A 57671-nucleotide genomic window follows, 5' to 3' on the forward strand; every position below is an offset into this window, starting at 1 on the left:
CCTTTTCAAATAGATGAGGATGTTATTACTCTGCGGAAACCATCGCTTTTAAGTATTCGCGGTTCATACGTGCAATGTTCTCTAAAGAAATCTCTTTCGGGCACTCGACCGCACAAGCGCCGGTGTTAGTACAATTTCCGAATCCTTCTTCGTCCATTTGTTTTACCATGTTTAAAACGCGCTGCTGTGCTTCCACCTGTCCTTGCGGCAATAATGCCAGTTGGGATACTTTTGCGGATACGAACAACATGGCAGAAGCATTTTTACAGCTTGCTACACATGCTCCGCATCCGATACAGGTCGCAGCTTCAAAAGCTTTGTCTGCTTCCGCTTTCCCGATCGGAATAGCGTTTGCATCCATTGTGCGCCCGGAAGTGTTCACAGAAACGAATCCTCCGGCTTGCTGAATGCGGTCAAATGCCGAACGGTCTACGACCAAATCCTTGATTACCGGGAACGCTTTTGCTCTCCAAGGCTCCACGTAGATTGTTTCACCGTCTTTGAATTTACGCATATGCAGCTGACAGGTTGTTACTGCGCGGTCCGGACCATGAGCTTCTCCGTTGATGTACAACGAACACATTCCGCAAATTCCTTCACGGCAATCGTGGTCGAATGCGATCGGCTCTTTGCGCTCATTTACTAATTGCTCGTTCAATTGGTCCAGCATTTCAAGGAATGAACTGTCTGTTGAAACATTGTCCAATTTGTATGTTTCCATACTTCCTTTCGAATTCGCGTTCTTCTGACGCCAAATCTTCAGGTTTATATTAATTGTTTTTGATGCCATAACTTTTTAGTTATTAGTCGTTAGTTAGTAGTGCTTAGTTCGACCATCTAACTGACAACTTATTATTACAATTTCTATTTCAATTTAATCAATAACGCATTTATCATTTTTCCCAATTCAGCGATTTCATTTTCAAGCTGCGAAATTAGTTTTTCATCTTTTGTTAAACCGAGTTCTCTGGATAGAATCAGTTGCGTATCTAATTCATACAAAGAACCTCTGGAAATTTTAAGGAAATTGATATAACTCGCTGTACTTTTTCCAAATCCTTCTGCTATATTGCTCGGTACTGATACTGAGCATCGTCTCATCTGACTTGTAATTCCATACTGTTCTTGTGCTGGGAAATCTGAAGTCAATGTATAAATGTCTTTACTTAGAGCGATTCCGCGCTGCCAAATTAACAAATCCTTATACGACTTAACCTCCGACATTACCAACTAATCCCTAATCCCTAAAAACTAATCCCTATTTATAATTTCTCGCTGCGATCTTAATATACTCGTAATTCAGCACTTCTTTGTGTAACTCGGATTGGTTGATGTCCATTCCTTTGTATTCCCATGCTCCAACAAAGTTGAAATTTTCGTCGTCACGCAGTGTTTCACCTTCAGCATCCTGGTATTCCTCACGGAAGTGACCTCCACATGATTCGTTACGCTGCAGAGCATCTCGTGCCATTAATTGGCCCAATTCCATGAAGTCAGCCACACGAAGTGCTTTCTCCAATTCCGGGTTCAATTCGTTTGCATCTCCTGGAACGTATACTTCTTTGTAGAACTCTTCACGTAAGGCGGCAATTTCTGAAATGGCTTCGGTTAAACCTTGTGCATTGCGGGCCATTCCTACTTTGTTCCACATGATATGTCCCAAACGCTTGTGGAAATGATCTACTGTTTTGGATCCGTTATTGTTCAGGAATCGGGAGATCATGTCCTTTACATGGTTTTCAGCCTCCTCGAATTCAGGTAAATCTGTAGAGATTTTTCCGGTACGGATATCGCCCGCCAAATAATCGGAAACCGTATACGGAAGCACGAAATATCCGTCAGCCAGTCCCTGCATCAATGCTGAAGCTCCCAAACGGTTTGCACCATGATCGGAGAAGTTTGCCTCACCGGCTACGAAACATCCCGGGATTGTAGATTGCAGGTTGTAATCGACCCAAACGCCTCCCATGGTGTAGTGAACCGCCGGATAAATCTTCATTGGAGTTTCATACGGGTTCTCGTCTGTAATTTTTTCATACATCTGAAACAGGTTTCCGTATTTTTCTTCTACCCATTTTTTACCCAATTGGATAATTTCTTCTTCACTTGGGTTGTGGTTTCCGGAAGCATAAGCCGTTTGTTTTCCTTTCGCTTGGATCTCGGATGAGAAATCCAGGTAAACACCCTCCATCGTGTCGTTTGCCTCAATACCGTAACCGGCATCACAACGCTCTTTTGCGGCGCGGGAAGCAACGTCACGCGGAACCAGGTTTCCGAAGGCCGGGTAACGGCGTTCCAGGTAATAATCTCTATCTTCTTCTGCAATCTGTGTAGGTTTCAATTGTCCTGCACGAATTGCTTCAGCATCTTCTTTTTTCTTCGGTACCCAAATACGGCCGGAGTTACGCAATGACTCGGACATCAAGGTCAATTTGGATTGATTGGTCCCATGAACCGGGATACAAGTAGGGTGGATTTGCACGTAACAAGGATTTGCAAAGTAAGCTCCGCGTTTGTGAGCCTTCCAGGCAGCTGTTACGTTCGATCCCATTGCATTGGTTGAAAGGAAGTATACATTTCCGTATCCGCCTGTACATAAAATGACTGCGTGAGCCGAATGACGCTCGATTTCGCCGGTAATTAAGTTACGGGCAATGATTCCGCGAGCCTTTCCGTCTACTTTTACCAAATCCAGCATTTCATGACGGTTATACATCTGTACGCGCCCCAATCCGATTTGGCGGGAAATTGCCGAATAAGCACCCAATAGCAATTGCTGACCTGTTTGTCCTGCTGCGTAGAATGTACGCTGTAGCTGTGTTCCACCGAACGAACGGTTGTCAAGCAAACCTCCGTACTCGCGTGCGAACGGAACGCCCTGTGCAACACATTGGTCGATGATGTTTCCGGAAACTTCCGCTAAACGGTGTACGTTAGCTTCACGAGCACGGTAGTCACCACCTTTGATTGTATCATAAAATAAGCGGTAAACAGAATCACCGTCATTTTGATAGTTTTTTGCTGCGTTAATACCACCTTGTGCTGCAATCGAGTGCGCACGACGTGGAGAATCCTGAAAACAAAATGCTTTCACGTTGTACCCCATTTCTCCCAGGGATGCTGCTGCGGAAGCTCCGGCCAAACCTGTTCCAACAACAATTACATCGATTTTCGGGCGGTTATTTGGAGCAACTAAACGCAGGTGGTCTTTGTAGTCGGTCCATTTTTTTGAAATGTGACCTTCTGGTATTTTTGAATCTAGAATAGACATAAAGTACTTTTTTGGATATTATCTTCTTAAATAAATAACAACTGGAATAATCGCAAATAAGAACGGAACTACGATTGCGAATGCCTGACCTACAAATCGGATAAGTCCGTTGTATTTTCGGTGGTTCAATCCCAAAGACTGGAACGCAGAACCGAAACCATGCCACAAGTGGAACATGAGAACAAACATGGAAATAACATATAAAATAACTGCGACAAGAGCTAAGTCGTTTGCTTTTCCACCTTGCTCGGTGTGACCGAAGAAATTCATCACCACTGTGTGCAGATCACGCACACCTTCCGCTTTGTGCAGGTTGGTATTCATATCGATCAATTCGGTATCTTGGGTTTTTACTAATTCTTGTGAATTACCGGATTCAACATCCTTTGCAGCTACTTCCAGGTAGTTACCGTTGGTAGTCAACGCTGATTTTATAGTGATTTTACGGGTTACCGGAGCACCTGTCATCGGATCCTGCCCGATCTGCATATCTGTAGTATTCTCTACGTAATGCAAAGGAACTGTTTCAGCGACCTTTTGTTTCCACCAGAAATTTGCCATGTGCGTAACAATGAACACCAAAATGATCGTACCCAAAATGGCCATGTAACGGGACGGGGTACTTGAATTGGTACCTGGTCTGTTGTAAGCATAGTTTTTCGGACGTGCTTTTTTGTTTTGTACAGCTAAGTACAAGCCAATGCATGCGTGAGCCAGAATGGAGAAGTACGTGACATACGCCAGGATCTTGATAAAGATGTTGTGGCCCATGAAGTAAGCATACTCGTTGAAAGCGCGCCTTCCTTCCTCTCCTGTTTTAGTGATTAGCTGCATGTTACCCAGCAAGTGTCCGACAAGAAAGGTAATTAGAAATAGCCCGGTAAGCGCCATCCAATACTTCTTTGCTAATGAGGACGTAAATATTCCAGATTTACTCATAGTATTTTTAAAAATTGTTTCAAACGTTACAAATTTAATAGCTAGAACAACCCGAATGAAGCTTTGCTCTTATTTAGAAACAATATAGATTAGTTTAGAAAAGTGAGAATGAATGGGGTCCGGAACCAAAAAAGCAGCAATCGGGCCGCTTTTTCAAAATTATAATTGGGGAATTTAATGGCTTCCCACGTCGCTGTCAAGGGAAATTCCCTGTTTTTTCAGCAATTTATTGACGAAGATTGCAAAGAAAGTAATATACGCGAAACAAATGGCCCCGACAATGAACGAAGGTTGGATCTCAATAATGTCTGATAATTTTCCCTGGATCGGTGGGATCAATGCTCCGCCCAAAATCATCATGACCAGGAACCCGGAACCTTGCGCCTGGTATTTTCCCAACCCGGCAAGAGAAAGTGAGAAGATACACGACCACATGGTGGAGCAGAAAAGTCCGGCGCTTAAGAATGCATAGATGGCAACCGTTCCTGAAGTTGTTAGCCCTGTAAGCACACAAATAAATCCGAGTGTTCCGAAAAGTGCAAGAGAGAAAGCAGGTTTATCGTTTGTAACATAGAAGGCTGCAATTTGGAATAGAACACACACAATATACCAGTAGAGCATATCGATGCGGTATCCGGAGAGTTTGAAAATTCCTAAAATGATGCAGAAAGCAACCAGTGGCACAATAAATCTCAGGATCATTTTTGCCTGTTTGGAAAGATTGAATGCATTGATTGAACCAGACCAGCGCCCGATCATCATACTTCCCCAATACATAGCAATGAATGGTGTTGTTTCGGAAGAAGAGAGTTCTCCAAAAGCAGGTTGTTTCAATAATTCGCTCAGGTTACTGCCTATTGCGACTTCCACACCGACATAAACAAAGATGGCGAGCATTCCCAAACTTAATTGCGGATATTTCATTGCTCCCCAGCCGCTTTCATTCTTTTTAGCCGAACGGTTTGCAACTAAAATTCCTCCCAGAACTACCAATATTCCTCCGGAAAGCCAAAGCATACGTTTTTGCTCAAGCGGAGTTTGAATAGTATGAATCTCTTTTTGGATCCGGACTTTTGTTTCTTCCTGCGCAGGTGTCAGGTTTTCAATGGGTTTGTTGTCTTCTCCCAGGATCAGTTGTTCCAGGTCGCCTTTTAGTTCTGTTAGTTGTTTGGCTTCATCGGAACGATAACTATTAAAAACAGGTGCAAAACACGCGATCAATAAACCGGTCACTACCAGCATCATGACCATCGTTTTCTTTGCTTTTTCACTTTCAGGTATTACTGAATCCATTTTGCCTGCCGGAACTTTCTTTGAAAAACCAAACAATGCAGCAACGCCAAGGAACAAGCATCCCACACAGGCATACAAAATGATTACCTTGCTCAGGCTCAATTCCGAGATCATTTCATCACTGACAGCTGCTGAACTTCCAAAAAGGGCCAATGAGACCACAACCGGTCCGATCGTTGTACCGAAACTGTTGATTCCGCCTCCCAAATTGATCCGGTTACTTCCGGTCTTTTCATCACCCAGTGAAATCATAAACGGATTGGCTGCGGTTTGTTGTAAAGAGAATCCTAATGCTACAATAAATAAACCGAATAACATAGCCGCAAAGACATTCAGGTAAACGGAGACAATCATCATTGCAGCTCCTAAAGCAGAGAAAAGTAATCCGTTGACAATACTTTTTTTGTATCCCCACGTTGAAACCAGGTCCTGACGTGTTATCGTGCTGAAGACAAATAATCCGAGCGCTCCCAGGTAATATGCCCCGTAAAAAGCAAAATCAATCAGCTGGCTCTGGAATTGGTCGAGGTCAAAATAGTGTTTACAAAAAGGGATGAAAATACTATTCCCTGCCGCAATGAATCCCCAGAAGAAGAACACAGTAGTTAATGTGGAAAGTGCTCCGTAGTTTGTTTTTGTAGTTTGCATGGATTGCTTTTTCGAGTTCTGTGGTCGAAAATAAGCAGAATTCCTAAATGATTCGTGAAATTTTCAAGTTCCGCTGCCGAAGAAGATAAAGGAAGGGTTTTTAGTTCTTCTCTTCCATCAATTGCTGAACATCCTGGATCAGTTTGTCCACTTCTTTTGGGTTGGTTCCATCGTAATATCCGCGAATTCGCTTTTGAGTATCCACCAACACGAAATAATTGGTATGAATGAAATCAGAACCAACATCGCCCTGGTTTTGCGCTTCGGCAGGTTTCAATACAAAGAAACTTCTGCGAGCCAGTTTGTACAGGTCTTTTTTCTCGCCGGTCAGGAAATGCCATTGCTTGGCGTCAGCACCGTGGCTATCTGCATAGATTTTCATTTGTGCCACGCTATCGGTTTCCGGGTCGACCGTAAAGCTCAGAATCTTGAAATCCTCGTTTCCTTTGAACGCAGCTTGTACCCGCTGCATTTCCGCGTTCATTACCGGACAGATGGTTCCGCACGTGGTAAAGAAATATTCGGCAACATAGATTTTACCTTTCAGGTCTTTGGATCCGTAAGGTTTACCTGTTTGATCGGTAAATGAGAATTCCTGGATGGTATGCCCGAAACCTTTCCTGCTGAGATCTTTATCCACCATTTCGGATTCCACATCAATGGGATTGTAGATTTTCAGCGGTTTATCATCACCTGGGTTCGTTAAAAAATAGGCAATAACTACACCTGCAATAAAGATCAGAGCAACTATCAGGACACGCATAGTGTTTTTTTACAAAAATACGGCGGAAAGTCATTCGTTAAACATTAATCCCCTCCTAATTTCAAGGTATATTGAAGCATCACAGTTCTTGGAGCTTCGATTTTCAACGGTCTTAAAGAATAGGTTCTGTTTAATATATTACTTCCAATAAGTGCAAAACGGTGTTTGTCTTTCAATAAGTAGGAAATACGTGCATCGAAAATCCAGTTGCCAAAACGGTGATCGTTGTAATAATCCATATAACGGATATTCGGAATAAGGTTGATATTATTCGTCGTTTCCTCAAAATCCTTTATAACGGCATCCATATTGATAATTTTTGAATAGTACTTGGCACTGAATCCAATGGAGATTTTTTTAAGCAAAGTGTATTCCATATCAATTTTCACATTGTGCAGAAAGCGATATTTCAAAATTCTGGAATTTGAATCCAATGAAGTGGTGTTGTAAGTGAATTTGCGGTTCAATGAGTCGGTAGCATAAAGATAATCCGGATTCAAGGTTTGTGGAACAATATAAGTGTATCCGCACAGGAATGTTAAATCACCCTTTTTGCCAACTGCAACTGTTCCGGCAAGAGAAGCATCTATTCCCCGGACTCTGGATTTCCCGGTATTCAAAAATTTAAATCCTGCCCCTTTTGACATTTCTTCCAAAGAGGAGAAAGTATGCCATATCCCGAACATGTATTCGATCGTGTTTTGGTATTCCTGCCAGAATCCGGCAACATCTATGAAGCTCATTACAGGACCGATCTTGAATCCTTGTTTGATTCCAAACTCCGCATTCCAGCTTGTTTCGGGCCTTAACTCAGAATTGGGAAAAACTCCAAAGCTCCCCACTCCTGTTTGAATAAAGCGTTCGGTAATAGTCGGGAAACGGTATCCTTGCCCATAAGAGGCTCTAAGAAAAGTTGCTTTGTGGATTTTAAAATTGGAACCTGCCCGAAAAATGGGTTTCAAAGCAGTAATTGAGTCGTTTAATTGAAAATACTCTAAGCGCCCTCCAACTGAAAGTGTCAGGCGTTTCCACAATTTTTTTTCAGCCTGAGCATAAGCAGAAAGATTAAGCATCTGATTCACAGGCGTACCGGAACCCCGATACATATTGGAATAAGAATGCGTATGTTGTGCTGTAATACCTCCAACAAAATCTACAGGAATGATTTGTTTGATAGATGTCTTGTATTGATAATCACCGTAAAGAACTGTGGATTGATTGTCCAGATTCGCAGTCATCTCATTCAATGTTCTTAACAGGCGTGTGCGTAAGGAGTGTTTACCACCGTTTTTGGTCGTAAAAAGAATATACGGATCGACATTAAAGATCATTTGTTTTTGAAGAAAAACAGCACCTGGATAAGCCCGATAAAGACCGGAAGTATCATCCAGCCATGCTAAAACCATATTGGTTTCGGCAAGCATAAAATTCCCGTTGATTCCATAAACCAACCCTTTAATATTTTTGGCTCTGCGGGATAAATTGAAATTAACGCGCGCTCTTTTACTAACCATTTGTTTGTTGTTGAAATTGGTTAGCGTATCTTTCCAGGCAAGTGTATCCTTGTATTCAGGAGGACCCATGTAACCGTGGTCGTAATTGAAGTTCCCGCCAAACACCAAATCCCATTGTTTGTATTTCCGGGAATGTAAAAATGTTGCTCCTGAAATTAGAGGAGTATCGTCATACCATTTTGTGCCTGACTGAGAAGGAGTACTGTATAAGCCTGAATATAAAATGACTTTAGTAAGTGGTTTTGAAGTAGGGTAGGCCGTACGGATATTGATAGATCCGGACAAAGCAGAGCTACCGGAAAGTACGGATGCAGCTCCCTTAATTACCTCAACCTGGCTGATGTTCTCAACCGGTATAAATCCCCACTCCGGCCTTCCTGCATCACCGGAAAGCATCGGCATGTCATCCACCATTACGGCAACTTTGGAACCAACACCAAAAGTAAATCCGCTTCCCCCGCGAATTTGAGGTTCTCCATCCAGGATATTTAAGCCGGGAGTCTGATCCAGGGCAGTCTCAATGCTTCTGGTATTTTTGCTTTCTATTAATCGTGGTTTTAATACTTCAATGGAAACTGTCTGATCTTCCAGGGGTTTATCAAATTTTCCAACTTTTACTTCTACTACATCCAATACGGTTGAAATCTCTTCCATCGGGATGTCCAATTCAATTACCCCGTTTTCAGTCACATTGATCTGAATGGTATCCGTGTTCATGCCTTCCATGCGGCAAATCAGATTGTAAACCCCCACAGGAAGTTCCAAAACGAATTGACCATTCTCATCCGAGTTTGCTCCGTAAAGTTGATTGGTCTTTACAAAAACAGTTGCACCTACAACCGCTTCTCCTTGCAAGTCACGAACTTTACCTGTAATCCGTCCTGTTTGGGCAAAAATGGAAGAAGATATTGAAAGTAGTAAGATGGAAAGCAAGTACTTCATAAATGTAGCTTTAAAAAGTGAACCACCATCCCGGCTAAGAATGGTGGTTACACGACAAAGGTATGTTTTTTTTATTTCTTAACGATGCGAACCGATTGAATACCTTGTTCCTGAGCTAATTGAAGAACGTAGATTCCATTTTCGAAAGAAGAAAGATCTATGGAATTAGCTGTAGCTGAAACAACACCGCTTAAAACAACTTGTCCTGAAACAGAAACGACTTTAAATGAAGTATTTCCTGTAATATTTGACAAGGTCAATTTACCATCCGTTGGATTCGGGTAAACGGAAACGGTAGTGATTTGATTATCCGTTAATCCTAAACATTCTTCTACGTTAATCGTATTTGTAGCTGTATTCGAACAGGTAGTTGTTCCGTCCGTGTAAGAATATGTGATCGTTTCAGTACCAACTCCAGCGGTTGCAGGATCAAAATTTCCTCCGCTCACACCTGTTCCGCTGTAGGTTCCTCCAGCCGGAGCACCACCTGCTAATGCAAATGCAGGATTGTAAACACATACATCTGTGAAATTCGCCAAAGTAACATTTGGAAGAGCGTTTACTGTAACACTAAATGTTTCATCAGCCATCGGGCAAGAACCGGATGCAGCAATCGTATTTGTTACTGTATAACTTCCCGCTGTACTTGCAGACAAATCGATTTCTCCGGTGTTGGAATTGATCGTCAAACCTGCAGTTGAAGTGAATACTCCTCCATTTGCGCCTGCACCAAATACCGGTGTCGGATCAGTTGCATCCGCACAATATGCTGTCTGGGCATAGGTAAACGAAGCATCCGGAGTAGTGGTAATGGTGATGCTTAGGCTTGAAGAAGATCCTGAAGTAGGACAAGCGGCAGAACCTGTCGCATTGTAAGTTACCGTATAAGTTCCAACGGTACTTGCTGCAACATTGATCTCACCTGTTGTGGTACTTGCAAATACCAAACCTGCAGGTGTAGCAGAGAATGTTCCCGGATCAGTTACTGTTGGTGTTTCATTCGCCCCACCTGCACAAATCGTGTTGGATGGATAAGCAAAAGTAGCATCTGCTGGAGGATTGATCGTAAGGCTAGTAGTTCCTGTGTTTGAACAAGTTCCATTATAAGTATTTGTTACTGTATAAGTTCCTGGGGTACTTGCAGAAAGGTCAACAGCACCTGTACTTGAATTGATTACCAGTCCGCTTGTAGAAGAAAATGTACCGGCGTTCGTTGCTGTTGGAACAGGGTCTGTGTCAGCAGGACAATAAGTAGCCTGAGCATAGCTCAATGAAGCATCAGGCAATGCATTAACAGTAATTGTTACAGGAGTGGTAGTTTTTGATCCCCATTGGTTAGTCGCTGTTAAAATAGCGGTATAAGTTCCTGGAGTGTTATAAGTAACTACAGGGTTCGTAGCAGTACTTGAAGCAGGGCTTCCTCCTGTAAATGCCCAACTGTAAGAGGTTGGGAAATTGGTAGAAGTATTTGTAAAGGAGATTGAGCCTCCACTACAAACTGCAGTTGCAGAAGTTGTAAAAGAAGGTCTTGGAACATATACTAATTCCATGTCATCTACTGCCAAAGTATCACCCCCGTTTCCTCCTCCCGGAGTTTGGTTTGTAGTGAACGTTGTAATGATGTAAGCAGCATTTGACGGCGTTCCTACATAAGTGAATGGAATGGACAGACGTTGCCAGTTTCCTCCATTGTAGGAAATACTTGAAATAGCAGTAGCAACTGTATTGGCACCTGCAACATCATTCGGATCTTTATACCCGTTTGTATTATTATGAATCACACAGCTAACTCTTCCCAGCTTTGATGTAGTAACCGGTTTGTGTCTTACCCAAACTACCAAAGAATCCGGAGAATCAGTCATCGGATCTGAAAAGTTTACATCAGTAGTTACTGATTTGTTATGATTGGCTAAGTTTGTAGGTGTAATGCTCCCCATATTTATTTGACCTGTAGTAACGTTTCCGTTTGCTGCAACCCCAAATATACTGTTACACCAAATTCGAACAGCGTATGTTCCGGTTGATCCCGGTCGCACGTAAGTAACCCGATCCATTTGTTGGTTTGCTGCGCCGGCTAATCCACCACTGGCTGTCATAAAACTATTCCAGTTAATTGGTTCTTTAATCTCTGGCGATGAAGGTCCTTCCCATTGTTCGAAATCGCTGTTTCCTACCTGGGTTTGAGCGGATACCTGTAGAGTAAGTGTGAATAAAGATAAACTGAGTACTATTTTTCTCATAGTCTGTTGATTTAAGATTCTGTGTTGAATCTGGTTTAATGTAAAACAAATTTAGTGATTTATTTAATCGAAGTTGCTTTTAGCTCAGATGATCGTAAACAAAAGATTGTTAGATAAATACGTTTCTGCTTGTTTGAAGAATTAAAGACATGTGCCTGGGTTAAACCTGAATTTTATAAACACCACCCGGATCGTTTGTCGGGTGAGTTTTGCTACTAAATCGGTTCATTTACTGCTTAACAGTTATTTGCTGATTCTTTAAACTTCGGAATGAACCAATCCACCCGGATTTCTATTATTTTTGAGGCAAACTCAAAGAAATGAATAAAAAACTCTTAGCCGAAATATGTAAAACTCCCGGTGCTCCCGGACACGAAGACCGCGTTAGAAAATTGGTGCTGCGCGAAATAGAATCCTTGTGTGACAAAGTGGAAGTGGACAATATGGGGAATGTGTATGGGATCCGGAAAGGTAAATCCGACCAATCTGTCATGGTGGGAGCACACATGGATGAAATCGGCTTCATGGTTACTTATATCGATGACAAAGGCTTCATCCGTTTTACCACTCTGGGAGGTTTCGACCCGAAAACACTCACGGCTCAGCGTGTCATTATTCATGGAAAAGAGGATGTGATTGGAGTAATGGCTTCCAAACCAATCCATGTGATGACCCAGGACGAACGGAACAAGGTGGCGAAACTGACAGATTATTTTGTAGATACAGGCTTACCGGCTGAAAAAGTGAAAGAATTGGTTTCTATCGGCGATGTGATTACACGCGAAAGAGAATTTATTGAAATGGGGGACTGTTTCAACAGCAAATCGTTGGATAACCGCCTGGCTGTTTTCATCGCGATCGAAGTACTTAAACTGTTGAAAGGAAAAGAACTTCCGAATGACGTGTACATGGTGTTTACTGTTCAGGAAGAGGTTGGCATCCGAGGAGCAAATGTGGCAAGTTTGAATATTAAACCGACATTCGGTTTTGGGCTGGATACAACAATTGCTTTTGACCTGCCGGGTGCAGCAGCACATGAACAAATTACAAAGCTGGGAGAAGGAACTGCGATTAAAATTATGGATGCATCCACGATTTGCGATTCGCGCATGGTCCGTTACATGAAAGAAGTGGCAGACAGGAATAAAATTAAATGGCAGCCTGAAATCCTGACCGCAGGCGGAACGGATACTGCAGGAATTCAACGGATGTCTCCGGGAGGTTCTATTGCAGGAGCTGTTTCCATTCCGACCAGGCATTTGCACCAGGTTATTGAAATGGCTCATAAGGACGACATCCAGTCGAGTATTGATTTACTGGCTTCATGTTTGTTAGAGTTGAACCGGTTTCGTTTAGAATATTAAATCAATACTCAGTATGAAAAAAATTATTTTGTTTTCGATCCTTGTATCTGTTTGCTCGGTCAACGGATTTTCACAAAAGGGATCAAAGAAGGAAGCACTTCAGCCGTTTCACGGCCGGGCGATTGTTTCCTATAACGTTGAAAATTTGTTTGATACTATTGACGAAAAAGGTGTCATTGATGAAGAGTTCCTGCCGGACGGAAAATTGAAATGGAATTCCGAAAGATACCGTGTTAAGTTGGACCACCTGGTGGAAGCAATTACCATGAACCTTCCGGAAAATCCGGTAGTAATCGGGTTGGTGGAAATTGAGAATAAAGGAGTTTTAATGGATTTGAAGCATACAGGCCGTTTGGCTAAAACCAACTATGAGATAGCCCACAAAGATTCACCGGATGCACGTGGAATAGATTGTGGCCTGCTTTACGATAAGAGCTGCTTTAAGTTGTTGAAGATGGAAAACCTGAAAGTTTCAATTGACTCCATTCCGGATTTTAAAACACGTGATATTTTATACGTAAAAGGACAATTGCAGGGAGGGAACATCATTCATCTGTTTGTGAATCATTGGCCGTCACGCCGAGGGGGAGAAAGTGAATCTGAGATCAGGAGAATCCAGGCTGCAAAAGTTGCACGCGCAAAAGTGGATGAGATCCTGAAAGCCGATCCAAAAGCGAATATCGTTCTGATGGGGGATTTTAATGACCATCCGGACAATGTTTCCGTTCGCGATGTCCTGAAAGCAAAAGCGGTTACCGATACCCAAGCGGATTTGGTAGATTTGTTCGAGGACGATCACAAAGCCGGTAAAGGAACCCATAATTTCAAAGGAGAATGGGGGGTTTTGGATCATTTTATTGTTTCAAAAGCACTTTTCGACGGAAGTAACGGAATCCAGCTTTCTCCCAATGATGGTAAGATCGTTTACGAGGAGAAATTGCTTTTCACCCAGAAAGACGGAAGCAAAAAACCTTCTGCAACGTATGGTGGTCCGAATTATTACGGAGGATATTCGGATCATTTACCGATCCAGCTGATTTTAAAATAAGAGAAAGCACTGCTTTCGATAAAAGACAAGCGTTAGCGCGGTCAAAAAAAGCACTGCTTTCGATAAAAGACAAGCGTTAGCGCGGTCAAAAAAAAGCACTGCTTTCGATAAAAGACAAGCGTTAGCGCGGTCAAAAAAAAGCACTGCTTTCGATAAAAGACAAGCGTTAGCGCGGTCAAAAAATCACTGCTTTCGATAAAAAGCCGGTTATAATTGGGAATCATTAGTAATGCAGTAAAAAGATTTCTGTGTGAAACTTTAAATCACATAAATTCAAGGGGAAGAAAGACCTAAAATGAAGCATATTTGTTCTTTAATTTGTATTTTCGGATTCACATCTGACAGGGCATGAAAACAATTTCTTTTACAACATCGCAATTTGTTACGATCGACTATGAGCTTGCGAGTCCGGTTTACCGGGCAGTTGCAGCCTTTCTGGATGTGGTCTTTTTGCTGATTTATTTGTTGATAGCCAGTTATTTCATTTCATCCAATTTGCTGGACCTGGATATGAATTCCTTTCAAAACAGGTGGTCACTTTTAAGTATTTTCTTATTGCGCCTGCCTTGGTTATTGTATTCTCCTGTGATTGAGTATTTGACCAATGGAAGGTCGTTGGGAAAGCTCATTATGGGAATCCGTGTGGTGAAAAGTAATGGAGAAACTGCCGGATTGAGAGAGTATTTTACACGATGGATCTTTCGAATCGTAGATATTTGGGTTGGTGGTTTCGGGTTCTTGGCGCTCCTGGTGGCCGGTACAACTGAAAAAAGACAGCGAATAGGAGATATAATGGCCGATACGGTGGTTATAAAAGTAAAGGATACACAGATTTATAGTTTAAGGGATGTGCTTTCCATTAAGAACTCGGATAACCACGTTCCAACTTACCCGAATGTCATTCGCTTTTCAGATGAAGACATGCTCCTGATTAAGAATACGATCCTGCGCGTACAGCGATACCCCAACCAGTCGAATAAGGATTTCGCAATTCAGCTGGCAGACGAAACCGCCCGCTTGATCGGGTTGGCAGAAACTCCGCCGAAACGCATGGAATTCCTTAAAATGGTATTACAGGATTACGTGGTATTAACACGCTAAAAACAAACTAAAATGGGTGTGTTATTTGTGGTTCCAACCCCTGTTGGAAATTTGGAGGACATTACATTAAGAGCAATTCGTTTACTCAAAGAGGCAGAGATTATTTATTCGGAAGATACGCGGGTAACCAAAAAACTGCTTTCTCATCTGGAAATAACAGGAAAACAGATCATTCCATTCCATGCACACAACGAGCACAAACAACTGGAGCGCTCTGTTCAGACAGTTCGTGAGAATCAATGTACGGTCCTGGTTTCGGATGCCGGAACACCGGCTATTTCCGATCCCGGATTCCTGTTGGTAAGAGCGTGTGTCGAAGCGGGTTTGGAAGTAACATGTTTGCCTGGTCCAACAGCATTCGTTCCGGCCTTGGTTGCAAGTGGTTTTCCATGTGATCGGTTCCTGTACGAAGGGTTTCTTCCGCACAAAAAAGGAAGACAGACCAAATGGCTTTCTTACAAAGAGGAGGAACGGACTATCGTTTTGTACGAGTCCCCGCACCGTATTGTCAAAGCATTGGAAGAGTGTGTCAACTTTCTGGGAGCAGACAGAGAAGTCTGTGTTGCACGTGAAATCAGTAAGCTGTTTGAGCAATTCGTAAGAGGAAAAGCAGAAGACGTGTTAAAACACTTCCAGAATACGCCACCAAAAGGGGAAATCGTATTGCTTATAAAAGGAAACGGATAAGCTTTTTCAAACCTATCCGTTGTTGGAACAAGACTCCAAATCCTGAAGTCTTAATATCTTAAAGTTTTACTGAGTAATAAATCCGAACTGTGATCCTGTAGAAGTGTCCTCTCCGTCAAAAGTCATTACCGGCAAAGCCAATTCATTTTCAGCCAGACTTTGAATCAGATTCGTTGAGAATAAAGAGAACATATCCTGGTAATGCGTTGCCGCCAACAGGTCTGCATTTACTTCACGACAGTATTCAATGAGGTTTTTCTCAAAGTTGGTAGAGTCCAGCAAATGAATTGTCGTGTCCAGACCATGATCCTTTAAGTATCCGTTTGCCACACGCAAGTTCACTTCAATTTTTTGCATCAGTCCTTCGTCGGCATAGCGTTGACCAACCAGAAATATTTTGGAATTGAACACTTGTGCTACTCTGGAAGCGTACCGTACCACCTGAACGCTTTCTCTTGCCAGGTCAACTGTCATGACAATGGATTTGATCTTGTGGAAGGAAGTATCTTCTTGTGTCAGTACAATCGGAACATTGCTGTTCGATACAACCGATAAAGCGGGGCTTCCGAAGATCTTTTGCCAGATTGATGTGCTGTGTGTTCCCATGATCACAAGTTGCACACCGATTGAATCCGCAATAATTCCAATATCCCTTAAGACTTTTCCGATAACCACACGGGTTGAGATCTTTACGTCCGGATTTTGGTATTTGACCGCCAGGTCATGCAGCTGCTTTTCTGCTGCGATGCGTTCTTTCGAATGCGAAATAATATGAAGTAACACAATATCGCCTTTATTGTATTTGGCTGCATCCAATGCAAAAACCAAAGCGTTTTCAGTTACCGGAGTAAAATCAATCGGAACCAGGTAGTGGAATGTAGTCGCCATTGTATCAAATTTAAGTTTTGATTAAAAATAGCATTTTTTCGGCAGACAGATTTTTTTTGAAGAAAGCGCGCGAACTTTTTAGGTTAAATTTGCATATGAGACAGACGGAAGCATTTCATTTGGTAAAGAAAGGGTCGGCTGAAACTGCCTTTGAATTAAGAATCCTTAGTTTACCTGCATTAAAAGGCAATCAGGTCCTCATTGATGTAGAAGCATTCGGTTTGAATTATGCCGATGTAATGGCGCGTTTGGGCCTCTACCGTGAAGCACCACCCATGCCCTGTGTAATTGGTTATGAGGTAGTCGGAAAAATTTCCGAGGTTGGCGGAAACGGAAACAAAGAACTGATCGGAAAAAGGGTCGTTGGATTTTGCAGATTCGGTGGGTATTCGAAACAGGTTATTACGGAGAATTATGCAGTTTCTGTTATTGATGAAATGGATGCGGGAATTGCCTTATCATTGGCAACCCAATTTGTAACCGCTTATTACATGGTGAACCGTTCGGCAAATGTTCAGTCCGGGGAGCGGGTTTTAATTCATGCAGCAGCCGGTGGTGTCGGAACAGCCCTGATCCAATTGTGTAAGTTAAAAGGAGCACATGTTATTGCCAAAGTAAGTTCCAAAGAGAAAGAAAAACTGGTAAAGGATTTAGGTGCCGATGAGGTCATTAACTACAAAGAATCAGCTTACGAAAAACAAGTTCTAAACTGTTTAGGACCAGATAGATTGGATGTCAGTTTCAATCCGGTTGCCGGTGCAACATTCAAAAAGGACCAGGCACTTTTGGGAACAGGTGGAAGGATGGTGTTATTTGGTGGTTCTGAATTATCAAATGGTAAGTGGGGACTCCTTTCAACGCTTAATTTTGTTAGAAAGATGGGTTTTGTTGTACCAATCGGATTAATGATGCGTTCTAAATCCATTATTGGAATAAACATGCTCAAAGTGGCTGACTTCAAACCACATGTACTTGCTCAGTGTCTCAACGAGGTGGTGCAAATGGTAAAACAAGGGCAGATTCATCCGGTTGTAGGTGGTGTCTACAGGCAAGAAGAATTAAAAACAGCCCATCGTTTGCTGGAAGAAGGCAAAACTGTTGGAAAATTAATAATTGAGTGGGATGATAAACCGAATTAATTGTTTGTTTGTTATTGTGGGTTCATGGTTAACCTTCACTGCCTGTATCGAACACCGGGAAGAAAAAAAGACACCTGTTAAGCGATCTACTGCTAATAAAGAAGAAGAAAAGTATATCACCGACAAAGATTACAAAGTATTCCGTATTTATGAGGGAGAAATTCCCTGTGAAGATTGTGACGGGATTCAACAACGATTAGTTGTTAAAGGAGATACTGTTGGAATTTTTCGCTTGACCGAAACATATAAAAATGCTACCGAAGATGGCGACGCCACCCTGGTTTGCAGCGGTCAATGGAAAAAGATCAAAGCCGCAGAAAGAGAAACCCTTATTCTTTCCCAAGGAGGGATCAATGATTCTGTCCGCAGAATGGAATACGAGTTTCGACCGAAGGAAATCATCCAGTTGTCTTTAGATGAAAAGCGCTTTAAAAATACAGCGGCTTACCGTTTGAAATTGGTCCGAAAATCAAACTAAGATTGAGAATGTACAAGTGAGTTCCGACAGCTATCGGAATGAAAGAAGAGAAAAATGCTGTTTTCGAACGGCTCTCCTACTGCAGATTAATCTAAATCCATCCGTTTCAATTTTACATTCTCAATTAGTTGGTTTTAATTCCCAATTCTTTCAATTGCACTTCGTCGATCTGTGAAGGTGCATCAATCATCACATCTCTTCCGCTATTGTTTTTAGGGAATGCAATGTAATCGCGGATGGAATCGGAACCACCCATTGTTGCTACCAAACGATCCAAACCGAATGCCAGTCCGCCATGCGGAGGTGCTCCGTATTCAAAAGCATTCAACAAGAAACCGAATTGTTCCTGTGCCTGTTCCGGAGTAAATCCTAACAATTCAAACATGCGGGATTGAAGTGCTCTGTCGTGGATGCGGATCGAGCCACCACCCAATTCAACGCCGTTCATAGCCAAATCATAGGCATTCGCACGCACCTTTCCGGGTTCGGAATCGATCAACCCGAAATCTTCCGGTTTCGGAGAAGTAAATGGATGGTGCATCGCATGGTAGCGTCCGTGTTCTTCGTCCCATTCCAAAAGCGGGAAATCCAATACCCACAAAGGCTTGAATTCATCCGGTTTGCGCAAACCAAGTTCCGTTCCCATGCGTAAACGCAGTTCGTTCATTTGTTTGCGTGTTTTATCCAGGTCACCGCTTAAAACAAAGATCAAATCTCCTGCTTTTGCACCAGAAGCTTCCGCCCAGGATTTCAACGCAGCCTCATCGTAAAATTTATCTACCGAACTTTTAAAGGTTCCGTCCAAGTTACATTTCACATAAACCAAACCAAGTGCACCGATTTGAGGGCGTTTTATCCAATCCGTGATTTCATCCAATTGCTTGCGTGTGTATTCGCTTGCTCCCGGAACCGCAATTCCGATTACTGCCTCTGCGTTATCAAATACCTGGAAATTCTTTCCGGAGGAAAGTGCTTTCAGGTCCGTGAATTTCATATCGAAACGGATGTCCGGTTTGTCCGAACCATAAATTGCCATTGCTTCTGCATAAGTCATTCGCGGGAAATTGCCTTCAAAAGTGATTCCGCGAACGGTTTGGAACAAGTGCTTGATCAATCCTTCAAACATGTTCAGGATATCTTCCTGTTCCACAAATGCCATTTCACAGTCGATCTGGGTAAACTCGGGTTGACGGTCAGCACGCAGGTCTTCATCGCGGAAACATTTTACGATCTGGTAATAGCGGTCAAAACCGGAAACCATTAACAACTGCTTGAATGTTTGCGGAGATTGAGGCAAGGCATAAAACTCCCCGGGATTCATTCTGCTTGGAACTACGAAATCGCGGGCTCCTTCCGGTGTAGATTTAATCAAATAAGGGGTTTCTACATCCAAAAACCCGTTTGAATCCAAATATTTCCGTGTTTCCAATGCTACTTGGTTACGCAAACGCAATTTTTGCTGTACCGGGTTTCTTCTCAAATCCAGGTAGCGGTATTGCGCACGCAATTCTTCCCCGCCATCCGTATCGTCTTCAATGGTGAAAGGAGGTGTTTTCGCTGCATTCAGTAAGTTGAGTTCTGAAACCTTGATTTCGATTTCTCCGGTGGGCAGATTTGCGTTTTTGCTGCTGCGCTCAATAACCAACCCTTTTACCTGGATGACAAATTCCCGGCCCAATTTTCGGGCCTGTAAACACAAATCACTATTTTCTTCCAGGTTGAAAGCCAATTGTGTAATCCCATAACGGTCACGTAAATCAACGAACGTCATTCCTCCAAGATCCCTGGATTTTTGAACCCAACCCGCTAATGTTACCTCCTGTCCGATATGTGCGGCGCGCAATTCGCCATTTGTGTGTGATCTGTACATGTAATTGAAAATTGAATTGCAAAATTAACGAATGTATGAGAGCTTTAGGCCTCCCGACGATTATTTTTTTCAAAACGTAATCAATTAATAATCAATAGTTTAAAAAACAATTCAATTTTTTTTTGGATCTGCTGTAACAAAATAAGAGGTGAGATGGTCATATGTTCGAAAAGCCCGAAGTACTTAACTGGTTAGAAAGCAATAAAATTTAGAGATATGAGAACAGGTTTATTTATTACGTTTATATTCTTCCTATTCGGATATGCAAAAGGTCAGGAAGATCCGGATACAACACGTATCAAATTGAAAGAAAAACTGATCCTGATTATTAAAAACAATGACAGTGATACCATTGATGCTGCTCCCGATCATAAAACATTGAAGCATTTTGAGGCACATTGGGCCGGGGTTGAGTTTGGACCTACCATCTTGTTGAACAGTGCCATGAAAAGCAGTTTCCCCAATGACAAACAATGGGAAAATGATCCGGGTAAATCGTTCAGCTGGAATTTTAATTTCGCAGAATACAAGTTCAAAATTTATAAAAATTACATCGGGTTGACGACCGGTTTAGGAATCAACTGGACACAAATCGGGTTGAAGAACAACTTGCTGTTTGCGAATTCAGATTCCTTGTGGGTATTGAAGGATACAGTGAATGATTACAAAAAGAACAAATTGCGTGCAGTTTATTTAACCGCTCCGCTGATGCTTGAATTCTGTTCAAGTGCTGATTCCGACAAAGGGTTTTACCTGGCTGCCGGAGTAATTGGAGGAGTAAGAATCGGTTCCAGCACCAAACAAGTGATTGAAGAAGACAAAACAAAATACCGCACGAAGACAAAAGGAGTTTACGGGTTAAACGCATTCCGCCTGGATGCTGCTGTAAAATTGGGATATAAAAACATCGGAGTGTTTGCAAATTACAACCTGCTGCCTCTTTTCGATACCGACAAAACGGTCGGAGTTTACCCACTAACATTTGGTTTAACAGTCAATTTTTAGTGATTTTACATCATAAGTAACAAAAAGCAGAAAAGGAGGTGAATATTCGCCTCCTTTTCTTTTTCGCGTAAAATGAGTTTAAGGTGTTTTTTGCTAACTTTGAACAAGAACTTTATGAAACGGTTAATAATCTGTCTGGTCTTTATTGGTTTTGCTGAACTTGTTCAGGCACAATCGAATTGTGCTTGTGAGTCCATGCAGGATTTTATCGCTCAGCGCGACTTTGACAGCACAGCTAAGCATAAATCGTTCAACCTTTGGAAGTTTGCCAAGACCCTTGAGAAAGATAAAAGCCCGAGGTGTGTCGCGTTTTCTTATCAATTGAAAGCCCAGGTGCAAATTAAGAACGGTCAGTTTGAAGATGCTAAAAGGAGTTTGGACCGGGAAAAGTTCATTCTGGACAGTGTCCGGTGTAAATCCGCTGCTTACGTTGAAAATAATCTGACTCTCGGTGAGTTATTGATGCTTCAGGGAGATTACCCCGGATCCATAGATGCCTATTCAAAAACGGTGAGAATCCTGCAACGGTCCGGAAACAATGCGATGCTTTCCCGGGCGTATCTCGGATTATCAGGAAGCTATGGAAGGTCCAAGGACAAAGAGAAAGCAAAGTACTACGCAAACCTGGCTTACCCGATTGTTCGGGTTTTATCGGATAACGAGACGAAAATCGATTTGCTGGCGCAATTGTCTTCCCGGTATTACAAACTATATCAACTTGAAAAGGATAAGGCTTTTTTGGACTCTGCATTAAATACGGTTTCCTTTTCGTATGTCCTGGCAAAGAAAATGGAGTATTCCGAAAGCTATCTTCAGATCTATAATTTATTTGAGGATCATGCTTATTACAACCGGAATTACCGCTTGGCATTGAAATATCTGGACAGTGCCCTGATGCAGACCAACCCGGATTATCACTGGAAGGAGCGCGGGGCAATTTATGGAGACATTTCCGATATTTACCTGGAGTTGAAACGGTATGACAAAGCCTATCAATTTGCAGATTCCAATTTGGTATATGCTCAGAAGATAGGAGATCCTTACGATGTTACCAATGCCTTGGAATTGCTTTACAACTGTGCCAAACTGAGCGGAGAATATGAGCGTGCTTTAGTGGTGTATGAAGATTTGTCAAAAATGAAAGACAGTGTCTTAAAAATCCAAAATGACCGGGCTTTCAGTCAACTCTCCGAAAAATACCACCGGGTTAGGAAAGAAAAGTCCGATGCGGAATACGAACAAGACAGGCGTTTATTGCAACAACAACAGCAAATCGGGCATCTCAAATGGAGGCTTATTTTTGTCGGGAGTATCATCTTCGCATTGCTTGGAGCCTACGTTTTGATGGTTTTCAGGCAAAAATCCATTAAACAAAAACAAAAGAGGCTGGAAATTCAGCAGCGTTTAAACAAGGCACGAATCAACCCGGATTTTATTTTCAATGCTTTGAGCCAATTGCAGAATGCAGAACCAGGTCAGAATGGGGATTACAAGAAAAAAATCCAGTCTTTCTCCAAATTGCTGAAGCAGGTATTGGACAGTACGCATGATGATTTCATGACACTGGACCGTGAAATCGAATTCCTGACATTTTACCTGACCCTGCAAAGGGATCGTTCGAAGCATGCGTTTAATTTCTCTTTCGAAGTAGATGAACAATTGGATCCTTCCAACGTGTGTTTACCGACAATGATCCTGCAGCCTTTTGTTGAAAGTACTGTTCTGGATGGATTTTCCAATTTGAATAAGGTCGGAGAGCTGACCATCCGGTTCAAATTGAGAGGGCTGAATGAACTGGCGATCATCATCGAAGATAATGGAAAAGGGCTTAAAGCGATCGATTCTTCCAGGGCTTCTGAAATTATTAACGACCGGTTGTACTTATTGAATAAGCTCAATAAAACAAGTTCCTCTTACCTCATTCGTGAAAAAACGGGTGGAGGAGTATCCGTGGAAATATTTATTCCCTTAATCACCAAAGCATACGCTGAGGAATTGAAAAAAGAAGGGTTTTAATAGAAATGTAGGGGTGGAAAATTTTCCTCACCTACATTTTTATTTTCTGCTAACATTCCAAGTTCTCAATCAATTGCCGGTAATAGTTTTGAAGTTCTACCTGTGAACGAATAACTGCTTCGGTTCCGGTTGCTTCTTTGTAGGAGTTTTTCTGATACTTATCGATAATCCGTGCTTTTTCGCGATCGCCCCATTGCATAGAAAACACCAGGTTGATCTGGTTTTTCAGACCTTCATCGTAAATTGGAGTGCCCACTTCTATCCGTTTGTCTAGGTTACGCTCCATCCAATCGGCTGAAGTAATGAAATACAGGGGTTTGTCATTGTTCCCGAAGATCAGGAAGCGGGTATGTTCTAAAAACCGGTCAACAACACTCAAAATCTCGATATTCTGGCTCAATCCTTTAATTCCGGGAACCAAACAACAAATGCCACGGACCATCAATTTTATGTTGACACCGTTTTGCGAAGCTTCATACAATTTATCAATCATTTGCTGGTCGACCAGGTTATTGATTTTCATATGAATGAACGCTGGTAATCCTTTCTTGGCGTTTTTGGTTTCGTTCACGATCAGGCTGATGTATTTTTTCCGTGCATTGACAGGAGATACAATCAGCGTTTTAAAATGATGGTGGTGCAGGGTGTGCTCCATCATGTGAAAAACTTCATGGACTTCTTCCGCTATTTTTTTGTTGACCGTAAGCAATCCCATATCTGTATAAACCTGGGCAGTCTGTTCGTTGAAGTTCCCGGTACCTACATAGGTGATTAATTGTTCTTTTTTATCGGAAATGCGCTTGATTTGGATCAGTTTGGAATGAATTTTCAGATCCTCGGGTCCGTAGAGGACTTTGGCGCCTTCTTCCCGCATTCGTTCAGACCAGAATAAGTTGTTTTCTTCATCAAACCGGGCCTGCAATTCCAAAACAACCGTTACATCCTTTCCGTTTCTCACCGCATTGACCAACGCATTCATAACCTGTGAATTCTTTGCAACCCGGTAAATATTGATTTTTATGGAAACCACTTTGGGATCAATGGCTGCTTCGCGCAACAGATCGACGATGTGGTCAAAACGATGGTATGGGTAATGTAGCAATACATCTCTTTCAAGAATGATTTTGATCAGGCTGTGTTGCTTGTGAAAACTTGGATGATCTACCGCTTTGTAGGGAGGATAAACAAATTCATTGTTCCCGAAATCGGGAAATTTCATAAAATCCTTGAAATTATGGTATTTTCCCCCTGCAATGGTGTTTATTCCCAAGGTTAAATTCAGGCTCCGGATGAGCATTTCCAACAGGTCCTGGGGCATCCGGTGGTCGTAAACCATCCGTACCGGTTCACCTTTTTTTCGCTGCTTAATGCTCTTCTCCATTTTTTCAATGAAGGACATGGATACGTCGTCATCCAGGTTTAATTCTGCATCACGTGTGAATTTGAACGTAAATGCCTCAATGGTATCAAATGAAAAGATCGGGAAGATGTCTGCCAGATGAAGCCGGATAATATCATCGATGAGAATGACTCCTTTTTCTTTTCCGGACTCCAGGATGTAGAACCTGGAAACCAGGTTGGGGACTTCGATCAAAGCAAAACGTGCTTTTCGCTTATAGTCCCATTCCATTCGGACAGCGAGGTAAATGGCTTTATCCCGCAGTCTTGGGAAAGGCATTTTTTTATCGATCAGTACAGGAACAATGTCGTGAATAAGGGAAGAGAAGAAGTAGTTCTTCAATTCTTCTTTTTGTTTGTCGTTTACCGTCAGTTCATCGTAATGCTTGATACCTTTTAGTTTCAGTTTATGGAGAATGGAGGCGTAAGCATGTTCAAATTTGCGTTGTTGTTTGATTACTACGTTCCGGATTTCTTCATAGAGTTCCTCCGCCGTTCCTTTGTAACCCTCCACTTTCTGATCATCCAATTGGATCATGCGCTTAATGTTTGCCACGCGAACGCGGTAAAACTCATCCAGATTGTTCGAATAAATTCCCAAAAAGCGCAAACGTTCTACTAATGGAACTTCATCGTCCAGTGCTTCCTGTAAAACGCGGTCATTAAAGGCCAGCCAGCTTAATTCGCGGTTGAAGTATTTTGCGGCGTGCGGCTTGCTTCTAGAAGAACTTGTTTCCTGACTTTTTACCATGGATTATTTAATAAGCGACAAACTTAATGGGTAGGTTTCGATTCTAAGTTAAGAAATTTTTGAAATTATGTTAAGTCAATAAAAAAAGGCAATCCGCCTTGGACTGCCTTTAACTTTTTGCAAGCTGAGAGTTAGTTAAAAATTTATTCCGAACCCTTTGGTTCTTTTATAAATATATTAGAAAAATCTAAATTCTCCAACGAATTTGTCTTAAAATTTCGAACGCGGGAGTTGATCATCGTGATAAAGTCATCATTTACAAGAGGAACTACCACCGCATCATCCACGATTTGCTGGTCGCATTCAACCATAATGTCCGTTCGTTTCTTTTCATCCTGTTCTTTGTTCAAGCGAACATACAACTCATCGAATCGGCTGTTTCTATACTTGAACGGATTCATGAATTCTGAATCAAGGTTCGCATATTTTCCGTAGAAAATACTTAAAAAGCTTTCCCCGTCGGGATAATCGGCAATCCATCCCGAAACCCATAAGCTGGCCTTACCGGATTTTACGTATTCATTTCGTTTCTCGAAATCAACCAGCTCAACGGAAATAGAGAGTCCTAAATGCTCTTTCAATTGTTTGGCGATTCCTTTTGCCAACAGGTGATTTGTAGCATCCTTGTTCCCGCTCACATAAATGACCATTGCTGGAAAGCCCTTTCCATCCGGGTAACCTGCCTGCGCAAGTAATGCGTTTGCTTTCGAGACATTAAAATCCGGGCCTTTTACGCGGTTTGCAGGAAAAAATTCGGTGTTTGGAATAAACCCGTTTAAAACCGGATAACCTTCTCCCTGTAAGGTCTGATTTACTAAACCTATCCGGTCGATTGCGTGATTGATTGCTTTTCTAACGCGAACATCTTTGAAAACAGGATTGCGCTCGGACATTCCCAGGAACGTAACGGAGAACGATTGTTTTGAATCCACTTTGTGTTTCACCGTCTTTCCTTCCTGTGCTTCCTGGAGGGAACCTAAAATGTTGTCTACTTCGTCTGATGGAATCTCCAGTACCAGGTCAATTTTCCGTTCTCTGAAAGCAATGAGCTCACTGCGTTTATTCTTGGTATAGCTCAGTTCGATAGCCGCTAAAAACGGAAGTTGGTTTCCAAATTGATCTTTTGCCCAGTAATTCGGGTTTCGCTTCAATTTCAATCCTTTGTCCGAAAACTCTTCCAGCATGAAAGGGCCAGTTCCCACGGGATGTTTTTTGAGCTCATCCCGGTAGAAATCATATGCTTCTTTCGGAAAGATTCCGAAACCGGTATATGTCAGTAATTTATCGAAACCGGCAAATGCTTCCACCAGGTTGATTTGAACTTTGTATCTGTCCAGTACTTTAATCCCTGAAACACCACCGGGTTTGAATTGTGTTTTAGTAGCTTTATTAAACTCAGATGCACCGACCACGCGGTCATTCAGCATGAAGCTGATCTCGTTGATTTTTAAACCGCTGCAGGACATGTCGAGTGTGAATTTCACATCCTCCGCCGTGAGTTCTCTTCCTTCTCCGTCGAGGCATTCATCGGGGTGAAAATAGATCCCTTTCCGAATATTCAGGGTATAGGATTTTCCATCTGCAGAAACAGAAAAACTTTCTGCAACGGATGGGATCACTTTCGATCCGGAGGCGTCCAAACGCAGGATCGGATCAAAAAGCTGGGAAGTAATTCGCTGCGTGTAAAGGGTTGTCGCCTGAAGCGGAATCAGGGCCTCGATTTTCTCCGAAGACATAAAGCGGAACGTTCCGCCATATTTTGCACCTCCTATTGCTTTCAGGTCTTCAACATTCACAGAATCATCCGAGCAGCCGATGAGCCCTACAGCAAGTGTGGAAATAAGAACGAACTGTTTAAACATAGTAAGTGCGTTGCAGTGTTGTTTTTACAAAAATAACATTTAAAATAAATGTTAGGCGTCCGGAAGAAATACACACTGTATTATTTAGTCCGTACTTCTCTTAAAAGGCAAAAGCCCCATAAGAGGAGCTTCAGCATGTTGGTTTAATAAGAGTAGTTTATGTTGGTGTAACATAAGTTGATTCAAATATAGCATTTTTTGATTAAACGGTATCGTTTGATCAAAAAAATTTTAGTATCCGACTTTTGTCCGAACCCGTTTTAAGGTTTCCTGTGCAATCATTCGCGCTTTGGAAGCCCCAATTTCTAAGGCTTTATCAATCTGAGACTTATCTTCCATCAATGCATTGTATTTTTCTCTTTCTGTTGAAAATTTATTCAATATTAGTTCCAAAAGTGAATTTTTTGCATGTCCATAACCATAATTGCCTCCTAAATAGTTTGCTCGCATCGTTTCGATCTCGGAAGGAGAAGCCAGTAATTCGTATAAACGGAAAATATGACAGGTATCCGGATCTTTTGGTTCTTCCAGACCTTTACTATCCGTAACGATCGACATCACTTGTTTTTTCAGCTGTTTCTCGGGTAGGAAAATATTGATCGTGTTATTTCTTGATTTACTCATTTTCTCACCGTCCGTTCCGGGAACGATTTGGGTTGCTTCATTAATCTTTGCGTCAGGAAGAACAAAAGTTTCACCCAGCTTCAAATTAAATTTAGTCGCAACATCACGCGTGATTTCCAAATGTTGGGATTGATCCTTTCCAACAGGTACCAATTCAGCATCATAAAGGAGAATATCTGCGGCCATCAGAATTGGATAAGAAAATAATCCGGCATTCACATCCGACAGGTAATCTGCTTTGTCTTTAAAGCTTGTTGCAAGAGTCAAACGTTGATATGGATAAAAGCACAGCAAATGCCACATGAGTTCAGTTACCTCTGCCACATCACTTTGTCTGTAGAATGTAGTAAGCTCTGGGTCCAGACCACATGCTAACCAAACAGCAGCAGTGGAATACGTGTTTTCGCGCATCAGCTCTGCATCTTTGATCTGTGTCAGTGTATGCAGGTTGGCGATGAAAAGAAAGGAATCGTTCCGCTGATCCTTTGCCATCTCAATTGCAGGTAAGATTGCACCGAGTAAATTCCCCAAATGCGGGGTTCCCGTGCTTTGTATACCTGTAAGAACTCGTGCCATTTAAAATTGTTTTTTGCGAATTTAGGGGTTTCTTTCAGCTAAAAGGAAGGAATTGGATAGAAATTCCAAGAATGAATGTTTTTTTGTAACTGAATTTTGACCGGAAGCGTTATTTTTGAGAGGTGAAGCAGTTCCTGGGAGTCTTAAGTTTATGTTATAAGTGTTACGTTGGGCTGATCTTCGTCACAACCTTGTTGTTATTTTACCCCTTTATCTTTCTGACACTGTCCCGCCATGCCTGGAAAAAGTGGAGTTTTCCGATCAATGTGGTTTGGAGTTTCACCGTTCGCCTTTGTTGCGGAATTTGGGTTCATCGCCTGAGAAGAGTCAGGTTGCCGAAGGGTCCGTACCTGATTGTTTCCAATCACACCTCGTACTTCGATATTTTTATCATGTATTCGATTTTACCGACCCATCGGTTTCTGTTCATGGGAAAGAGTGAAATACTCGGATATCCCCTGATGAAGACCTTCTTCAAGCGGCTGAATATTCCTGTTTACCGCAACGACCGGATAAAAGCTGCGAAATCGTTTATCCAGGCGAAAAATGCCGTAAAAGAAGGCTGGTCGATCGTCATTTTTCCGGAAGGAGGGATTCCCGACTGCAATTTGCCTGAAATGGTCGAATTTAAATCCGGTGCTTTCAAATTATCCAAACATGCACAAATCCCGATTGTACCGATTACGTTTTTGGATCATTATCACATGTTTTCCGATCCGGACCAGGTGCTGGGATATGCACACCCCGGAATATCCCGGATTTATATGCACGACATCATTTCTGTGGAGCAACAAAATGAACTGAGCGAATCCGAGTTGTCGGACCTTGTTTTCAAAATTTTAGCGGAACCGTTGAGAGAAAGAGGGTTGATGAAGAATTGATTCATTCAAATTTTGTAATTTTGCCCCATGGAAAAGATTTCAGAAGAAACAATAGATCACATTGCACATTTATCCCGTCTTCGTTTTGAAGGAGATGATAAAGTAGCTATCCGACAGGATTTGGATAAAATCATTGGATTTATGGGGAAATTGTCTGAAATCCCTACGGATGATGTGGAACCGTTGATCTTCATGAGTGATGAACTGAATGTGCTTCGCGATGATGAGCCGGAAGTAACCATTACACAGGCAGAAGCATTGAAAAATGCACCGAAGAAGGATTCCGATTATTTCCGTATTCCGAAGGTGTTGGATAAGTAATACGAATTGAGAATGGATAATTGATCAATTGAAAAGATTGGGAACTTTCTTAATCCTTACACTTCTTTATTTCAACTGCTATTTTCCACTCTCTGAGCGGGATTTCCTTTCACTTCTTTGTGGCATTTCATGCAAATATCTGCTGAAGAAATTCCGGTGTTTTTTTCATCAAACGCTGCATTGTGACAAAACTTACAGTCAATCCCGTTCTTTCCTGCATGGATGTCGTGCGGAAATTCAATGGGTTTGTCGGGTTCGTATCCTTCTTCTACGGGAGCTTTGCCATTCGTGCACTGAGTTGTTGCCAATCCAATTAGTACAAAAAATAAGAGATATAGGAACGCTGATGGCTTCATTAAGCGAATTTAATCAAAAGCTCATAGGAAATGATATATATGAAAAATCCCCGATCTGATGAGTGAACCAGTATGTTTTTTATCCGGTTTTTACAAAAGTGTGTAAAACATCTCAAAAGTGAGTTGTGATTTTCCGTACTTGATTAATATTCCAGGAAAACCTCGTTCATTACTCCAGGTTGCAGAAAAAAAGTATCGATGTATGTGGTCAATTGATTGTTCCGAGTCACTTCGATTTGGTAGATTTGATGACCAGATAAAACAGTATTATTCGTATAATTGATAGGTGATCCACAACCATTAAAGTAATTGCTATAAGGAACATACTGTAATTGTTGATTAGGTTCTTCTTCTAGATGATATACTTTATACCTCATTTTATCATTTGAATCAAAGCAATTTACATTTTCAATTTTGAATTGCATTCCACAAAGTGGCAAAGCCCGAATTTCGAAATCAGGCTGATCATCTCGCATTAAGGGTACATAATTCGGAGCCTTGATTAGGGAATAACTTCCGGAATAATTGGCAAACTGCAACCCCGAATAATCAAAAGTAATGTCGTAATGATACTTCATATTCTTCTTTGGAGCGAAGGAAACAGTGGCATTCCCGTAGGTATCGGTCATTCCTTCCACTACAAAATCAGTGTATTCAACATCTCCGAAAGAAGAAGGACCGGTCTTCGATTTATACTCTTTGATGGTATATTTCACTCCGGAAATGGGCTCACCACTATAGGGAATGTGAGCTTTGATCTTGAACTCAATGGGATTATCCTTATCCAGTTTTTTGCAGGCTGAAAATACAAGCAAGCTGAATGGCAGCAAAAAGAATAGTAGTTTCATAGCAATTAATTTTTTTCAAAAATGAGCATATTTTCTCATTTTTGTGTTGCAATTTTCCGTACTTGATTACTATTACCAATACATATTAATATAATCTGTTCCACCTGGTGAAACAAAGAAAGTATCTATTCCGGTAGTCAAAATCCCTCCTCGAGTTGCTTCCCATTTAAAAACATATCTTCCAGCTAGTCTTTGTAGATAATTTCCTGTTATGTCAACACACCCGTTTAAAGTTGGTCCTTCTTGCCAAGGATCACCATTATTAAAACTATAATTCGGTAATTCATCCAAATTATATTGTTTGTATTTAAATGTATCATTTGCATCAAAACAAGATAAGTTTTTGAAGTTCCATTGCACTTGCATTAATGGTAGAGCTCTAATTTCAAAATCCTTCTGATCTTTTCTTGAAAGAGGAAAGTAAGTTGGTGGTCTAATCAACGAATAGCTCTCGGAATAATTTGCAAACTGCATTTGTGAATAGTCAAATGTGATATCATACCGATAGTTCATATTTTTTTTTGGAGGGAAAGAGATCACAGCTTCGCCATTTGCATTGGTATATCCTTCCAGTTTAAAATCGGTGTACTCTATGTCACTTAGAATCAATTCCTTCTTTGAACGATACTCCCGAATCGTGTATTTCACCCCGGAGATGGGTTCGTCGTTATAAGGAATATGAGCCTTAATCTTAAACTCAATCGGATTTTTCTTATCCAGTTTTTTGCAGGCTGATACAGAAATAACCAGGCAGAAATGAAATAATGTAAATAGTAGTCTCATAACAATTGATTTTCACAAAAGTGAGCAATTGATTTGAAAAAGTTGTTGCGATTTTCCGTACTTGATTTAATACTCCAGAAAAACCTCGTTCATAATACCGGGTTGCAGGAAGAAAGTATCAATGTATGTAGTTACTTGTCCATTTCGAGTCACCTCGATTTGGTATAATTTTCTTCCTGATAACATATCATTGTTTGTTGTATTCTCTAAATTTATTGCACAGCCTGTAAAGTCATTACTCCAATCGAGCATATATTGGAACGATTGATTTGGAAACTCATCCATATTAAATGTTTTAAATCGCATTTTATCGTTGGCATCAAAACAATTCTCATTTTCTATTTTAAAGTGGATACTACAATGAGGTAAAGCCCTGATTTCAAAATCCTGCTGGTCATTTCTGGATAAGGGAACATAGGTTGGAACCCTTATTAATGAATAGCTCCCGGAATAACTGGCAAACTGCAAATTTGAATAATCAAAGGTAATATCATACCGATAATTCATATTTTTCTTTGGGGGGAAAGATATCACAGCTTCACCACTTGCATTGGTATATCCTTCCAGTTTAAAATCGGTGTACTCTATGTCACTTAGAATCAATTCCTTCTTTGAACGATACTCCCGAATCGTGTATTTCACCCCGGAGATGGGTTCGTCGTTATAAGGAATATGAGCTTTGATCTTGAACTCAATGGGATTATCCTTATCCAGTTTTTTGCAGGCTGAAAATACAAGCAAGCTGAATGGCAGCAAAAAGAATAGTAGTTTCATAGCAATTAATTTTTTTCAAAAATGAGCATATTTTCTCATTTTTGTGTTGCAATTTTCCGTACTTGATTCTCAATATTCAATAAAGACTTCGTTCATTACTCCGGGTTGCAGAAAAAAAGTATCGATGTATGTGGTCACTTGATTGTTCCGAGTTACTTCTATTTGGTACAATTGTCGACCAGAAAGCACATTATCATTAGTAACTTCACCAAACAAACCGCAACCATTAAAATCGTTGCTCCATACAGTTATATATTGAAATGCTTGATGTGGAAATTCATCAATGTTAAACATCTTAAATCTCATTTTATCATTGTTATCGAAACAATTTACGTTTTCTATTTTAAAATGTGCGCTACAAATTGGTAATGCTCTAATCTCAAAATCCTTCTGATCTTTTCTTGAAAGAGGAAAGTAAGTTGGTGGTCTAATCAACGAATAGCTCCCGGAATAATTTGCAAACTGCATTTGTGAATAGTCAAATGTGATATCATACCGATAGTTCATATTTTTCTTTGGAGGGAAAGAAATCATTGATTCGCCATTTGCATTGGTATATCCTTCCAGTTTAAAATCGGTGTACTCTATGTCACTTAGGATCAATTCCTTCTTTGAACGGTACTCCCGAATGGTGTATTTTACTCCGGATATAGGTTCATCGTTATAAGGAATATGTGCCTTAATCTTAAACTCAATCGGATTTTTCTTATCCAGTTTTTTGCAGGAGAAGACGGAAAGAAGCGTAAACCCATAAAACAATAGAATAAGTAGTTTCATACGAGTTGTTTTTACAAAAGTGTGTAAAATATCTCAAAAGTGAGTTGTGATTTTCCGTACTTGTTTTCTTAATATTCAATAAAGACTTCGTTCATTACTCCGGGTTGCAGAAAAAAAGTATCGATGTATGTGGTCACTTGATTGTTCCGAGTGACTTCGATTTGGTAGATTTGATGACCAGATAAAACAGTATTATTCGTATAATTGATAGGTGATCCACAACCATTAAAGTAATTGCTATAAGGAACATACTGTAATTGTTGATTAGGTTCTTCTTCTAGATGATATACTTTATACCTCATTTTATCATTTGAATCAAAGCAATTTACATTTTCAATTTTGAATTGCATTCCACAAAGTGGCAAAGCCCGAATTTCGAAATCAGGCTGATCATCTCGCATTAAGGGTACATAATTCGGAGCCTTGATTAGGGAATAACTTCCGGAATAATTGGCAAACTGCAACCCCGAATAATCAAAAGTAATGTCGTAATGATACTTCATATTCTTCTTTGGAGCGAAGGAAACAGTGGCATTCCCGTAGGTATCGGTCATTCCTTCCACTACAAAATCAGTGTATTCAACATCTCCGAAAGAAGAAGGACCGGTCTTCGATTTATACTCTTTGATGGTATATTTCACTCCGGAAATAGCCTCACCACTATAGGGAATGTGAGCTTTGATCTTGAACTCAATGGGGTTGTTCTTATCCAGTTTTTTGCAGGAGAAGATGGAAAGAAGCATCCCCAGTATGATTACTGCTCTACCACTAAATTTTTCGTAACGCATACTCCGTTTTTTGTTAGTTTCACTAAATAAAAGCCCGTTTTTAAGTCATGGATCACTGTTTCCTCGAAAGATACAACCTTTTTAAAGAGTTCTTTGCCTGAAAGGTCGAGGATTTGAACTGAGACCCTTTCATTGTCATTGCGCTCGCCCCAACGAATGGAGAAAGCCTGTTTGGAAGGATTCGGAAAAATGGTTACGGATTCTCCGTGATTCGTTCTTGCTTGCAGGTACCCATCAGCTTCCATCGTTTCTGTTTCGGAAGAAGTATTGGAGTTTTGATTGGAAAGTGCTTTTTCGCAAGTAATGTCCCCTATATGGGCATGGAAGTCTGATCCGCTTTTGATGTGGACACCCGGTGTGAAATGAATTTCAGTTACCGCTTGTGCATCCACGATGGCATTGGGTTCCACTACGAAGTCCACAAAGTCTGTTTTCTGCGTCACATGATTTCCTAACAAGATCGTGTTTCCAGCCTCGTAATCTACGCGGTACGAGTAGTTCGGCCGGGCATAGAACCCGATGCGCAGATTCTGCAGGAAAATAAAGTCCGGTTCGGCTTCTTCTACTACAAAATTTTTCTGAATCCCTTTGATGGGGGAATCCATTCCGGCATAGGCATTCGGGTCTTTCCGGTTTCCGGTCAGGTGCTCTGTATTTTCATCCCAGCAAAACAAGGCATCGAACACGGTATAATCGTAATGGTTTCCGGGATAACCCAAATGGGGGTAGCCATAATAATTGGACGCATTGATAGGGTTTCCTGTAATTGCTGCGGACTCATTTTGATATAATAAATTTCGCACTTTAAAATTATAAGTGGGGTAACCATTATTCAAACTACTACTCAAATCTTTCACATCATGGGTGAGCACGGTAGGCGTAAAGGAGAATAAATAATTTTGTTCAATATCCGGTGCTCCTGTTAGCTCCGATTGCAATTGATTATTGATTTCAATGATTGGATTTTGTTCAATAAAAATAATTCCTCCGGGGGCATTGTCCAGCACGAGCGGATCTTTTGTCTTGGCTTCGTACCCCACTTTCCACGGTTTGAAAAGCTGTTTGTATTCGTAGTAAAATACCCGGTGTGTGCCATGTTTTAGGAAGGTGGCTTCAAACCGGCGGTTTACCCAGCCCATCAACGAACCATTTTGTTTAAAGAAGATAGCTCCTGTTTGGCTCGGATAAGGAGGATGATTACTTGAATAGTTGGAAAAATCGTAACTCGGAGTAGAAGAACCGTTGGAGATAGAAATCATCCGCTGAAAGGAGGGATACCCCAATCTTGCTCCGTTTTTAGAATGGTTGTAGGTGGTATGTAAATTGAGGTAAGTTGTTCTTAAATTATCCGCCCCCTGTCCGGGAGAAGTGCCGGAACCCGTTTTTGTATGGAAATAATGCAGTAATTCTCTGGATAATGGTGCATTTAAGATGTAATGAAGGGCATAGGTTTTAGCGTCTAATGGGTTAACACCTCCAAAAATTCCAGGAAGAATGATCACATTATTGTATTCGTATTCCCATAGATATTTTACGGCATGTTGCATTCCCAATGGAACATTCGCCCCGCCGTGTTCTCCGTCATTGGAAATGTACAACTTGGTATGTGGATGCGGGCCATTAGCATTCAAATGTTCGTATTCCATTTTCTGCAATGCCAACCTTGTAGCCAAAGAACCTGCACTGAATCCCATAATGATATTTTCCTGGTAGGAATCGTTTTGGAACTTCACGTTATTTACATGGTTGATCAATTTTTCCAATAATTCTGCATTCTTGTCAATATACGCATTTGGTGGAAAGAACTGGCAAACAATCACATCGAATCCTTCATCGTGGAGATTTTCAAACAACCCTGCCTGGTTGAATTGGTTAATCAAAGCATTCAAAGAGGTTGGCCAATTTTGATTGTTATTAATCAGGCTTTGGTCTGTATGTGGTCCCCAACCGGAAACGACGATAAAAGGCTTTCGAATTTTCTTGTCTCCGCACGCATAATAAACGGAATACTTCAAATCTGGCGAGTAGATTGAAGAAGAAGTGTAATTGTCAGGATAAATTGTCGAATATCCATCGAAATTTTGATGGACAGTTGATTTTAAACTTGATCTGGTGTTCATTTCCATGTCCTGATTTACTTGAACAACAGCCTGGTCGGAAAAATGGATCATGAAGGTAATCTTTTGCTTTCCTCTTAACCAATCGCTTAAGTCCACATGCGAGTTGAAATACAAGACCTTGGTTTGATTTCCGCTGGTGATTTCTACAAAATCAATGGTGCGGTTGGTGTTGGAAAATACGGTTTGATCATTCAATTCCAGGATCACGTTGTTGTATGCGAATGAATCCAAAAAGGCAGCAGCGTAGATCACATTGTCTTCCATGAGGTCATTCGAAAGGATTTTCCGATAGGGATCTGGTCCAGCACTGTTCCGGAATTCTTCTGAAACAGAAGGTCGCAAGGAATTGATTGTTAAATCCACCACATAGAACGGAATATGCAGCTCTCCATACTCGTCCAGGGAATAGAAATGATCGAATACCGGGAAAAGTACCGAATCCCGGTGGAAAGTGTGCGACATGTCCCACCAGTTCATCAGAGAGAATAAACTAATGATTCCTTTTCCGGTGCATTGAATAGGAACGTCTTTATAGGTCAGGTAATTGAAGACTGAGTCTTCCAGTTCAAGGGTCGCATTCCGGAAGTATGGATTGGAAAAATTGCTGAAGTTGGTATTTGAGTACGCATATTCCATCATCTCCCGCGGATTCTTGAATACCAGCGTGTCCATCTGCCCAAGCCCATGTAAACTTACGAGCAGGAGCATTCCTGTTATGAATTTTCTCATGGTTTACGGTTTTACTTGTTCCTGTAATTCGTTGATTAATTCCTGTTGCTGCTGTAATAGTTGTTTCTGAGTCTCCAATTGTTCTTTCAGCTGAAGCATGTATAAAGTCAATTCTTCTACTTTTTCCATCAGCATTACGTTGCTTTTGGCCACGTTGATTCCCTGTTCTTCCATTTCACAGGCACTCGGAACGTTTGGTAAATGGTTGTTCTTCTGGACAAATGCCTGCAATTCGCTCAAAGGCATCAAGGGATAATTTGAATCAAATACGTAATCCGGCCAGGCATCCAGGTTGACTTTTATTTCCCTGGCATAAAGCAGACCATTGTTGTCCAGTTCCAGCAATTTAAATGGAGTTGGACTTCCCTGAATATTTTTGTCTATGATCAAAGGATGTGTGTTTTTATCCAATGCAGTAGTAATATGCAGTTTGGAATCCGGGTCATTCTGGCCGATGCCCACCCTGACATCCGGAACGCAATGATGACTCGTGTACAATTTCCCGGGTCCGTTCAACCAAACTGGCGAAGCCGGAGTGGTATTTCCTCCATTCTCATCTTTACATGGAATGAATTCCGAATCCGAATAGACCAAGCTTTTCAATGCACCTCCACTTTTGACGGTTCCGTTCCTGTCAATTAAAAGTATCCCATCTTCCTCCAGGGTGCTGTCGCTGAGTAATTTCAGGGTCAGGTCACCACCAAGGGTGGTTTGTCCGTCTACAGTCAGATCGCCGCCTACATGAGCTCCCCGGTCCACGACCATGGAATCTTTTACCATTAGGGTCGAATCAATCCGGGCTGAGCCTCTGACTGTCAGTTTCTGATCAGGATTCATTTCTCCGATTCCTACGTTTCCGGAAGCGGGAAGGGTGTTGGTTTGAGAAAAGGAAAAAGGAATTGTTCCTGTAAACAGGAGGATAAATAATGGTGTTTTCATAGTGATGTTTTAAGTGATGTGGTGAATCTAAAAAATATAACGTTGAAAATCAACCGTATAAATACTGAAAATAATGGTTGAGATAAAAAATGTGGTTTTCCGCAATCAGGCAATCCATAAAAAAATCCCCGATCTGCTCAACAAACCGGGGAATCTCTTTTTATGGTTTTGCTTAAGACCGAATCGCCTTGATTCCCGGCAATTCAATTCCTTCCAAATACTCCAGCATCGCTCCGCCACCGGTAGAAACGTAGCTCACTTTATCTGCCAATCGGAATTGGTTGATTGCAGCAACCGAATCACCGCCACCGATCAATGAAAATGCACCTTTCTCGGTAGCACGAACAATTGCGTGCGCAACTTCCGCAGTTCCTTTTTGGAAATTACTCATCTCAAAAACACCCATCGGGCCGTTCCAAAGGATTAACTTGGAATTTTCGATGATCTCGGCACAGGCTTTAATGGATTCCGGGCCGACATCGAGTCCCATCCATCCTGCAGGAATTTGCCCGATCGGAACCAATTGCGTGCTCGCATTGTTGTCGAATTTGTCCGCAACGATCGTATCCGTAGGAACGTATAAGTTCACTCCTTTTGCTTTCGCTTTTTCCAAAATTTCGTTTGCTGTAGCGAGGAAATCATCTTCAACCAGTGAGCTTCCTACTGATCCGCCCTGTGCTTTCACAAACGTATATGCCATTCCACCACCCACAATCAGGTTGTCTACTTTTTCCAGTAAACGCTCAATAATCGTGATTTTAGAAGAAACTTTTGCTCCCCCAACGATTGCTGTCAGCGGTTTGTCATCACTATTCAAAACGCGGTCAACGCTTTTCATTTCCGCTTCCAACAGGAAACCGAACATTTTGTCATTCGGGAAGAATTTCGCGACCACCGTAGTGGAAGCATGTGCGCGGTGTGCTGTTCCAAAGGCGTCATTCACATAACAATCTCCGTGTTTTGCCAGGTCCGCGGCAAAAGATTCCGTACCGGCGGTTTCCTGTTTGTAAAAACGTACGTTTTCCAATAGCAAGACTTCTCCGGGTTTCAAGTTTGAGCTCATTTCAAACGCACTGGAACCAATGCAATCGGAAGCAAACTTGATGCTTTTCCCCAGCAATTCTTCAATTCGGTGTTTGATGTGTCGCAAAGAGAATTTGTCTTCCGGTCCTTCCTTCGGTCTTCCTAAGTGGGACATTAATACGACACTTCCGCCTTTTTCCAAAATGTGCTTGATAGTGGGCAGCGCCGCACGAATTCGCGTATCATCGGTTACTTCCAGCGTTTCTTTGTTCAAAGGAACATTAAAATCTACGCGTACCAATGCACGCTTGTTTTGAAAATCGTAAGTTGCTATTGTTGCCATTAACGGAATCTTAATTTGGGGGCAAAGTTAGGGTAAAGATTGGAAAGAGCAAATCGAAATTCACGCCAGCAAAAACCACAATCCCATCAAACCAAGCGGGAGTTCCCACATAAATTCCTGGCGTAGCTGGTAACCAACCAGGAAAGGGATTAAATGCCCGATTGCTCCGCAAAAGATCGTGAAAGGAAGCAGCCAATGAAATCCCAATAGATTTGTTTGCAATGCAAGTGCTAGGAGCAGGAGTCCAAACCCGATGTATTTTGCTTTTTCTGCACCGACCAACTGGGGAATGGTTGACAAGTGTTTGGGGTCATGCGTCAAATCCCGGCTGTCAAAAGGGATAATTTGCGCAAATACGGAAATGAATAGCAGCACGGGAACTTCCCAATTGATGGAATCCAACCGTCGGTCGGAAGCAAGAGGAATGAGGACGATGAGCACCCAGCTCAGTGAGATCAGGATGTTTTTTGCAAATGGAAGGTTCCGGATTCCGTTCCCGATGATGGGAATCGGAAGTGCATAAAGGGCAACGATTACCGCGTTCAGGCCAATCAGGATGATTACTTCTTTAGTGAGCGGCATGAAAAACAGGCATCCCAGGCAAACAATAAAGTTGATTGCGAACCAAATAATCTGGAAGGAATACGTGTTTTGCATCCAGAGCAACCGGCGGTTGGAACGCACAGTGTGTTTCAATTGACGTAGGCGAAACAGGCGGTGAAGCTGGTACGCACTGACTGTTCCTGTAAAACTCCAAAGTGCAAACAATTCCAGGTGTCCCAATCGAAAATAGCTCCCGACCCCATATACCAAACTAGTTACACATAGAGCAACCCAGCTGTTTGTATAGATCAATATGCTGAGTACCGGACGCATATCAGTTTAAGATTTCATGCAAAACGGTGTCAACTGGAATCTCGGAAATGCAATCACAGGCTTTTTTTGCCTTGCATTTCTCACAGTTGGCATCAAAAACAATTACGGTGGAATGATCACCGAGTGGTTTCCATCTTCCCGGGTGAATGGGAATGCGTGTGGAAAATAAACCAATGGTTTTCACATGGAGAAATCCGGCGATATGAAGCGGTCCTGTACTACATGCAACAAGTGCAGAAGCGTTTTTGATCAGCCAGATCAATTGATCGATACTCAGTTGACCAGTTGAATCATGGCATCTAATATCTTCCGGTAACAACTGACGAAATTGCTTCCCCTCGGATTCTGTTCCGGTAAATACAACCTCGTATCCGTTTACGATCAATTTAGAGGCAAGTTCAATATATTTCTCGATCGGCCATTCGCGGGCACTTCCCTGTGATTTGGGATGAAGAATGACAAATTTTTTATCCAAAAGTGCCTGGAATTCCTCCGATAGATTTTGTGCTTCAATGGAGAACAAGTAAGTAAGTTTACTAACTTGCTCAAAGGTTGGTATCTCTTTCAGTCCGAAAGGACGCAACAACTCAAAGTTTAGTTGCGATTCATGAAGCGGCGATTTTTTTCGCGTAAAATTGGGTCTTATGTTACACGTATTCAAATGAAACAAGCGGTGAGAAGTTCCGATTCGGGTTGGGACTTTTGCTTTTTTGAATAGCTTGGCCAGTTCCTTTTTCGGGAATACGTGAACAACGGCATCGATTCCCAGGCTTTCAATAGCATCTGCCTGTTCGTGCTTGGGTAAAGTGAAGAGGTCATCCACTTTTACGATATCATCGATTGCCGAGTAGTATTTTACAATGGGTGCGGTGTAATTTTTACAGAAAAAGGTAATGCGGCAAGTAGGAAACCGTTCTTTCAGCCATGCTGTAACCGGAAGAGTCAGAAGTACGTCGCCTATACTGTCTACACGACTGATTGCAATGTGTTTTCCGTTCCAATTCTTATTTTCCTTCACGATTCAGTCTCCTTAGTTCTTTGTATTTTAATATGTTGGATTGGGCACTAATTTGGGCAATTTTGAATCCTTTCCAGCCATCAAGGAATCCTAATTTAATAAAATACATCGCAACAAAACGACCCAAAGCGCTAATTGCGGGTTTCAATGGTCCCACTTTTTTTCCTTTCGCGTGAAATTTCTTTGCGGTCAGCAAGGAATATTTGTCTGCTCTTGCCCGGTGATCTTCGTAAGAATAATAGGAGTAATGTTCCAGTACACCGTTGAAAATTTTCATATCGGAAGGTGGATGAATCAATTCTTCATGCACGTATTCACCGGACCAATAGGATCCTTCTTTTGGAAATAAACGGGGTTTGATATCCGGATACCAGCCACTGTGACGGATCCATTTTCCCATGTAATTGGTCATGCGATTGACAGAATAGGTCCCGGAAAATCCTTTTTCTTTCTCTGTTTTGATTTCCTCGTACAATGCCTCACTTAATGCTTCATCCGCATCGAGTGAAAGGATGTAGTCCGAAGAAACAAGACTGTTCAGGTAATTTTTACTTGCAGCATACCCTTCCCATGCTCTCTGTTCGAAGCGAACAGGGTAATTCCCGCAAATTTTACGCGTTTGGTCGGTAGAAAATGCATCGAGGACAATGATCTCATCTGCCAGGTCGCGGAGGGATTTCAGACAACGCCCGATGTTGCGCTCTTCGTTTAAGGTGATGATGACAACTGCAAGCGAACTCATACGAAGTTATTTTACACGTAAACGCTGGCCTACCCGAATGCGGCTTGGTGATACTCCCGGATTCAGACGGGACAACTGGTTCATCGTTAATCCGTGTCGTGAAGCAATTTTGGAAAAAGTGTCCCCACTGCGGACAGAATAATATTTCTTGGTTATCACAGGGGTTGGAACCGGCGTTGGCTCAGGTTTATTCTTGGCGTTTTGGATGCTGTCCGATACAGCTTCCAGATATTCCTCATTTTCTACAGTGATACTGATCTTGGTTTGAATTTTCAGCAATTGGTTTACTGCAATTCGTGCGGTAGTCAGATCGTTCCAATCCATCAGTTCCTGAATGGCAACACTGTACTGAGCAGCAATACTTCCGAGACTTTCTCCGGATTTTACCTTGTGATAAGTATAATTGATTGTTGTGATCACTTTTGTTTTCGGAATGTCAATTTTATTGTTTACCGGATTGGAGACAACCAGTTGGTCGTTTTGTGGATCAACAGCAACGTCTGTGGGCAGGGTATTTTTATAACCTCCCAAACCATAAATACGCTGTTCCAGGGCGTAAAGCGAATCTTCCAAGCTAACCAGTAAACCGATCTTTTGCAAAGGTCCGGTTACGCATTGTTTGGGAAGAGTCGGCGGAATGTATGCTGTTTTATATACGGGATTCAAACTCTGAATGTCCTCAACAGACCAGGAAACCAGTTTTTCAATGGTTTGCATGTGGATTCCCCGGTTCAGGCAAAGTGTGTCCAATTGGTAAAAATGTGTTTTTGGTTCAGCGGGAAGCAGGTTGTGTTCCGCATGATAAGTCATGAGATAAGTCGCTGCTATAAAGTTGGGAACGTATCCCTGTGTTTCACGAGGTAAAAACGGTCTTACTTCCCAATAAGTTCTTTTTCCTCCTGAACGGCGAATGGCTTTGTTTACATTTCCCGGACCGGCATTATACGCCGCCAAAGCCAGATTCCAATCGCCATAGATGTCGTATAATTTCTTCAGATAGCGACAAGCCGCATCGGTAGCTTTCACCGGGTCCATGCGCTCATCCATATAGGAATTTTCTTTTAAACCGTATTGTTTTCCGGTGGCATACATGAATTGCCACAAACCAAGCGCTCCGGCTCTGGATTTTACCTGAGGTCTCAAACCGCTTTCGATCACAGAAAGGTATTTCAGTTCAAGTGGCAGTCCGTATTCTGCCAGTTTTTCTTCGTACAGGTCAAAATACAAACGACCGCGTCCCAATGCAACCCGGACAAAATTCCGCCGGTTTTGTGCAAAAAATTTAATGGTCGTAAGTGAAACGTTGTTGCAATCGAATCCAAAAGAGGAAATTTCATTCAATTTGGCTAATCGTTTACAGTAGTCTTCATCTGAAAAAGACGGGATAGTCCCTGCTTCGTAATCCAATGCATCGACAATGGAGTCGTAATCCAATCCTTTTGCAAAATCATCATAATACAGATTGAGACTTTGATCTACTATTCGGATAAATACTTCCCCGGTTACAGTATCCTTAACAGGTGGTTTGGTTCTGCGCTGAGCCTGTAAAGCAGGGGAATTCAGCAACATTGTAAAAAGCAAAAGAAGTATTGTTCCGAATCGTTTCATAGGCAAAATGGGATTAATGTTGTATAATTTGGTCAGCCAATGAGAAAATAATTTCTTCATTGAAATCGTCCGCCATAATCTGTAAACTCATTGGCAGGCCGTTGCTGTGCGTTCCCCTGGGAATAGCAATCGCCGGATTTCCGGTTAGGTTCGCATGAACGGTGAAAATATCTTGTAAATACATCTGTATCGGGTCATTGATCGATCCGAATTCAAATGCGGTAGAAGGAGTTGTCGGCAAAATCATCAGGTCAAACTGACTGAAAATTTCCTTGGTTTTGTTTTTCAAAACACGCCGTACCTTCATTCCTTTAGTATAATACGCGTCGTAATATCCATGTGACAACACAAAGGTTCCTGCCATGATGCGTCTTTTAACCTCAACCCCGAAACCTTCGGAGCGGGAAAGTGTATAGGTTTGTTCCACTCCTTTAGCTTGTGGAGATTGATACCCGTAATGAACACCATCAAACCGGGAAAGATTCGAAGACGCTTCAGCAGTTGTTAATACGTAATAGGTCGGGACCAAATAGTCCAGGTAAGGAAAGCTCACTCCTTCAACGGTATGCCCCAAAGCACGCAAATCCGAAATGGTTTTTTCCATCATGGTACGAACTTCCGTGTCGATATTTTCGTTTTCGAGCGCTTCCTTCAAATAGGCAATTTTCTTTTTCCCGATAGCAGGAATATCTGTAGAAAAACCAAGCGGTTTGGAAGAACTGGTTGCATCCATCGGATCCTTACCTGCGATAACTTCCATAACCATAACCGTATCTTCCAGGTTATTTGCAAAAGGACCGATTTGATCAAAAGAAGACGCATAGGCAATCAAACCGTAGCGACTGACTCTCCCATATGTTGGTTTAAAACCGAATGTTCCGGTAAAAGAAGCCGGTTGCCTGATCGATCCTCCGGTATCCGAACCCAATGCCACGGTGCACATACCTGCAGAAACAGAAACTGCAGATCCTCCTGATGATCCTCCTGGAACATGAGTCGGTCTGAGATTGTTTTTTACCGGTCCGTAAGCAGAAGTCTCATTGGAACTTCCCATTGCAAATTCGTCACAATTCAGGCGGCCGATAATAATCGCATCTTCTGCCAAGAGCCTTTCAACTACGGTAGCGGAGTAAAGAGATTCAAAACCTCCGAGGATTTTGGAACCTGCACTCACAGCATGACCTTTGTAGCAGATATTATCTTTTAAACCGATAACCATTCCTGCCAATCTACCTGCTTTTCCGGAGCTTCGTTTCTGATCCACCAATCGAGCCTGATCCAGTGCACTTTCGGTAAATACTTCCAAAAAGGCATTCAGATCTTTATTCTTTTCAATTTGCTCTAAGTAGGAATGCACGATACTCTCCACAGTTTTCCCTGCGGAGAGTGCAACTTTAACTTCCGAAAATGTTTTATACATGTAGAATGGATTGTCTTAAATCTATTTTTTCTCTTCCGTAGCGGATGGAGCAGAAGAACCTTCTTCGCCTTTGCTAGCGTCTTTAAATTCTTTGATCCCTTTTCCAAGACCCTTCATTAATTCAGGAATTTTTTTACCACCGAATAATAAAAGAACTACAGCAAGGATTAAAATAATTTCTGTTGCACCTAATTTCATATCTTCTAATTTGTTGCAAAATTAAGGAAATATAAGATACAATGAGTGTTAAAAATATGCATGGAAGCGATTTTGATTCAAAAAATGCCCCCTTTTTTATTATCAGCAGTGTGATTACCGACGGGCCTAAAACATGCACTTGGGATTATGAGCATTCCACAAGTATCCTTTCCAAAGCCTTTCAAAATGTTATTCCTTTAAATAGACGAGTTTTTTGCCTGTAAACAAAGATGCTTCCAGGTGTTCCCATTGTTCGAAAGTCGGAGCGAGGATCGCTACTTCCGAGCCGTAACGGGTAATCGTGTTCACCTGTAAAATGGATTGGAACAGGGGTTGATAATTCAGTTCGCTGTGAACGATGGTCATCTTCCCTCCTTCGAACGTGAGGATACTGGGCTCAAAGTAAGAGCCTTCGTGGAAATTGATCACGTATTTATTCGAATTGATCTTGACCAGGGTGTTCAAGGAACCTTCACCTGCAATCATTAGCTTGGATTCGATGCCGTAATAATAGTTTTCACCTTCCAACACACATGGAACGGAATCATTGACTTTAATCCCGAATAGATAATCCCCTTTTACCTGTAATTTGGAAGATTCCCTTACCTGTTCGCGGCTGATACTCGCAATGGCAAGCGTAACGATTGAAATCCCTTTTTCATCAATCACATAAGTCACTTGCGAATCGCTACTTTTGTATTTTCCAAAATGAATTTTATCTGTGGTAAGTTGTGAAGTGCTTCCAAAAGGAAGCGGATCAGAGAACTGAACGGTTTTTTGAGAAAAACTAAAAAATTGCAGGGAAAGGCTAAAAACAAGAAGAACTTTTTTCATAACTTATATTAGAAAACGGAAATTTATGCAAAAACACTGGTTTATCAAACAAACACCAAGCCCCGACAAAATCCAAGCCGCAGTTGACGACCTGAAAGTGAGCCCGATCATGGCAGCTTTACTTACTCAAAGAGAGCTTACAACGCTCCCGCAAATACGTTCATTTTTCACGCCTGAATTGAGTGATCTGCATGACCCTTTTCTAATGTTACATATGTTGGAAGCCGTTGAAAGGTTACAGTTAGCCGTTGAAACAGATCAGCGAATCATGATTTTCGGAGACTATGACGTAGATGGTACGACTTCTGTAGCGTTGGTTTACAGTGTTTTGAAGGAATATACTTCCGTAGAATTTTACATTCCGGACCGGTATGAAGAAGGTTACGGGTTGTCTTACAAAGGAATCGATACCGCCTTGGAAAAAGGCTGTGGCCTGCTGATCGCGCTGGATTGCGGGATTAAAGAGGTGGAAAAAGTAAAGTACGCAAAGGAAAAAGGACTGGAGATTATTATTTGCGATCACCATACGCCGGGAATTGTTATTCCGGATTGTATTGTGTTGGACCCGAAACAAAAAGACTGCGAATACCCTTTCAAGGAATTGTGCGGTTGTGGCGTCGGATTTAAGCTGCTTCAGGCATGGTTTTCGAAAACGGGGAAACCTGTTTCGGACCTTTTTGAATACCTGGATTTGGTTGCGATTGCGATTGGTGCAGATATTGTTTCGGTAACGGGGGAAAACAGGATATTGTGTAAACACGGCATCCAGCGCCTGAATGAAAACCCGCGTGCGGGAATTTTGGCGCTCGTAGAACAGGCCCAGCGTTCATTTCCGCTCGATTTGTCAAACGTGGTCTTTACCATTGCTCCGCGGATCAACGCAGCCGGTCGCCTGAAAAGTGGATCCAGGGCAGTTGAATTATTACTTGCAAAATCCAAATCGGAAGCCAGGCATATTGCGATGGAAATCGATGAGTACAATTCGGAAAGACGGATTCTGGATGCACAAACAACCCTGGAAGCACTCGAAATAATAGCGCAGGATGAACTTTTTATCAATCGGAAATCAACCGTGGTGTTCCAATCGGGTTGGCACAAAGGTGTTGTTGGGATCGTGGCATCTCGTTTAATAGAGCATCATTACAGGCCGACAATCGTTTTGACCGAAAATAAGGGTGAAGCAACCGGTTCCGCACGTTCGGTTTCCGGTTTTAATGTGTATGAAGCAATTACAGCTTGTGAACATTTACTGACACAATACGGCGGACACCAGCACGCTGCAGGATTGTCCCTGCCCCTGGAAAATGTTGCTGTTTTCAGAGAACATTTCGATGCTTACGTACAAGAGCATATCCAGGCATTGGATGAAATGGAAGAATTGGTAATCGATCTGGAAATTACCGCTTCGGATTTATTTCTTGCAGGGGAATCGGTGCTTCAGGTTCCGAGAATTTACCGGATGTTGGAACAAATGGAGCCTTTTGGACCTGGAAATAACAAACCTGTTTTCTGCATTCGAAACGCTTATGCAAGCAAACAACGGGTTTTGAAAGAAGCACATCTGAAGTTCGATTTGGTGGATCCGGTTTCCGGAATTGAACTTGCTGCGATTGGTTTCAATATGGCTGATAAGGCAGACCTGATCGCCTCAGGCTGTGCATTCGATTGTGCATTCACCTTGGAGACAAATACCTGGCAAAACCGGACAACTTTGCAGATACAGGTAAGAGATATCCGGGAAACGATTTAATTGAAAATGGACAATGGTAAAAATTGAAAAGATCGGATTCAACATTCTTCCTATCTAATTCTCAAAACGATTGAATAATTTCTATTTTGAATGTATCTGTTGGTGATCTGAAAAGAATTTCATTGGAAAAGGCTTTTTTCTCAAGGTAATTGGATTCGAAAAGCAAGCCCTGATATTCCATGATAGCCCTTTCCCTTATTGGTAAGAGGAATTCTTTTGAAGCATTGGGTTTTACTTTCATCGTTGAATAATGACTGGTGAAATAGTTGAAAAAGGGTTTGGGTGTATATTCAATTTTTGCTGACATTGGTTTGATTTCTTTTGCTATCAATTCATTCAACAGTGACTTGTCTGATTGGAATTGTATTGATTTGGTAACTATAACAGCTATTGAACAAAGAATCAATCCATGATTTAAAATGGAAAGTGTTGTCAGTCCATAGAATGAATATTGCTTATAATAATCTTTTAGGAAATAATATAGATAGTTTATTACAGTCAAGCTTTGAAAGATGTATGGTACCCATAAATGTATAACCAGATCAGTTTTATATGAATGAAGTAAACCTGAATGAAATTCATCAATAATAAAATAAGAATAGAGAGGATGAAGAATTACCATCAGAACGGAAAAGAAGTCATTCCAATCATCCCTTTTTTTAACAAAAACAGCAAATGGGATTAAAATTATAAGTAGGGGTACGGAAATCAGAGCTATGGAATTTATCCAATTCTCATCAGAACGAATACCAATGAGAAAATTCCAATAAGTCAGTAAGACTAAAAGAAGAATTTGAACAACGAGACTTTTATGTAACTGCATAGCATTAAAAAGGCTGAAAGATGAATTCCAGCCTTAAGGTAAAATATATTCTGACACAGAAATTATGTCTTTTCAATTCTCAATTGTATAATTTTCAATTACAATGGAATGTTTCCGTGTTTTTTCTTCGGCAATGTTTCGGATTTTTTCTCCAATGATTTGAAAGCTGCTATCAAAGTTGCCCGCGTTTCTTCCGGTAAGATAACTGCATCTACGAAACCTCTTTCGGCTGCACGGTAAGGATTGGCGAACATATCCGCGTATTCCGCTTCTTTTTCTTTCCATTTTGCCTCCTTGTCTTCAGCTGCTGCAATCTCTGATTTGAAAATGATTTCCGCAGCACCTTTTGCTCCCATGACTGCAATTTCTGCAGTCGGCCAGGCATAATTCAAATCCGCACCGATGTTTTTCGAGTTCATTACGTCGAATGCACCACCGTAAGCCTTGCGTGTAATCACCGTAATTCTCGGAACAGTCGCTTCGGAGAATGCATACAATAATTTGGCTCCGTGTGTAATGATTCCTCTCCATTCCTGGTCTGTTCCGGGCAAAAATCCAGGTACGTCTTCCAACACCAATAGCGGAATGTTGAATGAGTCGCAAAAACGTACAAAACGTGCACCTTTTCGGGATGAATCAATATCCAGTACACCGGCCATTGAAGCAGGTTGGTTTGCAATTACCCCGACGGATCTTCCGTCCAGGCGTGCAAATCCAACTACAATATTAGGGGCAAAATCTGCCTGTACTTCCCGGAATGTATCGTCGTCGATCAAGCAGTCAACAATTTCACGGATATCATAAGGCAAATTTGCGTTGTCAGGAACGATGTTCTGAATGCGGCTTAATTTTTCTTTCGCGAATGGGGCTGTTTCGAACTGCGGCGCCAACTCCATGGCATTTTGAGGCATGTAGGTCAATAACTCACGCACTTTTCGCAAACACTCTACATCGTTTGCCGCTGTGAAATGAGTGACTCCGGATTTCTCGGCATGCGCCTTTGCTCCGCCTAAATCTTCTGAACTAACTTCTTCGTGAGTTACGGTTTTTACTACGTTTGGTCCGGTTACGAACATATACGAAGTGTCTTCCACCATGAAAACGAAATCCGTCAAAGCCGGAGAATAAACGGCTCCACCTGCACAAGGTCCCATGATCACCGAAATTTGAGGAATAGCTCCGGAAGCACGGGTATTGCGGTAGAAAATATCTGCATAACCGGCCAGCGAAACCACCCCTTCCTGGATGCGTGCACCGCCGGAATCATTTAATCCAATAACAGGAGCACCATTCTTCATGGCCAAATCCAATACTTTACAGATTTTCTGAGCGTGTGTTTCGGAAAGAGAACCACCCAAAACCGTAAAATCCTGGGAAAACACGTATACAACTCTTCCATGGATGGTACCGAAACCGGTAATTACCCCGTCACCCGCACTTTTTGTTTTCTCCAGTCCGAATGAAGTAGCGCGATGCTCCACAAACATTCCGATTTCCTGGAATGAACCCTCATCCATCAATAAAGTAACTCGTTCTCGTGCACTTAGTTTCCCTTGTGCATGTTGTTTGTCAATACGCGCTTGTCCTCCACCTAATTGGGCGGCATCGCGTTTTTGAATCAATTCAGCATTCTTTTCTTTCATGAAAAAAGGTTTGTGGGCACCAAAGATACACTTTCAGCTTAAAAATCAAGTTTCCGTAGTTAAAACGAGTCGTTTTTTAAATACTTTTAAAATCGGATCATTTATCCAATGGTTCTAATCTTCAAAACCTTCAAATGAAAGGGATTCTAACGGTATCTATTGATATTTTCATCTGTGTACTACTTAATTATTGGGGGTTTTTAATCCTGATTACTGCAGCAGGTAATACTCCGTCCGCCGGTTTCGCGCAAATTTTCTGGATTTTTAATACTCTTTTGCTACTGGGATACTTACTGGTCAGTTATTCTGTCCCGACCTTCGTTTTGAGCGTTTTCCATTTTGTGTTTTTGGCGGGATGTGTCTTTTACTTCATGGAAACGATCCTCTTCGTTCCAATTCTAATGGAAATCTTCGTTTTTATACTATTCATTCTTCTTGCAAAACAAAAGGAAAAGGCGAATAAACTAAAACCGATAGTTTTTGTGGTGTTGTTTATTTGGCTAGTGATTGCACGGTCACTCGTTTGATTCCTTTTTATTCTTTTCAAAAATTGGTATATTTCTGAAAATACTTCGCTATGCGTGTTCTAAAGCTTGCTTTTTTGCTGTTTTTACTATTCGCACCTTATTCGTGTAAAAAAGACAGCGACAGACGGATCAATAAGTTTCATCGACAGGAGGTGGGTAAATCTGCTCATGACATCCTTTCAGATAAGGATTACAGATCGATTACTATTGAAATTATGTATATGACGGGTTTCAAACCGACGGATCAGGCAATTAATAACCTGAAGGAATTAATTGCAGGTGTTTGCAATAAACCGGATGGAATCAAAATGGTGTTGAAAGAGATCCCTGCACAGGGGAAAAGTACTTATTCCATCAGTGATGTAAAAATAATTGAAGATCAGAACAGGAAAGAATTTACCTATAAGAAAGATCTCGCAACCTGTTTCATCTTTTTGGATGGTGCATCCGGTGAAGATCAAGGTTCAAGTATGGTTCTGGGTCAGGCTTATTTCAATACTTCGATGGTGATCTATGAGAAATCCCTGAAAGATCATTCGGGCGGACTAGGGGAGCCTGAATTGTATAAATTGGAATCAACAGTTATCAACCATGAGTTCGGACATATTTTGGGCCTGGTGAACTTAGGTTCTGCCATGTATAATTCTCATCAGGACACAGCTCACGGCGCTCATTGTGATAATTCGGATTGTCTGATGTATTGGGAAGTTGAGACGGGAAGCATTTTCGATAATTTGATCGGTAGTGTGCCTATTCCGACTTTTGATCAGAATTGCCTGAAGGATTTACTGGAAAATGGCGGAAAATAATTTTTGTTTTTTTAAAGGTTTTTTCTCTAACAATTGTTGTAATTTGTCTTACCTGCTCTCAATTTACCTGATTGGATCGTGTTTTACCAATTGGATATTAATATGAAAAAAGGCGGCAAGCTCCTTACAATTATTCTGATTCCTGCTCTTTTGATACAGTCCTGTATTGTTTCAGCGCCCAAGTATGCCCATGTGGAACAAGTCATGCAGCTAAAAACGGGCATGAGTATGGACACTGTGAACCGGCGATTGGGAGTAGAGCCATATGACATTGATAAGTACGATTCAACAGGATATCGCTCCTTTGTTTACAAATACCGTACAACTGATCGTAAAACAATCCCTTTTATGCTCAGAGAGACAAACGGTAAAAAAAAGATTGGGAAGTACATGGACCTGGTTGCTTATTATGATCCGGCCAATATTGCTTACCGCTTCGAATCCAGAGCAACTGATTCCAAAGTGGATCAGAAAAAATTCAATCTAAATGTCGTTGTAACGATCGTGACCGTAGTGGTGCCGTCATTACTGGTTTATTTGGGGATCCAAAAAACGACCAAGTGATGAACTTACCAGGCGTTTAGATGACTTTCGTCACTTTCTGGGGTTAAAAAAGATGATTTTTGTCCTGTTTACCAGACCCGTTTTTTAGGAAAGTCCCTTTTTACAAGAGTTTCGGGTTGTTTATATCCATTCTAAATTAATTGTCTGACAGTTTTCTGACAATTAAAACCTACTTCTTTCCCAATTTTGCAGGTATTAAGCCAGAAAGATACCATTCGTGATTAAGCAACTGCACACAATCGCTTTTACGCATCGAAATTTGGAAGTCTCCAAAATCGGAGTTTTGCACATAGAACAAGATTCTGTCCAATCGCGTTTTCAATCCCTCAAAGAGCGATTACATATTGACGAGATCATGTTTTTATCAACGTGTAACCGCGTGGAGTATTTTTTGGTGACCAATGAAACACTTTCCCCGGAATTTTTACACGATTTCTTTTCAGCTCTTTATCCGGAGTTTGATGAAGAGAAAATAGATTTTTTTGCTTCCAAAGCAATCGTTTACGCAAAGATGGAGTCGGTAAATCATGCTTTACGCGTTGCCGCTTCTATTGATTCCTTGGTGATCGGGGAGCGGGAGATCATTACGCAGGTTCGTCAGGCGTATGAACAATCGCGTGACCTGGGTCTTTCCGGAGATACTTTGCGCATTTTATTTCGTCATACGATTGAAACTGCAAAACGGGTTTACACGGAAACGAAAATTTCTTTAAAGCCTGTTTCCGTTGTTTCCATTGCTTACCAGCGTTTGGTGGGAATGGACGCTCCAAAGGACGCCCGTGTTTTGGCAATCGGTGCGGGTGTTACCAATACGGCAATGCTGCGCTTTTTGAAAAAGCACGGAATGAATAATTTTGTGATTTTTAACCGAACACTTGAAAAAGCGGAAGTTTTGGCTGAAGAATTGGGAGGAAAAGCCTATCCTTTGAGCGAATTGGCAACTTATTCGGAAGGATTTGATATTTTGGTTTCCTGCACAGGTTCGGAAGAGATCATTGTCAATGAACAGCTTTATACTAACTTATTGAATGGTGAAACCAGCCCGAAAATTACCGTTGACCTGGCTTTGCCAAACGATATTTCTCCCGAAGTTCATACGAACTATCCTACAAGAAATATCTCAATAGAAGTGCTTCAACGCATTTCGGACAGCCATTTACAGGAACGCTCCCAGGAAGTGATTCATGTGGAACAAATCCTGGAAGAAGCGAATAATGAATTTCGAAGCATTGCAAAAATGCGTGCAATAGAAGTTGCTATGAGACCTGTTCCGCAAATGGTCAAAGAAATCCGTGCTACGGCCTTTAATGAGATCTTTAAGAATGAACTGGATCAGCTTGATCCGGCTTCCAAAGAGGTTTTGGAAAAAGTGGTCGGATACATGGAGAAAAAATACATGAGTATGCCAATGATTATGGCTAAAGAAATCATGTTTAAATCGTAATTTTACTTCATGAGAAAAATTCGTATCGGTTCGCGTGGAAGTGATTTGGCACTTTGGCAGGCCAATCATGTGAAAAACCAATTGGAAGCTCTTGGAGCAGAAGTCAGCATTACCATCATCAAAACACAGGGCGATGAAATTCAACATTTGAGTTTTGATAAACTGGAAGGAAAAGGCTTTTTCACAAAAGAAATCGAACAGGCGTTGCTCCAGGATACGATTGACCTGGCTGTACATTCTCATAAAGACCTGGAAACAAATCAACCGGAAGGATTGATCATTGCTGCGGTTTCCGAACGGGAGAACCCGGCGGATGTTTTGCTGGTCCATCCAAAAGCTTTTGATGAAAAGGCTTTCTGGAGTTTGAAAGAAGGTGCTGTTGTTGGTACTTCTTCCGCCCGACGGAAATCCCAGTTGGTTGGTTTTCGATCAGACGTTGAGATCAAGGATCTTCGTGGAAATGTTCCAACGCGTCTTCAGAAATTGGTCGATGGTGAATACGATGCAATCTTGTTGGCAAAAGCTGGTTTGGACCGCCTGAAACTGGATTTGAAAGGAATGCATGAAGTGGTGCTCGACCCGGAGCAATTCGTTCCAGCTCCTGCACAAGGAGTTTTAGCGCTGCAGATCCGTGAAGATGATCACGAGTTGTATAATTTCATGCAAGCCATGAACCACGAAGATATTCAATCACAAATTGCCCTTGAAAGAACAGTTTTGAATCGTTTGCAGGGTGGCTGTCAGCTTCCCCTTGGTGCTTATTGCCCGGAAGAAGGACGTTTATTGGTTGCTTTTGCTCACGAATGGGAACAGGGGGCACAGTGGTTTGAATTTGAAGGACCCCATGACCTCGACATGGTAGATGTGGTGCTGGAAGCTTTATTGGCTGAAGAGGATGAAGACCAGGAGTATATTTCTTAGTTCGGAAAGCGATTCCTCTCTACCAGTTGTTAATTTTTGCCGGGAGAATGATCTTCTGTTAGTGCGTAAATCCTTTATTTCGTTCCGAAAAGTCCCTTTTGAGATTCCCCAGGGCTGGAAGGTTCTTTTTTTCTCTTCTCCCCGGTCATTTGATTTTTTTATTTCGGAAGGCTTTAAACTGGAGGCAGATCAGCAGATAGCCTGTATAGGTTTGGAAACAAAAAAACACATAGAAGAATCCGGGTATGAAGTTTCTTTTTTTGGTTTAAATGCCGGAAATCCCAAGGAAGTAGCCGTTGAGTTTGAAGCCTGGCTTGGAGATCGGATTGCTCTTTTTCCACAATCAACCAAATCAAATAAGACGATCGAATCGGCACTTCCGGCGTCACAAAGAATACCGCTGCTGGTGTATGATACTGTTTCAGATCCTGTTCCATTCCTGAATTCTTTCTCGGTGTATATTTTCACCAGTCCTTCCAATTACAAAAGTTTTGTTTCCCTGAATGCAATTCCGGAGGATTCGAAAGTAATTGCCTGGGGCTATTCCACAGCTGAAGTAATAATGGATGATGATGCTCCCGTGCATTTTATTCTTGATACAGCTACGTATTCAGAGCTTTTGGAAATCCTTTGTAAAATTCCCTTTTAAAAATTAGATTTTTTTAACTAAAAGACCTACATTTTGGTTATGTTTTAGAACCGATGGCTTCTAAAGTTGATTAACTTTGTTGCAGGTTGTGATAGAACAACTGAGTGCCAAATTGAAATGTTCAAAAAGTAATACTCACTAAATTCTATTCTATGGAAGCGAATAATGAAAGTTATGAATTCCGAGTTTATCCTGATGAAAAATCGCCTAAACTATTCAAGTCTCCTCTCCTCGAGGTCTTAACAAAAACAAAGCTCTGGATTATTATTGTATTGTATAGCGCAGTTGCCGCTGTATGGATCTGGATGTACATCTATTATTTTCAGGGAACAGCTATCAATGCTATTTTATTGTTCTTCCTTGGGTTTTTTGCATGGACATTCGGTGAGTATGTTCTCCATCGTTTTGTCTATCATAAGTTGAAGGATGCCTCTTATGATACGGGAATGCAGTATATGTTCCATGGAATTCACCATCAGTATCCAAGTGACGAAGATCGGATTATTTTGCCGCCTGTTCCGGGATTGGCAATTGCAAGTGCGTTCCTAGGGGTTTTTTACCTCATGATGGGAAGTGCTGCATTTACTTTTGGAGCAGGATTCCTGATCGGTTACCTGGTTTATATCAGTATCCATTGGATGGTGCACAGCAAGCCGGCGCCTGCTCGATTTAATTTTTGGTGGACACACCATAATATTCACCATTATCAGCAGCACGATAAGGCATTTGGAGTGTCAACACCGATCTGGGACATTGTGTTCCGTACGATGCCTGTAAAAGGGCGTAAAACGATTACCATTCTTAAGAAATAGGAATTAACAGCACAAGGGCATAGTCGCATAGGTCTTGTATAACGTGTTATACAATCGGACAAACTGGGTCTATCACCATTTGTCCTCTATGTGTGATCGACCTATGCGGTTTTTATTTTTGAATGAGGATCAGGCTGTGACGAACAGCATCGAAATGATTATAGATTAAAATGGTGCGCGGTTTTACTGTTGCACCATTTTCTATTAAATAGTGCGCCTGTCCGTTGAGCAGACGAACCGCCAGGTAACTTGCGAATGCACTTACCGTTCGGTATTCACCAACCGATTTCTTGAAATAAACAGTTGGCTTCTCTCCAAATAGTTGTTCTACTTTTTGGTACCACGAATCGGTAGTGACATCACCGTTCCTGCCAAGAAGCAAACAATCGATATCGCTAGCAGTGAGATTTTGTTCTTCCAGGAAACGCATTACAAACTCCGCGATTTCATCATGGAAAAGGTGGGAGGATTGTTTGAATGCAGTAAATTTCGCCAAGCTGTTTTCCGGATTATTGCTCAGGTAAAACTGGGTAGATCCTTCTCCGCAGTATGATCCGCCTGTCTCGGAATCCAGGAGTTCCTCGTTGGAAACCAATTCTTTTTTAAAGCGTTCGCCCAGCCGGTCAATGTTGTAATTGTAATCCGAAATCTCTTCTACCGCCCCGAGCAAAAGACGCTTTTCTTCTTTTGCATGTTCGTCAAAAAAAAGGGATGCATCCAATAAAGCCGATTCAAAAGCCAGTGAACCGTTCACATGGGTCACGTTGTAACTCATGTTTTCAGAAAGGAGGGCAATTTGTCCGGCTAGGGCATTGGGAGTGCTTTGTACGAAGTTGGTTGGAGTAAGAGTTCCCTCATTGTATTCCACGATTTGGTTCAGGAACTTGATACAATCTTCCAGTCCGCCGTTTGCTGTTCCGAAAATGATCCCGTCCGGTTTCGGATTTCTCCCCAGGAGGGGTAAAGACACGCCCATTCCCATTCGAACGGCTTTTCCCATCCTTCTGAGCTGTGCATTGGGGATCAGGTCCTGGTATGACGGTTCGATCGCCTTGTATATGTATTCGTTGAGTACTTTCCAGTCTCCGTTTTCGAAAGACAGATCATGCGTTTTTTGCGGAGAAATAGCGTAGAGGTCTTTTATATACATGCTGAAAAGATTAAAGAGGTACAGTTTCCTCCAAAACCGAATGAGTTGGAAAGAACATGTGTAATCGCAACTTCCGGTGTGTATCTCAAAGTCGGTTGGAAAGAGAAATCTGCAATGGGTTCCTCCACGCGCAGACTCGGATAAACTTCCTGGTTTTGTATCGAAAGGATGCTGTAAATCGCCTCCAGGACACCTGCAGCAGCCAGGGTGTGCCCGACGTATGATTTGGTTGAGCTATACGCAGGAACGTTTTTAAAGAGCTTGGAAAATGCAAAGGATTCCGTAAGGTCGTTGTTTGGTGTCCCCGTTCCATGTGCATTGATGTACTGGATATTTTCCGGTGACAGATTTGCTCGTTTCAAAGCTAATTCCATAGCCATTCTAGGGCCTCTGGCGTCATCGGAAGTAGCTGAAGGATGAAATGCGTCGTTGCAAATTCCAAAACCCGAGAATACGGCCTGGATCTTTCCCGGATCCGAAACATCCGCTTTTCGCTCCAAGACAACATATGCCGCTGCTTCGCCAAGGCTTAATCCTTCGCGATGGGTATCAAATGGTTTGCAAGGTTCTTCACTCAATATGCGAAGTGAATTAAATCCATTTACGGTGAATTTTGCCAGGCAGTCACTGCCACCGGCAATTACACGATCTACTTTTCCTGTTTCGAGTAAACGGGCTCCGATGGCAATGGCATTCGCAGATGAGGAACAGGCCGTATTTACGACATCGGTAATGCCTTTCATTCCATAAAAGCGAACAATTTGTAAGGCATGATCCGAACCTT

The 57671-nt window shown here is 41.7% G+C and carries 50 protein-coding genes (1 of these 50 cut by a window edge); 17 read left to right on the forward strand and 33 right to left on the reverse strand.

All coding sequences use genetic code 11. The annotated features are described in order from the left end of the window. Nucleotides 1–25: 25 nt before the first annotated feature. From FO442_RS04390 to FO442_RS04425, 8 genes are all read right to left on the reverse strand, one after another. A complete protein-coding gene (locus FO442_RS04390) occupies nucleotides 26–790 on the reverse strand; it encodes a succinate dehydrogenase/fumarate reductase iron-sulfur subunit (protein WP_144331938.1) in 765 nt (254 codons plus the stop codon). 74 nt (nucleotides 791–864) lie between these two features. Further along, entirely contained in the window at nucleotides 865–1224 is a 360-nt protein-coding gene (locus FO442_RS04395) for a four helix bundle protein (RefSeq protein WP_144331939.1), read from the reverse strand. A 34-nt stretch (nucleotides 1225–1258) separates the two neighbouring features. After that, the gene (locus FO442_RS04400) at nucleotides 1259–3271 is read right to left on the reverse strand and encodes a fumarate reductase/succinate dehydrogenase flavoprotein subunit (protein WP_144331940.1); all 2013 of its coding nucleotides are present in this window, start codon (nucleotides 3269–3271) and stop codon (nucleotides 1259–1261) included. An 18-nt stretch (nucleotides 3272–3289) separates the two neighbouring features. After that, nucleotides 3290–4210, reverse strand: a complete 921-nt coding sequence (locus tag FO442_RS04405; RefSeq protein ID WP_144331941.1) for a succinate dehydrogenase cytochrome b subunit — start codon at nucleotides 4208–4210, stop codon at nucleotides 3290–3292. Between the two features lie 174 nt (nucleotides 4211–4384). Continuing rightward, on the reverse strand, nucleotides 4385–6151 hold the full coding sequence (locus FO442_RS04410) for an MFS transporter (RefSeq protein WP_144331942.1): 1767 nt from the start codon (nucleotides 6149–6151) through the stop codon (nucleotides 4385–4387). 100 nt (nucleotides 6152–6251) lie between these two features. Then, nucleotides 6252–6914, reverse strand: coding sequence for an SCO family protein (locus FO442_RS04415; protein ID WP_144331943.1), 663 nt, complete (start codon nucleotides 6912–6914; stop codon nucleotides 6252–6254). Between the two features lie 44 nt (nucleotides 6915–6958). Continuing rightward, nucleotides 6959–9370: a TonB-dependent receptor gene (locus tag FO442_RS04420; RefSeq protein WP_144331944.1), complete on the reverse strand. Its 2412-nt coding sequence runs from the start codon at nucleotides 9368–9370 to the stop codon at nucleotides 6959–6961. Between the two features lie 71 nt (nucleotides 9371–9441). Continuing rightward, nucleotides 9442–11610 (reverse strand): T9SS type A sorting domain-containing protein, encoded by a 2169-nt coding sequence (locus tag FO442_RS04425; RefSeq protein WP_144331945.1) that lies wholly within the window; start codon nucleotides 11608–11610, stop codon nucleotides 9442–9444. 320 nt (nucleotides 11611–11930) lie between these two features. Between FO442_RS04425 and FO442_RS04430 the strand changes: the two genes are divergently transcribed. The 4 genes from FO442_RS04430 to rsmI all read left to right on the forward strand — a co-directional run bounded on the left by FO442_RS04430 (nucleotide 11931) and on the right by rsmI (nucleotide 15810). Beyond that, a complete protein-coding gene (locus FO442_RS04430) occupies nucleotides 11931–12974 on the forward strand; it encodes a M42 family metallopeptidase (RefSeq protein WP_144331946.1) in 1044 nt (347 codons plus the stop codon). 13 nt (nucleotides 12975–12987) lie between these two features. Beyond that, nucleotides 12988–14022 carry an endonuclease/exonuclease/phosphatase family protein gene (locus FO442_RS04435; protein ID WP_144331947.1) on the forward strand — a complete coding sequence of 345 codons (1035 nt, stop codon included), beginning with the start codon at nucleotides 12988–12990 and terminating at the stop codon, nucleotides 14020–14022. Between the two features lie 348 nt (nucleotides 14023–14370). Then, nucleotides 14371–15123, forward strand: coding sequence for an RDD family protein (locus tag FO442_RS04440; RefSeq protein WP_144331948.1), 753 nt, complete (start codon nucleotides 14371–14373; stop codon nucleotides 15121–15123). 12 nt (nucleotides 15124–15135) lie between these two features. Further along, nucleotides 15136–15810 carry a 16S rRNA (cytidine(1402)-2'-O)-methyltransferase gene (rsmI, locus tag FO442_RS04445; RefSeq protein ID WP_144331949.1) on the forward strand — a complete coding sequence of 225 codons (675 nt, stop codon included), beginning with the start codon at nucleotides 15136–15138 and terminating at the stop codon, nucleotides 15808–15810. Between the two features lie 66 nt (nucleotides 15811–15876). On the opposite strand, the gene FO442_RS04450 is transcribed toward rsmI, so the two are convergent. Next, nucleotides 15877–16698, reverse strand: a complete 822-nt coding sequence (locus tag FO442_RS04450; protein WP_144331950.1) for a universal stress protein — start codon at nucleotides 16696–16698, stop codon at nucleotides 15877–15879. Between the two features lie 95 nt (nucleotides 16699–16793). Here FO442_RS04450 and FO442_RS04455 point away from each other — a divergent pair, with 95 nt between their 5' ends. After that, the gene (locus tag FO442_RS04455; RefSeq protein WP_144331951.1) at nucleotides 16794–17837 is read left to right on the forward strand and encodes a quinone oxidoreductase family protein; all 1044 of its coding nucleotides are present in this window, start codon (nucleotides 16794–16796) and stop codon (nucleotides 17835–17837) included. Further along, complete coding sequence (locus FO442_RS04460) at nucleotides 17821–18315, forward strand: copper resistance protein NlpE N-terminal domain-containing protein (RefSeq protein WP_144331952.1); 495 nt, start codon at nucleotides 17821–17823, stop codon at nucleotides 18313–18315. Before FO442_RS04455 ends, FO442_RS04460 begins: the two co-directional genes overlap by 17 nt. Nucleotides 18316–18439: 124 nt before the next feature. Here FO442_RS04460 and aspS read toward each other — a convergent pair whose 3' ends face one another. Beyond that, nucleotides 18440–20185 carry an aspartate--tRNA ligase gene (gene aspS, locus FO442_RS04465; protein WP_144331953.1) on the reverse strand — a complete coding sequence of 582 codons (1746 nt, stop codon included), beginning with the start codon at nucleotides 20183–20185 and terminating at the stop codon, nucleotides 18440–18442. Nucleotides 20186–20401: 216 nt separating this feature from the next. Here aspS and FO442_RS04470 point away from each other — a divergent pair, with 216 nt between their 5' ends. Together FO442_RS04470 and FO442_RS04475 are read left to right on the forward strand one after the other, a co-directional pair. Continuing rightward, nucleotides 20402–21190: an outer membrane beta-barrel protein gene (locus FO442_RS04470; protein WP_144331954.1), complete on the forward strand. Its 789-nt coding sequence runs from the start codon at nucleotides 20402–20404 to the stop codon at nucleotides 21188–21190. A 114-nt stretch (nucleotides 21191–21304) separates the two neighbouring features. Continuing rightward, nucleotides 21305–23206 carry a tetratricopeptide repeat-containing sensor histidine kinase gene (locus FO442_RS04475; protein ID WP_186279894.1) on the forward strand — a complete coding sequence of 634 codons (1902 nt, stop codon included), beginning with the start codon at nucleotides 21305–21307 and terminating at the stop codon, nucleotides 23204–23206. A gap of 49 nt (nucleotides 23207–23255) precedes the next feature. Here FO442_RS04475 and ppk1 read toward each other — a convergent pair whose 3' ends face one another. The 3 genes from ppk1 to trpS all read right to left on the reverse strand — a co-directional run bounded on the left by ppk1 (nucleotide 23256) and on the right by trpS (nucleotide 28417). After that, nucleotides 23256–25355 (reverse strand): polyphosphate kinase 1, encoded by a 2100-nt coding sequence (ppk1, locus tag FO442_RS04480; protein WP_144331956.1) that lies wholly within the window; start codon nucleotides 25353–25355, stop codon nucleotides 23256–23258. 143 nt (nucleotides 25356–25498) lie between these two features. Next, nucleotides 25499–27217: an ABC transporter substrate-binding protein gene (locus tag FO442_RS04485; RefSeq protein ID WP_144331957.1), complete on the reverse strand. Its 1719-nt coding sequence runs from the start codon at nucleotides 27215–27217 to the stop codon at nucleotides 25499–25501. A gap of 231 nt (nucleotides 27218–27448) precedes the next feature. Next, nucleotides 27449–28417 (reverse strand): tryptophan--tRNA ligase, encoded by a 969-nt coding sequence (trpS, locus tag FO442_RS04490; RefSeq protein WP_144331958.1) that lies wholly within the window; start codon nucleotides 28415–28417, stop codon nucleotides 27449–27451. A 122-nt stretch (nucleotides 28418–28539) separates the two neighbouring features. On the opposite strand from trpS, the gene FO442_RS04495 reads away from it, so the two are divergent. Then, complete coding sequence (locus FO442_RS04495; RefSeq protein WP_144331959.1) at nucleotides 28540–29298, forward strand: lysophospholipid acyltransferase family protein; 759 nt, start codon at nucleotides 28540–28542, stop codon at nucleotides 29296–29298. Nucleotides 29299–29325: 27 nt separating this feature from the next. After that, nucleotides 29326–29619 carry an Asp-tRNA(Asn)/Glu-tRNA(Gln) amidotransferase subunit GatC gene (gene gatC, locus FO442_RS04500; RefSeq protein ID WP_144331960.1) on the forward strand — a complete coding sequence of 98 codons (294 nt, stop codon included), beginning with the start codon at nucleotides 29326–29328 and terminating at the stop codon, nucleotides 29617–29619. Nucleotides 29620–29690: 71 nt separating this feature from the next. On the opposite strand, the gene FO442_RS04505 is transcribed toward gatC, so the two are convergent. From FO442_RS04505 to FO442_RS04580, 16 genes are all read right to left on the reverse strand, one after another. Further along, nucleotides 29691–29975, reverse strand: coding sequence for a cytochrome c3 family protein (locus FO442_RS04505; RefSeq protein ID WP_144331961.1), 285 nt, complete (start codon nucleotides 29973–29975; stop codon nucleotides 29691–29693). 143 nt (nucleotides 29976–30118) lie between these two features. Continuing rightward, nucleotides 30119–30823: a hypothetical protein gene (locus FO442_RS04510; RefSeq protein ID WP_144331962.1), complete on the reverse strand. Its 705-nt coding sequence runs from the start codon at nucleotides 30821–30823 to the stop codon at nucleotides 30119–30121. 72 nt (nucleotides 30824–30895) lie between these two features. Continuing rightward, entirely contained in the window at nucleotides 30896–31606 is a 711-nt protein-coding gene (locus FO442_RS04515) for a hypothetical protein (RefSeq protein ID WP_144331963.1), read from the reverse strand. Between the two features lie 66 nt (nucleotides 31607–31672). Next, entirely contained in the window at nucleotides 31673–32380 is a 708-nt protein-coding gene (locus FO442_RS04520; protein ID WP_144331964.1) for a hypothetical protein, read from the reverse strand. Between the two features lie 69 nt (nucleotides 32381–32449). Continuing rightward, a complete protein-coding gene (locus tag FO442_RS04525; protein WP_144331965.1) occupies nucleotides 32450–33157 on the reverse strand; it encodes a hypothetical protein in 708 nt (235 codons plus the stop codon). A gap of 68 nt (nucleotides 33158–33225) precedes the next feature. Next, on the reverse strand, nucleotides 33226–33945 hold the full coding sequence (locus tag FO442_RS04530) for a hypothetical protein (RefSeq protein WP_144331966.1): 720 nt from the start codon (nucleotides 33943–33945) through the stop codon (nucleotides 33226–33228). Continuing rightward, nucleotides 33912–36794, reverse strand: a complete 2883-nt coding sequence (locus FO442_RS04535) for a T9SS type A sorting domain-containing protein (RefSeq protein WP_144331967.1) — start codon at nucleotides 36792–36794, stop codon at nucleotides 33912–33914. Before FO442_RS04535 ends, FO442_RS04530 begins: the two co-directional genes overlap by 34 nt. Before the next feature lie 3 nt (nucleotides 36795–36797). Then, nucleotides 36798–37733 (reverse strand): hypothetical protein, encoded by a 936-nt coding sequence (locus tag FO442_RS04540; RefSeq protein WP_144331968.1) that lies wholly within the window; start codon nucleotides 37731–37733, stop codon nucleotides 36798–36800. 172 nt (nucleotides 37734–37905) lie between these two features. Further along, nucleotides 37906–39099, reverse strand: a complete 1194-nt coding sequence (locus FO442_RS04545) for a phosphoglycerate kinase (protein ID WP_144331969.1) — start codon at nucleotides 39097–39099, stop codon at nucleotides 37906–37908. 60 nt (nucleotides 39100–39159) lie between these two features. Continuing rightward, on the reverse strand, nucleotides 39160–39975 hold the full coding sequence (locus FO442_RS04550) for a UbiA prenyltransferase family protein (RefSeq protein WP_144331970.1): 816 nt from the start codon (nucleotides 39973–39975) through the stop codon (nucleotides 39160–39162). A gap of 1 nt (nucleotide 39976) precedes the next feature. After that, the gene (locus tag FO442_RS04555; protein WP_186279896.1) at nucleotides 39977–40993 is read right to left on the reverse strand and encodes a glycosyltransferase family 9 protein; all 1017 of its coding nucleotides are present in this window, start codon (nucleotides 40991–40993) and stop codon (nucleotides 39977–39979) included. Further along, a complete protein-coding gene (locus FO442_RS04560; RefSeq protein ID WP_144331972.1) occupies nucleotides 40980–41735 on the reverse strand; it encodes a glycosyltransferase family 2 protein in 756 nt (251 codons plus the stop codon). The genes FO442_RS04555 and FO442_RS04560 overlap by 14 nt, the downstream gene beginning before the upstream one ends. Before the next feature lie 6 nt (nucleotides 41736–41741). Further along, complete coding sequence (locus tag FO442_RS04565) at nucleotides 41742–43403, reverse strand: lytic transglycosylase domain-containing protein (RefSeq protein WP_144331973.1); 1662 nt, start codon at nucleotides 43401–43403, stop codon at nucleotides 41742–41744. Further along, nucleotides 43357–44763 (reverse strand): Asp-tRNA(Asn)/Glu-tRNA(Gln) amidotransferase subunit GatA, encoded by a 1407-nt coding sequence (gatA, locus tag FO442_RS04570; RefSeq protein ID WP_144331974.1) that lies wholly within the window; start codon nucleotides 44761–44763, stop codon nucleotides 43357–43359. Before gatA ends, FO442_RS04565 begins: the two co-directional genes overlap by 47 nt. A gap of 21 nt (nucleotides 44764–44784) precedes the next feature. Further along, nucleotides 44785–44961: a twin-arginine translocase TatA/TatE family subunit gene (gene tatA, locus FO442_RS04575; RefSeq protein ID WP_144331975.1), complete on the reverse strand. Its 177-nt coding sequence runs from the start codon at nucleotides 44959–44961 to the stop codon at nucleotides 44785–44787. A gap of 189 nt (nucleotides 44962–45150) precedes the next feature. Continuing rightward, complete coding sequence (locus FO442_RS04580; RefSeq protein ID WP_144331976.1) at nucleotides 45151–45795, reverse strand: hypothetical protein; 645 nt, start codon at nucleotides 45793–45795, stop codon at nucleotides 45151–45153. 25 nt (nucleotides 45796–45820) lie between these two features. Between FO442_RS04580 and recJ the strand changes: the two genes are divergently transcribed. Beyond that, the gene (recJ, locus tag FO442_RS04585) at nucleotides 45821–47545 is read left to right on the forward strand and encodes a single-stranded-DNA-specific exonuclease RecJ (RefSeq protein ID WP_144331977.1); all 1725 of its coding nucleotides are present in this window, start codon (nucleotides 45821–45823) and stop codon (nucleotides 47543–47545) included. Nucleotides 47546–47606: 61 nt separating this feature from the next. Here recJ and FO442_RS04590 read toward each other — a convergent pair whose 3' ends face one another. Then, nucleotides 47607–48368, reverse strand: coding sequence for a hypothetical protein (locus FO442_RS04590; RefSeq protein WP_144331978.1), 762 nt, complete (start codon nucleotides 48366–48368; stop codon nucleotides 47607–47609). A gap of 98 nt (nucleotides 48369–48466) precedes the next feature. Beyond that, complete coding sequence (locus FO442_RS04595) at nucleotides 48467–50011, reverse strand: acyl-CoA carboxylase subunit beta (RefSeq protein ID WP_144331979.1); 1545 nt, start codon at nucleotides 50009–50011, stop codon at nucleotides 48467–48469. 577 nt (nucleotides 50012–50588) lie between these two features. On the opposite strand from FO442_RS04595, the gene FO442_RS04600 reads away from it, so the two are divergent. The 6 genes from FO442_RS04600 to FO442_RS04625 all read left to right on the forward strand — a co-directional run bounded on the left by FO442_RS04600 (nucleotide 50589) and on the right by FO442_RS04625 (nucleotide 55737). Further along, nucleotides 50589–51347, forward strand: coding sequence for a zinc metalloprotease (locus FO442_RS04600; protein ID WP_144331980.1), 759 nt, complete (start codon nucleotides 50589–50591; stop codon nucleotides 51345–51347). A gap of 102 nt (nucleotides 51348–51449) precedes the next feature. Further along, entirely contained in the window at nucleotides 51450–51911 is a 462-nt protein-coding gene (locus FO442_RS04605) for a hypothetical protein (protein ID WP_144331981.1), read from the forward strand. 217 nt (nucleotides 51912–52128) lie between these two features. Then, nucleotides 52129–53355, forward strand: a complete 1227-nt coding sequence (hemA, locus tag FO442_RS04610) for a glutamyl-tRNA reductase (protein WP_186279898.1) — start codon at nucleotides 52129–52131, stop codon at nucleotides 53353–53355. A gap of 9 nt (nucleotides 53356–53364) precedes the next feature. Next, nucleotides 53365–54276, forward strand: a complete 912-nt coding sequence (gene hemC, locus FO442_RS04615; RefSeq protein ID WP_144331983.1) for a hydroxymethylbilane synthase — start codon at nucleotides 53365–53367, stop codon at nucleotides 54274–54276. Nucleotides 54277–54337: 61 nt separating this feature from the next. Further along, a complete protein-coding gene (locus tag FO442_RS04620) occupies nucleotides 54338–54925 on the forward strand; it encodes a uroporphyrinogen-III synthase (RefSeq protein ID WP_186279900.1) in 588 nt (195 codons plus the stop codon). Nucleotides 54926–55077: 152 nt separating this feature from the next. After that, nucleotides 55078–55737, forward strand: coding sequence for a sterol desaturase family protein (locus FO442_RS04625; RefSeq protein WP_144331985.1), 660 nt, complete (start codon nucleotides 55078–55080; stop codon nucleotides 55735–55737). Nucleotides 55738–55849: 112 nt separating this feature from the next. On the opposite strand, the gene FO442_RS04630 is transcribed toward FO442_RS04625, so the two are convergent. Continuing rightward, on the reverse strand, nucleotides 55850–56887 hold the full coding sequence (locus FO442_RS04630; RefSeq protein WP_144331986.1) for a beta-ketoacyl synthase chain length factor: 1038 nt from the start codon (nucleotides 56885–56887) through the stop codon (nucleotides 55850–55852). After that, nucleotides 56878–57671 carry the 3' portion of a beta-ketoacyl-[acyl-carrier-protein] synthase family protein gene (locus tag FO442_RS04635; RefSeq protein ID WP_144331987.1) on the reverse strand. The gene runs 406 nt beyond the window's last position, so 794 of the gene's 1200 nt are visible here — the last part of the coding sequence; its start codon lies beyond the right edge, outside the window — the gene reads right to left on this strand; the stop codon is at nucleotides 56878–56880. The genes FO442_RS04630 and FO442_RS04635 overlap by 10 nt, the downstream gene beginning before the upstream one ends.

Source organism: Fluviicola chungangensis (assembly GCF_007558725.1).
Taxonomy (GTDB): domain Bacteria; phylum Bacteroidota; class Bacteroidia; order Flavobacteriales_D; family Crocinitomicaceae; genus Fluviicola; species Fluviicola chungangensis.

Excerpts from the sequence above, each read along its gene's own strand:
- FO442_RS04425 (WP_144331945.1), bottom strand. The coding sequence starts at position 11,610 with ATGAGAAAAATAGTACTCAGTTTATCTTTATTCACACTTACTCTACAG.
- FO442_RS04565 (WP_144331973.1), bottom strand. The coding sequence starts at position 43,403 with ATGAAGAAATTATTTTCTCATTGGCTGACCAAATTATACAACATTAAT.
- FO442_RS04600 (WP_144331980.1), top strand. The coding sequence starts at position 50,589 with ATGCGTGTTCTAAAGCTTGCTTTTTTGCTGTTTTTACTATTCGCACCT.
- FO442_RS04470 (WP_144331954.1), top strand. The coding sequence starts at position 20,402 with ATGAGAACAGGTTTATTTATTACGTTTATATTCTTCCTATTCGGATAT.
- FO442_RS04595 (WP_144331979.1), bottom strand. The coding sequence starts at position 50,011 with ATGAAAGAAAAGAATGCTGAATTGATTCAAAAACGCGATGCCGCCCAA.
- FO442_RS04625 (WP_144331985.1), top strand. The coding sequence starts at position 55,078 with ATGGAAGCGAATAATGAAAGTTATGAATTCCGAGTTTATCCTGATGAA.
- FO442_RS04605 (WP_144331981.1), top strand. The coding sequence starts at position 51,450 with ATGAAAAAAGGCGGCAAGCTCCTTACAATTATTCTGATTCCTGCTCTT.
- FO442_RS04590 (WP_144331978.1), bottom strand. The coding sequence starts at position 48,368 with ATGCAGTTACATAAAAGTCTCGTTGTTCAAATTCTTCTTTTAGTCTTA.
- trpS (WP_144331958.1), bottom strand. The coding sequence starts at position 28,417 with ATGGCACGAGTTCTTACAGGTATACAAAGCACGGGAACCCCGCATTTG.
- FO442_RS04430 (WP_144331946.1), top strand. The coding sequence starts at position 11,931 with ATGAATAAAAAACTCTTAGCCGAAATATGTAAAACTCCCGGTGCTCCC.
- FO442_RS04505 (WP_144331961.1), bottom strand. The coding sequence starts at position 29,975 with ATGAAGCCATCAGCGTTCCTATATCTCTTATTTTTTGTACTAATTGGA.
- FO442_RS04415 (WP_144331943.1), bottom strand. The coding sequence starts at position 6,914 with ATGCGTGTCCTGATAGTTGCTCTGATCTTTATTGCAGGTGTAGTTATT.
- FO442_RS04545 (WP_144331969.1), bottom strand. The coding sequence starts at position 39,099 with ATGGCAACAATAGCAACTTACGATTTTCAAAACAAGCGTGCATTGGTA.
- FO442_RS04390 (WP_144331938.1), bottom strand. The coding sequence starts at position 790 with ATGGCATCAAAAACAATTAATATAAACCTGAAGATTTGGCGTCAGAAG.
- FO442_RS04440 (WP_144331948.1), top strand. The coding sequence starts at position 14,371 with ATGAAAACAATTTCTTTTACAACATCGCAATTTGTTACGATCGACTAT.
- FO442_RS04460 (WP_144331952.1), top strand. The coding sequence starts at position 17,821 with ATGATAAACCGAATTAATTGTTTGTTTGTTATTGTGGGTTCATGGTTA.
- FO442_RS04485 (WP_144331957.1), bottom strand. The coding sequence starts at position 27,217 with ATGTTTAAACAGTTCGTTCTTATTTCCACACTTGCTGTAGGGCTCATC.
- gatC (WP_144331960.1), top strand. The coding sequence starts at position 29,326 with ATGGAAAAGATTTCAGAAGAAACAATAGATCACATTGCACATTTATCC.
- FO442_RS04455 (WP_144331951.1), top strand. The coding sequence starts at position 16,794 with ATGAGACAGACGGAAGCATTTCATTTGGTAAAGAAAGGGTCGGCTGAA.
- FO442_RS04535 (WP_144331967.1), bottom strand. The coding sequence starts at position 36,794 with ATGAGAAAATTCATAACAGGAATGCTCCTGCTCGTAAGTTTACATGGG.
- tatA (WP_144331975.1), bottom strand. The coding sequence starts at position 44,961 with ATGAAATTAGGTGCAACAGAAATTATTTTAATCCTTGCTGTAGTTCTT.
- FO442_RS04520 (WP_144331964.1), bottom strand. The coding sequence starts at position 32,380 with ATGAAACTACTATTCTTTTTGCTGCCATTCAGCTTGCTTGTATTTTCA.
- FO442_RS04435 (WP_144331947.1), top strand. The coding sequence starts at position 12,988 with ATGAAAAAAATTATTTTGTTTTCGATCCTTGTATCTGTTTGCTCGGTC.
- ppk1 (WP_144331956.1), bottom strand. The coding sequence starts at position 25,355 with ATGGTAAAAAGTCAGGAAACAAGTTCTTCTAGAAGCAAGCCGCACGCC.
- FO442_RS04405 (WP_144331941.1), bottom strand. The coding sequence starts at position 4,210 with ATGAGTAAATCTGGAATATTTACGTCCTCATTAGCAAAGAAGTATTGG.
- FO442_RS04395 (WP_144331939.1), bottom strand. The coding sequence starts at position 1,224 with ATGTCGGAGGTTAAGTCGTATAAGGATTTGTTAATTTGGCAGCGCGGA.
- FO442_RS04540 (WP_144331968.1), bottom strand. The coding sequence starts at position 37,733 with ATGAAAACACCATTATTTATCCTCCTGTTTACAGGAACAATTCCTTTT.
- FO442_RS04560 (WP_144331972.1), bottom strand. The coding sequence starts at position 41,735 with ATGAGTTCGCTTGCAGTTGTCATCATCACCTTAAACGAAGAGCGCAAC.
- FO442_RS04550 (WP_144331970.1), bottom strand. The coding sequence starts at position 39,975 with ATGCGTCCGGTACTCAGCATATTGATCTATACAAACAGCTGGGTTGCT.
- recJ (WP_144331977.1), top strand. The coding sequence starts at position 45,821 with ATGCAAAAACACTGGTTTATCAAACAAACACCAAGCCCCGACAAAATC.
- aspS (WP_144331953.1), bottom strand. The coding sequence starts at position 20,185 with ATGTACAGATCACACACAAATGGCGAATTGCGCGCCGCACATATCGGA.
- FO442_RS04510 (WP_144331962.1), bottom strand. The coding sequence starts at position 30,823 with ATGAAACTACTATTCTTTTTGCTGCCATTCAGCTTGCTTGTATTTTCA.
- FO442_RS04400 (WP_144331940.1), bottom strand. The coding sequence starts at position 3,271 with ATGTCTATTCTAGATTCAAAAATACCAGAAGGTCACATTTCAAAAAAA.
- gatA (WP_144331974.1), bottom strand. The coding sequence starts at position 44,763 with ATGTATAAAACATTTTCGGAAGTTAAAGTTGCACTCTCCGCAGGGAAA.
- FO442_RS04410 (WP_144331942.1), bottom strand. The coding sequence starts at position 6,151 with ATGCAAACTACAAAAACAAACTACGGAGCACTTTCCACATTAACTACT.
- FO442_RS04630 (WP_144331986.1), bottom strand. The coding sequence starts at position 56,887 with ATGTATATAAAAGACCTCTACGCTATTTCTCCGCAAAAAACGCATGAT.
- FO442_RS04475 (WP_186279894.1), top strand. The coding sequence starts at position 21,305 with ATGAAACGGTTAATAATCTGTCTGGTCTTTATTGGTTTTGCTGAACTT.
- FO442_RS04450 (WP_144331950.1), bottom strand. The coding sequence starts at position 16,698 with ATGGCGACTACATTCCACTACCTGGTTCCGATTGATTTTACTCCGGTA.
- FO442_RS04530 (WP_144331966.1), bottom strand. The coding sequence starts at position 33,945 with ATGCGTTACGAAAAATTTAGTGGTAGAGCAGTAATCATACTGGGGATG.
- FO442_RS04525 (WP_144331965.1), bottom strand. The coding sequence starts at position 33,157 with ATGAAACTACTTATTCTATTGTTTTATGGGTTTACGCTTCTTTCCGTC.
- FO442_RS04580 (WP_144331976.1), bottom strand. The coding sequence starts at position 45,795 with ATGAAAAAAGTTCTTCTTGTTTTTAGCCTTTCCCTGCAATTTTTTAGT.
- hemC (WP_144331983.1), top strand. The coding sequence starts at position 53,365 with ATGAGAAAAATTCGTATCGGTTCGCGTGGAAGTGATTTGGCACTTTGG.
- FO442_RS04420 (WP_144331944.1), bottom strand. The coding sequence starts at position 9,370 with ATGAAGTACTTGCTTTCCATCTTACTACTTTCAATATCTTCTTCCATT.
- rsmI (WP_144331949.1), top strand. The coding sequence starts at position 15,136 with ATGGGTGTGTTATTTGTGGTTCCAACCCCTGTTGGAAATTTGGAGGAC.
- FO442_RS04515 (WP_144331963.1), bottom strand. The coding sequence starts at position 31,606 with ATGAGACTACTATTTACATTATTTCATTTCTGCCTGGTTATTTCTGTA.